Genomic DNA, 56,672 nt, shown 5'->3' with positions numbered 1-56,672 from the left:
GTATCTTCATATGTAACGGTCCCTGCATCAGGGTCTAAAATACCGACCATCGTTCGCAATAAAGTTGTTTTCCCCGCACCGTTTCTTCCGAGTAATCCGATGATACTCCCTCTTTGCAATGTGAAAGAAACATCGTCTAAAATCGTTTGATTATCAATTGTTTTCTTCAAGCTTGTCACTTTCAGCATCTGTATTTCCTCCAATCTCTTTATAGTATGAATCTATCCAATCATGAATTTTATCTTTCGTAACACCAAGATAAGAGGCTTCTAATAGTAATTGATGAAATTGCTTTTCAACCATAGCGATTTTCCTTTCGTCTAATGTTGGGGTAATCGATTGGGATACAAATGTTCCTTTCCCTCGTAATGTTTCAATAATCCCTTGTCGCTCTAACTCTTGATACGCTTTACTCACTGTATTTGGATTTATAACGAGTAAAGAAGCGAGTTCGCGTACAGAAGGAAGTTTGTCACTTGGAGCTAACATGTTCTTCAATACGAGTTCTTTTATATTTTGAACAATTTGTTCCCATATCGGAGTGTTGCTTCTTGGATCAAGTTGAATATGCAAGAGCAATGTCTCCTTCCTTATATGTATTATGTGTACTACTGTGTGTAATACACTTAATACAATATAGGGGACGAATGTATTTGTCAACTGAAAATGTTAGAAAAATTTGGTATTAAAAAAAGATAAATTGGAAAAAATAGGTCTGATATAGAATGGAGGGTTAGTCATGAAGCGAGTTTTTGGAATACTTGTTTGTTTCATGTTATTGCTTTCTGGAACTTCAGTGAGTTTTGCACAATCTGAGAAAACGAAGCAGGAGAAAACAGAAGAAACAACGCCGAAGTTAGCGGAACAAGCGTCGTCAGCAATCGTAATTGAGCAAGATACAGGTAAAGTTTTATTTGATAAAAATCCAAATGAAAAATTACCACCTGCTAGTATGACAAAGATTATGACAATGCTTTTAATTATGGAACAAGTTGAAAAAGGAAAACTAAAACTGACCGATAAAGTTAGAGCGAGCGAACATGCAGCTTCAATGGGTGGATCGCAAATCTTTTTAGAACCTGGGGAAGAGATGACTGTAAATGAGATGTTAAAGGGTATTGCAATTGCATCTGGAAATGACGCATCTGTTGCAGTAGCCGAGCATATCGCAGGTTCAGAAGAAGGATTTGTAAATATGATGAACAAAAAGGCGAAAGATCTAGGGCTGAAAAATACACATTTTCAAAACCCAACAGGTCTTCCGGCCAAAGACCATTATTCGACAGCAAATGATATGGCTATAATGGCAAGAGAATTGATGAAGTATCCACTTATTCGTAAATACACAGGTAAGTACGAAGATTATTTACGTGAAGATACGGATAAAAAGTTTTGGCTCGTTAATACGAATAAGCTAGTACGTTTTTATCCTGGCGTAGATGGAGTAAAAACAGGTTTTACGACAGAAGCGAAATATTGTTTAACAGCATCGGCTGAAAAAAATGGCATGCGTATCATTTCAGTTGTCATGGGAGCACCAACATCAAAAGAACGGAACAACGAAGTGACGAAGCTTCTTGACTACGCATTTGGTCAATATATGACAAAGAAATTGTATACGCGCGGCGAAAAAATTAAGACAGTTCAAGTAGGGAAAGGGAAAAAAGAAAAAGTAGATTTAGTTGCATCAGATAATGTTTCTCTTCTTATGAAGAAGGGCGAGAATATGGACAAGGTAAAACAAGAAGTAATTGCTGAAAAGAAAGTAAAAGCACCGATTAAAAAAGGTGACGCGCTTGGTACACTTGTTATTAAAAAAGATAAGGATGTTTTATTAAAACAAACAATTGTAGCAAAAGAAGATGTTGCTGCAGCGAGCTGGTGGGAGTTATTTAAAAGAAGTTTTGGGATGTTTTCAACATCAAAATAGCGGCAAATATTTTGCCGCTTTTCTATTCGTATGTAGGTGAATAATGCTGAAAGGTTTCACTTTATGACGAAATAGTTCTTCTTTTGTCAGCAGGGAGGATTCTTATTTTGTATCACGAAAATCTTTATGTATGCGAATGAGTAAAGTTTGAGCATAAGGAGGAAATCGTGTGAGTCTTTCCATGCAATTAGAAGTAAAACGTGACGTCCTATGTGTGAGACTAGCGGGTGAATTAGATCATCATACGGCTGAAGAGTTGCGAACGAAAGTAACAGATATGATTGAGACACATGGTGTTCATCATATTGTTTTGAGCCTAGAGAACTTATCGTTTATGGATAGTTCTGGTCTAGGTGTTATATTAGGCCGATATAAACACGTAAAGGGATTAGGTGGAGAAATGGTTGTTTGTGCAATTTCACCGCCTGTTAAGCGTTTATTTGAAATGTCGGGCTTATTCAAAATTGTTCGCTTAGAAGAAAGTGAAGCGCACGCGCTCGCGACGTTGGGGGTGGCATAGGTGAGAAATGAAATGAACCTTCAATTTTCAGCATTAAGTCAAAATGAATCGTTCGCTCGCGTTACAGTGGCGGCTTTCATTGCACAACTAGATCCAACGATGGAAGAATTAACGGAGATTAAAACAGTTGTGTCAGAAGCGGTTACAAATGCAATTATTCATGGGTATGAAGGAAATGCAGAAGGTATTGTTTATATTTCTGTAATTTTGGAAGAAGCAATGGTGAAACTCACGATTCGAGATGAAGGGATTGGAATTTTTAACTTAGATGAAGCGAGACAACCCCTTTTTACAACTAAACCTGAATTAGAGCGTTCCGGAATGGGATTTACTATCATGGAAAATTTTATGGATGAAGTAGAAGTTATTTCAAACGAATCTTTCGGGACAACAATCCATTTGACAAAATACTTATCAAATAGTAACGCTCTATGCAATTAAGGAGAATAGCCTATGGACATAGAGGTCAAAAATGAGAAGAAGAAACCTCAGTTAAAGGACCACGAGCTAAAAGCGTTAATTCAAAAAAGTCAAGATGGAGATCAACAAGCGAGAGATACAATCGTTCAAAGTAATATGCGCCTCGTTTGGTCGGTTGTACAGCGGTTTCTTAATCGAGGATACGAACCAGACGATCTATTTCAAATTGGATGTATTGGGCTCTTGAAATCGGTAGATAAATTTGATTTATCTTTCGACGTGAAATTTTCAACATATGCAGTTCCAATGATTATTGGTGAAATACAACGTTTCTTACGTGATGATGGATCAGTGAAAGTTAGTAGGTCTTTAAAAGAAACAGGAAACAAAATTCGAAAGATGAGAGATGAGCTTTCGAAAGAATTCGGAAGGGCTCCAACGATTAATGAAGTGGCAGAGGCACTAGAACTAACGCCAGAGGAAGTTGTTCTAGCACAAGAAGCGAGCCGGGCCCCTTCGTCTATACATGAAACTGTATATGAAAACGATGGAGATCCAATCACTATTTTAGATCAAATTGCAGATCAATCTGAAACGAAATGGTTCGATAAAATTGCTTTAAAAGAAGCGATTAGAGAACTAGATGAACGAGAGCGCTTAATTGTATACTTGCGTTACTATAAAGATCAAACACAGTCAGAAGTAGCAGAGCGCATAGGCATTTCGCAAGTACAAGTTTCAAGACTTGAAAAGAAAATATTAAAACAGATGAAAGATCGAATAGACGAATAATTGTCTATTCGATTTTTTTATGCCGTTAATAGGAGAGAGATGTTAATTTTCGCAAAAATTAACAGAATTTATTGATAATTTAGTCAATTTAAAATATAATCCAAGTATGAACTTGTCATAAAGGGGGAAGGAAACATGGAAACGAGGCAACAATGGGGAACGAGAGCTGGATTTATTTTTGCAGCGGTCGGATCTGCCGTTGGATTAGGAAACATATGGCGTTTTCCTTATACAGCGTATGAAAATGGAGGCGGGGCATTCTTTTTACCGTACTTATTTGCATTATTAACGACGGGTATTTCATTGTTAGCATTTGAGTTTGCTCTTGGTCATCGTCATCGTGGCTCAGCACCACTTACATTTTTCCGTATTAGCCCGCGTGCCGAATTTATTGGATGGTGGCAAATGTGCGTAACATTTATCGTTTCAACATATTATGCAGTGATTATTGCTTGGTCTATATCGTATACATACTTTGCAATTACTGGAGCATGGGGAAAAGACACGCAATCATTTTTATTTAAAGAGTACTTACATGTTGCAGATAAGCCAGGGCAATTTGGAGGACTTGTACCGGAAGTATTAATTCCATTAGCTCTCGTTTGGATTATTGTGCTTGGCGTTGCATTTAAAGGAGTTAAAAAAGGAATAGAAGTTGTTAACCGTATATTTATTCCTTTATTAGTTGTTATGTTCCTTATTATCGTCGTTCGTGCAGTGACGATGGAAGGTGCTATGCAAGGACTAGATGCATTCTTTAAACCAGATTGGAGTCGTATTTTTGATGGGAAAGTATGGCTTGCTGCTTATGGTCAAATATTCTTTAGTTTATCTTTAGCATTTGGAATTATGATTACGTATTCTAGTTATTTACCGAAAAACTCGGATACAACAAATAATGCCTTTATTACTGGATTTGCAAACTCAGGATTTGAATTATTAGCGGGTATTGGGGTCTTTGCAGCTCTTGGATTTATGGCGAATAATATGGGAGTACCGGTTGATAAAGTAGCAAGTGCTGGCGTTGGGCTTGCGTTCGTAGTATTTCCGCAAATTATTAATGAATTGCCGATGTCACCGTTGTTTGGTGTATTATTTTTCTTATCGTTAACGGTTGCTGGAATCACATCACTTATTTCACTCGCGGAAGTATGTTTTGCCGCTGTATCTGAAAAATTCAGTTTAAGTCGGGAAAAAACCATTGGAATTATGGGAACCCTTCTCGTGTTAGTTTCTCTTGTATTTGCAACACGTGGTGGGCTTATGTTCTTAGATGTTGTCGACTATTTCGCTAATAATTTCGGATTAATTACAATTGCACTTGCGGAAGTAGTGACGATAGGGCTCATTTTACGTCGTTTACCAGTTTATCAAAATCATGCAAACTTTGTATCTGATATTAAATTAGGAACGTTTTGGAGAGTAAGTTTACTCGTTATTACTCCGCTTATGTTAGGGTATATGCTAATTGATGGTACAATCCAAAACATTAAAAAGAATTATGGAGATTATCCGACTGAGTTTGTTGTAACGTATGGTTGGTCGATAGCAGCAGCCTTCCTTATCGTTGCGCTAATTATTAGTCTAAAGAAATGGAATGCACAAATACATTCGGATTCTGCCAAGCTTGAAAAAGAATGGAAAGATCGAGGTGTTTCATAATGAGTGGCTCAGCAATTATGATGATGGTTATTGGAATAGTAGTCATTTGGGGAGGGCTTGCATTAAGTATTGCAAACTTATTTAAGAAAAAGGCATAAGTAAAAAACATCTGTACCGAAATGGTGCGGATGTGTTTTTATGAAAAAATTGTATTAGAAAAAAATTCAATAACCATACTACAACTACGAGGAAGAGTGAAGGGGTGAATGAAAGTTGGAACAAACGATTTATATTAAAATGCGCAATCGTTTAAAAGTTTCTCCTACTTATGAAGTAAAGCTGGGCGATGTTGCTCAACTTGCCGGAGATTCTTCCGTAGTTGAGTTGTTACAAAATGAGATAGTTTACAAAATAACAGCGCATGATAAGACGCATGTTGTAATTGATGTTATGAAAGTAATTGAGATTATTCAACAGAAAGCATCTCATGTACAAATTAATTTACTCGGTTCGGGACAAACTCTTGTTGAAATTATATACGAAAAAAAGAAGGCGCATCCAGTTTTTTTCGGGCTTGTATGGCTGTTACTTTTCATTGGAGCGGCCCTTGCGATCATTTATTTCCATGAAGATGTAAGTATGCAACAAGTACATCAACGGTTATATTACATGATTACTGGAGAATTTAATGCGCAACCACTTTTATTTCAAATTCCTTATTCTTTAGGTCTTGGCTTAGGGATGGTTTTATTCTTTAATCATGTATTTCAAAAGCGAATTAATGAAGAGCCAAGTCCGCTAGAAGTTGAGATGTTTCAATACCAACAGTCACTTGATCAATATGTAATCGTTAATGAAAACAAGGATAATATGAAACAACTTACCGATGATTGAGTCTGGATTTGTTATTTTAATTGGTTTAGCTGGAGGGATTGCGGTAGGTAGCGGATATGTCGCATTTTTAGCTGTACTTGGTATAATCCCCCGTTTAGCCCAATTAACGAGAAGTGGAAAGCATATTCAATATTTTGAGTGGGCAGTCATTGCAGGTACTTTAACAGGGGCTTGGTGCAGTTTGAAAAACATTACATTTCAAACGTCGCAATATTGGCTCGTTATATTAGGGATATTTTGTGGCACGTTCATTGGAATGCTTGCTGCAGCATTAACAGAGGTGTTAAATGTTCTACCTATTTTAGCGAAACGAGTAGGGGTAGAGGGGAAGATTGTTGTTTTACTCGTTGCTCTTGTACTTGGGAAAGTAATAGGCTCGTTGTTTCACTGGATTTATTTCGTAAAGTAGGAGGCAGTATATAAATGACAAGTCAGAAATTGAAGGATGATTACATAAATAAAGTGAAGGAGTATCATCCAAAGCCAAACTATTTACTAAATTGTATCAAAGCATTTCTTGTAGGTGGACTCATTTGTACAGTTGGAGAAGTATTGATGAAATTTTATATACATTATTTTCACTTCAGTGAACAAGAGGCAGGAAACCCCACTGTTGCAACTCTTGTTTTATTATCCGCGATTTTAACAGGGTGTGGTGTATATGATAAAATCGGTCAATTTGCTGGAGCAGGATCAGCGGTACCGGTGACAGGATTTGCAAATTCTATGGCGAGTGCTGCCTTAGAGCATAAGAGCGAAGGGGTTGTTCTAGGGATTGCTACAAATATGTTTAAACTGGCAGGAAGTGTAATTGTATTTGGGGTTGTTGGTGCATATATCATTGGGTTAATAAGGTATACCTTTAAAGTTTTTATGTCTTAAAGGAGGGGCTAGTATGAGGTTAACCGGAAAACAAACGTGGGTATTTCAAAATGATATATATGTGAATGCAACGGGTACTGCTGTCGGTCCGAAAGAAGCTGAGGGCCCTCTTGGAAAAGATTTTGATATTTCATACGATGACTTGCATTGTGGAGAGGAAAATTGGGAGCTCGCCGAACGAAGATTAATGTCAGACTCAATTCAACAAGCAGTGCAAAAAGGGAATATAAAAACATCGCAAATTGATTTCTTTTTAGCGGGAGATTTATTAAATCAAACAGTGACAGCAAATTATGTTGCGCGTAAGTGGGGCATTCCTTTTTTAGGAATGTTTAGCGCTTGTGCGACGTCTATGGAGACTTTAGCAGTTGGCTCAGCTTTTATAGACGGTGGATTTGCAAATCGTGTCTTAGCTACAGTAAGTAGTCATAATGCAACGGCTGAAAGACAATTTCGCTATCCAACAGAGTATGGTGGGCAAAAGCCAGGGACAGCAAATTCAACTGTGACTGGTGCAGGATCTATATTAATTAGCAATGAAAAAAGTGCAATTAAAATTACGGCGGCTACAATCGGAAAAGTGCAAGATTTAGGAATCACAAATCCTTTGGATATGGGGGCAGCGATGGCTCCAGCAGCAGCTCATACAATTCAACAGCATTTTGAAGATTTAAGAAGAAGTGCCGATGATTATGATTTGATTGTTACGGGTGATTTATCAGCTGTTGGGACGCCGATTGCAAAACAACTTTTACTTGAGGAAGGTTACGATCTTGGGCATATATACAATGATTGCGGATTGATGATTTATGAATCAAGTCAAGAAGAAGTGTTTGCAGGTGGTAGTGGTTGCGCTTGTTCAGCAGTTGTCACATATGGCCATTTATTACACGAGATGCAAAAAGGGAATTTACAACGAATTTTTGTCGTTGCCACTGGCGCATTATTAAGCCCGATGATGATGCAACAGAAAGAAACGATTCCAACAATTGCACATGGTGTCGTATTTGAAAGAGTTAAAGGAGAGTGAATTGTGGATTTTATATATGCATTTCTTGTAGGTGGAGCTATTTGTGTAATTGGGCAGCTATTGTTAGATTTCGCAAAGTTAACACCAGCTCATTTAATGGCAACTTTTGTAGTCATCGGAGCAATTTTAGATGGATTTGGATTGTACGATAAACTAATAAAGTTTGCAGGTGCTGGAGCAACAGTCCCTATTACAAGTTTTGGACATTCACTATTGCACGGAGCAATGCATGCAGCAGAAAAACATGGATATTTAGGAATTGGTATTGGCATGTTTAGTTTAACATCTGCGGGCATTTCCGCAGCGATATTGTTTTCGTTTTTTATAGCACTTATATGTAAACCGAAAGGATAAATCAAATGAGACGAAGGGTTGTTTTGGTCACAGATGGAGATGAATATGCAAAGCGGACAATTGAGCTTTTAACAAAGGAATTTGGGGGAAGGTGTATTTCAGCATCACAAAGTAATCCAACCAAATTGACAGGGAAAAGAGTTGTTGAGCTTATTATGCAAACGCCATATGACCCTGTATTTGTCATGTTTGATGACAGTGGATTTATTGGAGAAGGATCTGGTGAGAAGGCTTTAAAATATGTGGCTACCCATAAACAAATTGATGTGCTCGGAATTTTAGCAGTAGCGTCTAATACGCATCGTTGGGAATGGGCACGTGTAGATGTAAGTGTAGATCGGAATGGGAATTTAACCGAATACGGTGTTGATAAATTTGGACTTCCAGATGGTGAAATTGGCAGGATTAGTGGAGATACAATATATTGCTTAGACGATTTAAATGTTCCTGTCATTGTTGGAGTTGGTGATATTGGTAAAATGTGCGGGAATGATGAATGGGAGAGAGGGTCACCTATTACTAGAAAAGCGATTCAATTAATTTTGGAAAGGAGTGGTTTTTATGACGAAGCCTAAAAAAGTGGATATCCCTATATCAACTTTCATAAGTGACAATGAAAATTATTTAAAGCAGACAGTTGGACTAGGCGTTACATACGATGTTGGCATTCGTAAATTTCAAATTTTGAATAAAGAAATTGGTGTGTTATTTGTAAACGGACTTTGTGATACAAATTATATTATCCCTATTTTAGAAGAAGCGGTGGATACAAATGAGATAAGGGATGTAGAAGAAGATACAGTGAAGCTTTTAGAGAATCGCTTAATCCATCAACAAGTAAGCAAAGTGAAAACGATGGATGAGGTAATGCTCCAAGTATTATCAGGACTCATTGTGATATTTGTGGAAGGTGAAACGGAAGCGTTCGCGATCGATGTTCGTAGTTATCCAGGGCGAACACCGACAGAACCAGATACCGAAAAGGTAGTACGCGGCGCGAGAGATGGATTTGTTGAAAATATCGTTGTAAATACAGCATTAATTCGTAGAAGAATTCGAGATCCACGTCTTCGAAATGAAATTATTCGAGTAGGAGATAGATCACAAACGGATATTTGTATTACATACGTTCAAGATGTTGCAAACCCAGACTTAGTAAAGATTATAAAACAAGAATTAAATAACATCGATGTAGATGGAATTACGATGGCGGATAAAACAGTAGAAGAATTTGTTGTAAAGCAAAGCTATAACCCATTCCCACTTATTCGATATACAGAAAGGCCAGATGTAGCAGCAAATCATCTACTAGAAGGGCATGTGTTAGTACTCGTTGACACATCACCAAGTGCTATGATTACACCGACAACATATTTTCATCATTTACAGCATGCAGAAGAGTTTAGACAAAATCCAGCTGTCGGTACATTTTTACGCTGGGTGCGCTTTTTAGGTGTTATATTCTCGTTATTTTTATTACCATTTTGGTTAGTGTTTGTATTTGATCCAACTCTTTTGCCACCAAATCTTGCTTTTATTGGACCGACTAAGATGACACATTTACCAATTTTATTACAGGTGTTAATGGCAGAGGTCGGACTTGAGTTTTTAAGGATGGCAGCTATTCATACTCCAACGCCGCTATCGTCTGCAGCAGGGTTGATTTCCGCTATATTAATTGGGCAAATTGCAATTGATGTAGGTTTGTTTGTGCCAGAAGTAATTTTGTATGTAGCGGTTTCAATGATTGGTGCATATGCAACACCGAGTTATGAATTGGGACTCGGAAATAAGGTTGGGAAATTGTTTGTTATTATTTTAACAGGTCTCTTCCATGAGATGGGATTTGTAATTGGTATGACGATATTAATTTTATTTTTAACGTCTATAAAAAGTTTACAAACACCTTATTTATGGCCGTTTTTACCATTTGATTGGGGCGCATTAACAAAAATTTTACTCCGTCCAACAATGTCTAGTTTAAAAGTACGACCAAGTATAGTAAGACCTCAAAATGTAAAAAGACAAAAATAAACGGGATTATGTACCCGTTTATTTTTTTTAGTAAAAATTTATTGTTTTTTAACAAAAATCAAACATTTTTTGTGTACACTTAGAGTAGATATTGTGTATGGAAGGGGAAGAGGACATGATTAAATTATTTGTAAGTGATTTAGATGACACGCTCGTTTACGATGTGAATCATATGCAAAAAGAAGATGAACGTGCGCTGTGTTGGTTAGCTGAGAAAGGGACAAATATTTGTTTTGCCTCTGGCCGCTTTACACACAGAATTGATGAAGTTGTAAAAAGGTTTTCATTCCCATATTACACAACTGGCTTAAATGGAGCGACAATGTTATTTCCGGATGGGAATTTATTTCATGAATCGAGTTTTGAAAATGCGGCTGCCCAGGAAATATATCGATATATACATAAAAAAGGACTAGCGGATATTGTTTGTGCAAATGAGCAGCGATATACAAAAAGGAAAAATGAACATCACCATAATTTTGAAGCGTATATGGGCGTGCATATCGCTGAAATTGAAGCGTTAGAAGAAGAGTTTGGTAAGACTGTACACCCTGCAAAATTGTTTGTTTTTGGTGAAGAAGAGAAAATTGTGACGCTAGATCAAGAGCTACGAGATACGTTTCAAGGCGAAGCGGAAGTTTTTATATCAGGTAAACGCTATGTTGATATTATGCCAAGGGGCGTGAGTAAGGGGAGTGCTCTAAAGCGACTAATGGACCATTTGCAAATTGAAGCAAATGAAGTTGCTTGTATTGGAGATTCTTTCAATGATATTTCTATGTTTGAAGTAACCCCGCATTCATTTACTCTTCATCATGCCCATCCATATGTAAAGGAGAAAGCAAATCATATAGTGCGTTCGGTTGAAGAGGCTGTTATGAAATTACCGTTACTTGTATAAAAAAGAAGCCCGTCACTGGCGGGCTTCTTTTTTACTTGAATAAAGATTTAACAAAATCAATGATACTTGAGAAGAAATCTTTCACTTTATCTAGAAAACTTTGTCCTTCTTCAGATCCTAAAAAGGCAGAAACGTGTTCTTTTGCTTTGTTTAATTGACTACCAACTTGATTCCAATCGATATTAAGATTCTTCATTTTATCAAATAACGATACTAAGTTATCTAACTGTTCATCTGTTAATGTAATGCCTAATTGATCAGCAATTTTTTTAATTAATGAACGTAAATCTTCTGTTGTTTTTGGCTGTTCTTTTGCAATTTCTTCTTTAATTTTTGCAACAAGTTGAACTGCTTTTTCTTCACCAATTTTATCACCAAGCTGGGCTGTTTGTACCATTTCTTCATTCGCTACTTTTTTTACTTCTTCAGGAATTTGTTTATTGGACGCAGTTTCGTATGCTTTCATTAATCCAGTTAAAGCTGCAGTTCCTGAAACTTTAAAAGGTGCAGTAATTTGAATTTCTGCATCTTTTACACCTGCTGTAATCAAAGCGTTAGTGTACATTGCATCTGTTACCCAGTTAATATTCTTTGATCGTACAATAAGACCAGATCCTGGTTTTGTGTATGTAATCATAGAAGAAGAAATTGCTCTCGTACCAATTTGTGCTTTTGGAACAATGCCTTCTAGAAATTTATGTTCTTCCGCATTAGATACAGTAATAATTGTAGCATCTTTCGGTGCTTTCATTTCTTTTAACAGATCTTGTTTTTGTTGTTCAGATAAGTTCTCTCCTAATGTAACAATTGATTCTCCCTCGATGATGTCTGCAAATGAAGCTGTTGGCATCATAAATACCGTTACAGCTAATAGCAGAGCTAGTAATTTCGTTTTCACGAAAAATCGCTCCCTTTCTCTTTCTAAAATTTTCGGGCAACAAAGTTATTATAGTATATATTTCTTATTTGTCACCTAGCTTTTTCCACATTTCAAAAAAGAAGTATCTAGATTGTCGGATTCTTTTTGTTTCTAGTCATGAATGTGGTAATATAGTGCTGAGATAGTTGAAAGGAGACATATACGTATGAAAACTTTAGGATACATATTAATGGAAAACGGTGAAAAAATCGACTTGGAATTTTTCCCAGAAGAAGCACCGAAAACAGTAGAAAACTTTAAAAAATTAGCAGAGCAAGGATTTTATGACGGTGTTACATTCCACCGTGTTATTCCTGGTTTCGTAAGCCAAGGTGGAGACCCAACAGGTACAGGTGCAGGTGGCCCAGGTTACTCTATTCCATGTGAAACTGATGGAAACCCTCATAGACACCTTGTAGGATCACTTTCTATGGCTCACGCTGGTCGTAACACAGGCGGTAGCCAATTCTTTATCGTTCATGAGCCACAGCCGCATTTAGATGGTGTTCATACTGTATTCGGTAAAGCAACAAGCGGTATTGAAACAGTATTAAAAATGCGTCAAGGCGATGTAATGAAAGAAGTTAAAGTTTGGGAAGAGTAAGGTAAGGAAAAAGAGAGCTTTTGCTCTCTTTTTTTACTTTTAAATGGGACGGGGTACTTCTTCTGCAGCTCATCATACAAGTAGTATTGTTGCTAAAATATATTGCTTGTGAGAACAAACCTTTAACAAATTACATAGAATACATTACATTATATGTTTCAACAAATATTTTTTGTTATATTAATTTTGCTAGAATAGTGCTACTTTAGGGTAACTATTAATGAAGTGATGTTGAATGATATGTTTTTTTCCATTCCGTATAAAATTTTCTTTTTTTACTCTATTTATTAAAGGAATAGTGCTGAAACATAGATTTGACTTTCTTCTTTTCGCTTTGTATGATTATCAAGTTGTTTTAGGCTCTTCTCACTCTGTTGAAAATATTGTAAAATGAATATGATATGAAAAGAGTGATTGAGGGGATTACTAGTTTGTAACTTTTGTAAGAAGGGATAAGGGTTATGTTAATTCGTTTTAAAAAAAGTTATGAAAAAATTGCAATGGGGCTTCTTTCGTTTATGCCAACTGAAAAAGATGTGAAAACATTACAATTGACAATGAAAGAATATGAAGCAAAAGATGATTGGCAATTGTATTTGTGGAAAGAGAATGAAGATTTTGTTGGAATAATGGGGATTGTAAAAAAAGAGAATCAAGTATTAGAAATTCAGCATTTGAGTGTGAATCCGTCTCACCGTCATGTGGGGATTGGAACGAAGATGGTTCAAGAGTTAAAGAATAAATTTCTTGAGTTTACAATTTGCGGAAATGAGCAAACGGCAAATTTTTGCGAAAAATGTAAAGGGCTAGAACAAAATATACATTCGTGAAAGCAGAGATAAGTAGTTTATTATCTCTGCTTTCTTTTTTGTAATTGTTCGTTTCGTTCAGTAATGACTTCTGTGCGATCACGCAAAGTGTGCTTGTTTATAATATATTCACCCGGGATAGCATTCAAGTCTTTCCAAGGGAGGTTTTGTTTTTGACATAACTCTATGCACTGCTTCTCTAACGATGAATCTGATAAGGGTAAAAATAAAGGTACAAAACGTTCTTTTTTATGGATAGATTGCAATCTTTCATTGAGCAAGGAAAGAAGTTGTACTTGATTAATTCCTAAACGTTGTAAAGACACACCGCTTTTTTCTAAAATTGTGATTGCGCTTTTCATCATTTTTGTGGAACCATTCCAGTTAGCACGTCTTTGGTGGTATAAAGAAACTGCAATTTGAATGAGACCAACTAAGTAATGATCACGATTTCCTCGTGGTTTTGTCTTCCAGTACTCTTCTAGTATTTCGTGGCATTCAAAATAGTCGTAATCTCCTTGGAAATGAATTAAAAATTGTATGTATTCGGTAGGATACATGTGTTCTCGCCCCTATCTAACGGTTATACATATAAGTGTATCATAGAAATATGAACAATAAACGACTAGGAGATTTCCCCCTAGCCGTTATTGTTCATATTAGCAGAAGCAAGCTGCTCCTACAATAATTAGTAAAATAAACAGTACAACAAGTAATGCGAACCCACCGCTAAAACCACAATCAACGTGACCCATAGTTTTTTGACCTCCTACATTGTTCTTACTACACTGTTATCATATGAAGTGGTGGGCATGATGACATAGGCATCGGTCTATTTTTAATTAAATTTCTTAAAAAGGTTGGATAGAACATGAGTATGCTCTATACTTATGTTGTTATAGAAAAAATGTGGTGGGATGCTTTGTGCAATATAATTTTAAAGTAGAGGCTTTTGAAGGGCCTTTAGATCTATTGTTACATTTAATACATCGTTATGAAATTGATATATATAATATTCCTGTAGCAGATATTACAGAGCAATATTTATCTTATGTGCATACGATGAAAGAACTTCAATTAGATGTTGCAAGTGAGTATTTAGTAATGGCCGCAACGTTATTACAAATTAAAAGTAAAATGTTGTTGCCGAAACATGAAGAAGATGTACTTGATAACGGTGATGATTTTATAGATGATCCTCGTCAAGAATTGATGGAGAGGTTAATTGAATATAAGAAATATAAGCAAGTTGCTACTGAGTTAAAAGAAAGAGAACAAGAAAGAGCACAGCTATATACACGTCCACCAATTGACTTTACATCGTTGCAACAAGAAGAAGAGACAAGCTTGCCTCTTGATGTTACGTTATATGATATGCTAGCGGCATTTCAAAAATTAATGCGCCGTAAAAAGGCAAAAAAACCTGTAACAACACGTATTACTCGTCAAGAAATACCAATTGAACAGCGAATGACTGATATTTTAAAGCAGTTAAAAATAAAGGGTGGTCGCCAAAGTTTTTATGATTTGTTTGTTGATGATGAACGTGAAATAATGGTTGTAACATTTTTAGCAGTTCTGGAACTTATGAAAAATCAACAAATCATAATTGAGCAAGAACATAATTTTGATGAAATTTTCGTATCAAGCTCTAATAAATCTACATAGGGCAAGTATGTGAAATTGGGATAGAAACACTTTATCTCATGCTATGTTTTAATGTATCGTTTGGAACAAGAGAAAAAATATTGAACCGAACGCATTGATTGTGATTCGGTTTTTTGATGTGTATTTTTATGGGAAAATAGAAGGAAGGAGCTCGTGAAATGGATAGGAAAGAACAAAAGTCAATTATTGAAGGCCTTTTATTTGTTTCTGGTGATGAAGGGATTTATCCAGAACAAATAGCGAAAGTTCTTGAAATTGAAATGAATGAAGTAATTAATATTTTAGAAGAAATGCAACAAGAATGTGAAGGTGCAAACCGTGGTTTGCAAATTGTACAGTATGCAAAAGTATATCGTTTTGCTACAAAGAAAGAACATGCTTCATATTATCAAAAATTAATAGATACACCAACAGCTGCTTCGCTCTCACAAGCTGCTCTCGAAACGTTAGCGATTGTTGCATATCGTCAACCAATCACAAGGACTGAAATGGAAGAGATTAGAGGAGTTAAAACCGATAAGGCGTTACAAACGTTGGTTTCACATTTACTTATAAAAGAAATGGGAAGAGCGGAAGGACCAGGGCGTCCTATTTTATACGGAACAACAAAAGAATTTTTGGACACATTTGGATTGAAAACATTAGATGATTTACCGCCGCTTTCTGAAGAGAATGAACAAATGAATGAAGCGGATTTATTCTTCGGTTCCTTACAAGAGATATCGAAATAAAAGCTTAGCATTTTGCTAAGCTTTTTTGTATATCAATTATTTACAGTGCCATACTAAATGAAAAAAGGAGACGAGTTATGAGAGGTATGCGGATTATTCTATTATTAGTTTCTGTTTTATTATGTTTTTCTTTAAATAGCGCATCAGCTAAAAGGTATATGATGTCCATTCATACTACGTCTCCTTTACATATGCATCGGCAACATCTTAGTAAAATGAAAGTGAGCTTTTTAAAAGTGGGGCAAGGTGATGCAACACTTATTATAATGCCAAACGGACAAACAATGTTAATTGATGGAGGACCTTATGAAGCAGGAGAGGTTATTATTCAGAAATTAATTGAGAAAGGGATTAATCATTTAGATGTAATTGTCAGTACGCATCCCGATATGGATCATATAGGGGGGCTAATTCCAATTGTAGAGCAAATGCCGGTATCGCTTATATTAGATAGCGGAAAAACATATAGTTCTCTTACTTATCATACATATCGGAATAATATTAAAAAAAGAGGGATACCTTTCGTTTCAGTAAAGGAAGGGCAATATATACCGCTGGATCCACATGTTTCTATACAAGTATTAAACAATGGGAAATCAAAAGATGAAAATAATGAATCCTCAATTGTTTTGAAGGTACGATATGGAAAAGCGGATTTTTTATTAATGGGTGACGCGGATGTACGGACAGAACATGAAATATTAAAACAATTTGATGTACATGCAGATGTTTTAAAAGTGGGGCATCACGGCTCTTATACTTCAACAAGTGAAACGTTTATAAAAAAAGTGGAACCGCAGTTTGCTATTCTGTCTTACGGGAGTAGTAATCCGTATGGACATCCTCACCAAAGTGTAGTAAAACGCTTAAAAAGGCACGGTATAATGGTACATAGAACTAATAAACGTACAGTAGAAATAGAAACAGATGGTGAACATGTTATGTTAGAATCTAGTGGGTTAATGCCATTGTTGAAGTGATTTCTATATTAGGGGTGGATACTGTCCCTTTTTGGAAAAATGAATATTATATATTATAGTTATAAGGGACGTAAGAAATTTCCTTTTTTGTTGAATAAAAAGGAAATTTTATTAGAATGTATAGACAACTACTCGTGCATATATTAAGATGGAACTAGGCGAATAAGGTAATAATAATAAGTAGGTATTTCATGGGAAAGGATCGATGAAAATGAAAACGCAAATTGTCATCAATGCCAAAATTTACACAGGTCAAGAAATAGTGGAAAACGGATTTATTCGTTACGCAGAAACCATTAAAGAAATTGGTTTGATGGCTCAATATGTACCACAAGAAAATGAAACTGTTTTTGATGCTACAGGGAAGATTGTAATTCCAGGTATGATCGATGTTCATATTCATGGTGGATACGATATTGATGCGATGGATGCAAATAGCGATGGGTTAGTAACTCTAGGTAAAGAAATGTTAAAAGAAGGGGTTACAACTTACTTCCCAACAACAATGACACAAGCTCCAGAGGCAATTGAAGCAGCGCTAACTGCTGCGAAAGAAGCAAAAGAAAAAGGAGCGCATTTCGAATATATTCACTTAGAAGGACCTTATGTTTCAAAGAAACGTGCAGGTGCACAACCACTTGAACATATCGTTCCTGCAAATATTGAGCAATTTAAACAATGGCAAGAAGCAAGTGGGAATTTAATTAAATTAGTAACATATGCACCAGAAGAAGAGGGAGCATTAGAGTTTGAACAATATCTTGCTGAAACTGGTGTAGTTGGCACAATGGGGCATACAGATGCAATTGATGCACAACTAAAAAATAGAAAGATTACACATGCGACACATTTATACAATCAAATGCGTGGATTACATCACCGTGAACCAGGAGTTGTTGGTCATGTGTTATTAAATCCAGATGTAATGGTTGAAGTAATTACAGATGGTATTCATATTCACCCTGATATGGTGAAATTAGCATATAAGTTAAAAGGACCGAAAAAAGTAAGTGTTATTACTGACGCAATGCGCGCAAAAGGTCTTGAAGATGGATTATATGAGCTTGGCGGACAGCCAGTACATGTAAAAGATGGTAGTGCTCGATTAGAAGATGGAACGTTAGCTGGTAGTATTCTAAAAATGGATCAAGCTTTCCGAAATGTAATTGAATTTACAGGTTGTTCAATCGAAGATGCAGTACTGATGACATCAGTTAACCAAGCAGAAGAGTTTGGGTTAAATAATAAAGGTGCATTAGCGGTAGGAAAAGATGCAGACTTTGTTGTGATGAATGAAGATTTACATGTATATGATACGGTTCGTTTAGGAATTCATATGAAGGAAGGGAAGTAATTAAATGAATATTCTTGTTGTAAAAACTCCAGAAGAACTAGCAGAAGCAGGCTATAAATTAATTGAAGAAGTTGTAAAAACAAAAGAAAATCCAACATTAGGAATGGCTACAGGAAGCTCTCCATTAGGTATTTATGCAGAAATGCGAAAAAATAAACTTGATACAAGCCGTGTAACCACTGTAAACTTAGATGAGTACGTAAATTTACCACATGAAGATAAAAACAGCTATCACTATTTCATGCAAGAACAGTTGTTTGATCATCTTCCATTTAAACAAACTTATGTACCAAACGGGATGGCAAGTGATTTAGAGGAAGAGTGCAAACGTTACGAGGGCATTCTAGCTGCTAACCCAGTTGACCTACAGATTCTTGGAATCGGTGAAAACGGTCACATCGGATTTAACGAGCCAGGAACATCGTTTAATTCTCCAACGAACATTGTTGAATTAACAGAATCTACACGCCAAGCAAACCTTCGCTTCTTCGAAAAAGAAGAAGATGTGCCAACTCATGCGATTACAATGGGAATTGGAAGCATTATGAAAGCGAAACAAGTTCTACTTGTTGCTATGGGTTCTAAAAAGGCAGAAGCTGTTAAAGAATTATTGCAAGGTGAATATAGTGAAGAGTGTCCGGCTACAGTTTTACAACGTCATCCGAATGTAACCGTAATTGCAGATCAAGAAGCTCTATCTTTATGCAGTGAGGCGATTGCTGATGAACATCGACAAGTATTCACCATTTCCGATCTATTATCAGATTCAAGAGTGGGTGAAACAGCTAATTGAGGACGGCGAATGGAAGCCGGGAGATAAAATCCCATCTGAGAATGAACTTTGTGATAAGTTCGAAGTGAGTCGTATGACAATCAGACAGGCGATTAATAATTTAGTGGAACAAGGCTATTTATATCGGAAGCGTGGAATTGGAACATTTGTCCAACTTCCGAAAGTGGAACAAAAATTGCAAGGAATGACGGGATTCACAGAAGACATGATTTCTCGTGGGATGAACCCAAGTAGTCAATTACTTAGTTTCCGCCTAGTTCCAGCTACTGCTAAAATAGCAGACCGGTTGAGAATACAGGAGGGGGAATCGGTTTATGAAGTGAGGCGTATTCGCTTAGCTGATGATGAACCGATTGCTTTTGAGACGACATATTTGTCGCCAGCTCTTGTAAAAGATATTAACGAAGAAATATTGCAACAATCTTTATATGAACATTTAGAGAAAAAACTGGGCTTTAAACTTGTTAGCGCTACTCAGTCAATTGAAGCTTCCGTTGCTACGGAAAATGAAGCTGAACATCTGCATATTCCTAAAAAGGCGCCTGTACTTGTAATGCGTCAATGGTCATATTCAGAAGGTGAGATACCGCTAGAGTATGTGAAATGTATTTATCGTGGAGATCGTTATAAATTTATTACGAATATCGCACGTAACAAATAGTATATTTCAGTTTGTGAAGTACAGTGGAATTGAAAATGGTTAACATGTAAAGAAATAAAAATACGACTCATCCTTATAAGGAATGAGTCGTATTTTTATTATGACCAATTACGTGGTTAACAGCATCTTTGACGTGATTTACTACATAGTGAGCGTGTTTTTTTACTGCATCATCTGCTTGTGACATAGCAAAACTGTGAGGAGTTAAAGAAAACATAGGAATATCATTGTAAGAATCCCCTATACAAGCAATTTCCTCAGGTTTTATTTGAAACTCATTTAATAAAACAGAAATGGCAGAGCCTTTACTAACATTCGGTGGCATTACATCTAAACATTGTTCTGCGGAGATGAAAGTACTAACTTTCCCGTGGAATTTTTCATCAATTTTTTTCTGAAGGAGTTGTAAGCTCTCCTTTGTTCCACCGACAGAAATTTTATTTGGGAAAATTGTATCATCAATCTTCTGTAGTAAGTTTGGTTCTTCAACAGAAGTCATAGTCACTTGTTGTTCAAGTTCTTGAATAAAAGGTGTTTTCTCTTCAATGTAATAATTATGCTCATCACTTACATAACGGAAATAAGGATTTTCATTTGTCATAGCTAGCAAATCGGGAAGTATGCTGGAATCAAAAGTTGCAGATAATAGTTGTTTATTTTCATGTGTATATACAAAAACACCATTTACACTAATGCGATGAAAATTTGTATTTACAGCTTTCATTAAGTCTGCAATTTCATTACCAAGTCTTCCGGAAGCAAAGCAAAGAATAACATTTTGCTCGGCAAGGCTGCGTAGTGCCGCGACATCTTGTTCATCAATAAGACCTCCGTGTTGCATCATTGTACCATCGATATCACTTACAAACATTTTAATCATGCTGTTATCTCCTTTCTATGTACAGTTGCTCTTACATTATACGCATCATATATAAACATGTCTAAAAAATGAATTTTTATTAAATGGCAGATGTTTTACATTGACGACAAAGAAGAATATTCTGTAACATAAAAGTAGGCTATTTAAGTACGAGGGTGGTGTTATATGAATAATTATCTAGAAATTAAAAAAGTTTTAAATAATAATGTCATCATTGCTAGCCATCCTGAACACGAGGAAGTAGTAGTGATTGGTAAAGGAATTGGATTTGGGAAAAAAGCGAAAGATGTATTGGAGCAAGAACAAATCGAAAAAATGTTTGTCTTAAAAAATGAACGTGATCGTGAACAATATAAATTATTAGTGCCGCATGTTAGTGAAAAATTAATTGAATTGATGAACGATATTATGCTGTACATTCAAGAAAAAGCGAAATCTCCACTAAATGAACATATTCATATTGCGTTAACAGATCATATTTCATTTGCGATTAAAAGGTTAAAACAAGGACTTACAATTGATAATCCTTTTTTAGTTGAAACAAAAATGCTCTATCCAGAGGAATATGAAATTGCGGAAGGTGTTGTAGAACTTTTAAATTCTCGTTTGCAAATTACATTGCCAGAAGGAGAAATTGGTTTTATTGCACTTCACATTTACAGTTCGCTTACAAATTCTGATTTATCTTCAGTTAATCAAAACTCCCGTCTCATTGCACAACTTGTATCTTTAATTGAGACAAACTTACAAATTACATTAGATCAAGAGAGCATTCATTATTTACGCCTTATTCGTCATCTTCAATATGCTATTGAGAGGGTGAAAAAAGGAGAAAAAGTAGAGGAATCGCAAAGTTTTGCTGATTTATTAAAGGCGGAGTATCCAGTTTGCTATAACGTAGCTTGGAAGCTAGTTAAGGTCATGCAAAAAGAGTTGCAACTACCTGTATATGAAGCGGAAAGTATTTATTTAACGATGCACTTGCAACGCTTAGTAAAGGCAGAGCATGTGTAAGAAGTCATATATTTTTGTCTAAAATGAAAACGTTAAAAAAAATGATTGAATCGCTTACAATAGTTATGTATAATAACTATTGCAAAGTTATACAAATTTCGACAAACACATTAAGGTGAAACGAAAACGTTTGCCTTAATTATAGTGAACTTATACGTAAACCTATTTTTGACACGTGTTACTGATTCGATCAGGCATGAGTGGAGAAAAGTAAGGAATGTAAGCTAGAGAAAGGGATATACTACCCTTTGTATAGCTATCGTTCTATCTTTTTTTCCTCATGTCTTTTTGGCGTTTGTCGGAAGGTATCAATATAGATAAGAGAGGAAGGGTTTCCATGTTTAAGAAGATCTTTGGTGTTCTTCAAAAAGTCGGAAAAGCGTTAATGCTTCCAGTAGCGATTTTACCGGCGGCAGGTATTTTACTTGGATTTGGTAATGCATTTCAAAATCCACAGTTAACAAATGTTATTCCTGCTTTAAAAGCAGATTGGTTCGTAATGGTTGCAAAAATTATGGAACAATCTGGTGATATTATTTTCGCTAACCTTGCATTATTATTCGCAGTTGGGGTAGCAATTGGTTTAGCTGGTGGAGACGGAGTAGCTGGTTTAGCAGCATTCGTCGGCTACTTAATTATGAACAAAACGATGAGTGTGTTCTTAGAAGTAGATAAGCTAGTGAAAGTAACAAGTTCTGGAGCAGACCCAGTAAAAATTGGATTTACAGATCCAGCGTATGCAAACGTATTAGGTATTCCAACGCTACAAACAGGGGTATTTGGTGGTATTATCGTCGGTATAGTAGCGGCATATTGCTATAATAAATACTTCAACATTGAATTACCATCATACTTAGGTTTCTTTGCAGGTAAGCGTTTCGTACCGATCGCAACTGCAACATTCTCTTTAATAGTAGGTATTATTATGTGCTTCGTTTGGCCATACATTCAAGGTGGCTTAAACACGTTCTCACATCAAATGATTGATGCAAATAGAACAATCGCAGCATTTATATTCGGTTTAATTGAACGTTCATTAATTCCATTTGGACTACATCACATTTTCTATTCACCGTTCTGGTTCGAATTCGGTCAGTATACAAATGCAGCTGGCGAATTAATCCGCGGTGACCAAAAAATCTTTATGGCACAGTTAAAAGACGGTGTAGAATTAACAGCAGGTACATTTACAACTGGTAAGTATCCGTTCATGATGTTCGGTCTTCCAGCAGCAGCTTTAGCAATGTACCATGAAGCACGTCCAGAAAATAAAAAATTAGCAGCAGGTATTTTAGGTTCTGCAGCATTAACATCTTTCTTAACAGGTATTACAGAGCCACTTGAATTTTCATTCTTATTCGTAGCGCCAGTATTATTCGGAATTCACGCTGTATTTGCTGGTCTATCATTTATGACAATGCAAATTTTAGGTGTTAAAATTGGTATGACATTCTCTGGTGGTTTAATTGACTTCCTATTATTCGGTGTACTACCAGGCCGTACAGCATGGTGGTGGGTAATTATTGTTGGTCTTGTACTAGCAGTTATTTACTACTTCGGATTCCGCTTTGCAATCCGTAAATGGAATCTAAAAACACCTGGTCGTGAAGAGGCAAATGCGAATGACGGTGCAGGAAAAGCAGAAGCAGGCGAACTTCCTCGTGAAGTATTAGTAGCACTTGGTGGTAAAGAAAACATTGCTTCTTTAGATGCTTGTATTACTCGTTTACGTGTTCAAGTTAACGAACAAAAGAATGTAAACAAAGACCGCTTAAAAGAACTTGGAGCAGCTGGTGTACTTGAAGTTGGAAATAACATTCAAGCTATTTTCGGACCGAAATCTGACACGTTAAAATCACAAATTCATGATATAATGTCAGGCCGTACACCTCATGTTGAAAAAGAAGAACCTGTAAAAGTGGAAGAAACTCCTCAAAAAGTTGATGAAAATGAAACAATTGTATCACCAATTGAAGGGAAAATCTTACCGATTACAGAAGTACCTGACCAAGTATTCTCAGGAAAAATGATGGGAGACGGATTTGCAATTGAGCCAACTGAAGGAACAGTAGTTTCTCCAGTTAATGGTGAAATTGTCAATGTATTCCCTACAAAACATGCGATTGGTATTCAATCTGAAGGCGGAAAAGAAATTTTAATCCACTTTGGTATTGATACTGTAAAATTAAATGGTGAAGGATTCGAGGCACTTGTCGCACAAGGTGATAAAGTGAAGCAAGGCCAACCATTATTAAAAGTAGATCTTGCATTTGTAAAAGAAAATGCACCATCTATCATTACACCAATTGTATTTACAAATTTACAACAAGGGCAACAAGTCGAATTGAAAAAAGATGGAAATGTTAAGAAGGGCGAAACCGCTATTATTGACATTCAGTAGGAATTTGACGCAAAATGTTTATAATTATAATAGGCGATGTGGTTGACCGAACATCGCCTATTATATACAATAGATGATGTAGTACTCACGTCTATACAACTAAAAAAAACTGTAATTTAAAGGAGATAAATTATCATGGAAAAAATCTTTAAAGTAACTAGCGACTCAGGAATTCATGCTCGTCCAGCAACTCTACTTGTAAACACTGCAAGCAAATTTGGTTCTGACATTAACTTAGAGTATAACGGAAAGAACGTTAACTTAAAATCAATCATGGGCGTTATGTCTTTAGGCATTCAACAAAACGCAGAAATTAAAATCACTGCAAATGGTGATGATGCAGCTCAAGCACTAGCAGCTATCGAAGAAACTATGAAAAACGAAGGATTAGGAGAATAATGACTCTTAACATTCAAGGGATCGCTGCATCAAGTGGGATTGCTATTGCAAAGGCTTTCAGACTTGAAAATCCTGAATTTAACATCGAAAAGAAATCAATTACAAATGAAGCTGCAGAAATTGCACGCTTAGACGCTGCGCTTGAGAAAGCAAAAACTGAATTAGAAGCTATTAAGGACCACGCATTTGCTGAGCTAGGTGCTGACAAAGCTGCGATCTTTGAAGCACATTTATTAGTGTTAAATGATCCAGAACTAGTAAACCCAGTAAAAGACAAAGTAAATAGCGAAAAAGTAAATGCTGAATTTGCAATGGATGAAGTTGCATCAATGTTTATTTCTATGTTTGAAAACATGGATAACGAATATATGAAAGAACGTGCTGCGGACATTCGTGACGTAACAAAACGCGTTCTTGCACATTTACTAGGAATTAACTTCTCAAATCCTGGTACAATTTCTGAAGAAGTAATCATCATTGCTGAAGATTTAACGCCATCTGATACAGCTCAGTTAAACCGTAAGTATGCAAAAGGTTTCACTACTGATATCGGTGGACGTACATCTCACTCTGCAATTATGGCTCGTTCTATGGAAATTCCAGCTGTTGTTGGTGCGAAAGTTGTTATGGAAAAAATCCAAAACGGCGATATCGTTATCATTGACGGTTTAGATGGAGAAGTAATTGTAAACCCATCAGAAGAAACTCTTCGTTCGTTTGAAGAAAAGAAAGCGAAATTTGAAGAGCAAAAAGCTGTATGGGCAAAATTAAAAGACCAAGCTACTGTAACAAGTGACGGACATCACGTTGAGCTTGTTGCAAATATCGGAACACCAAATGATGTACAAGGTATTATCGATAATGGTGGAGAAGGCGTTGGTTTATACCGTACAGAATTCTTATACATGGGCCGTGACAATCTTCCAACAGAAGAAGAGCAGTTCGAAGCGTATAAAGCAGTTCTTGAAGGTGTAAAAGAAGGTCAACCAGTTGTTGTTCGTACACTTGACATCGGTGGAGATAAAGAGCTTCCATACTTACATTTACCAAAAGAAATGAACCCATTCTTAGGATACCGTGCAATTCGCTTATGTCTTGATGAGCAAGATGTGTTCCGTACACAACTTCGTGCATTACTTCGTGCTAGCGTATACGGTAACTTAAAAATTATGTTCCCAATGATTGCAACTCTTGATGAGTTCCGTCAAGCGAAAGCGATTTTATTAGAAGAGAAAGCAAAACTTGTAGAAGCGGGTACTACTGTTTCTGATTCTATTGAAGTTGGTATGATGGTTGAAATCCCAGCTTCAGCGGTATTAGCAGATCAATTCGCGAAAGAAGTTGACTTCTTCTCTATCGGAACAAATGATTTAATCCAATACACAATGGCTGCAGACCGTATGAACGAACAAGTATCATACTTATACCAACCATATAACCCATCTATTTTACGTCTTGTAAAAATGGTTATCGATGCTGCTCATAAAGAAGGCAAATGGGCTGGTATGTGTGGTGAGATGGCAGGCGATTCACTTGCTATCCCATTATTATTAGGATTAGGTTTAGATGAGTTCAGTATGAGTGCAACATCTATTCTTCCTGCAAGAACACAACTAAGCAAGTTGTCAAAAGCAGAAATGGAGACATTAGCAGAAAAAGCATTAATGATGTCAACTGCTGAAGAAGTTGTTGAATTAGTTAAAAGCATATAATAGTAAAAAACCTGAGTCGATTTGAAATCGGTCTCAGGTTTTTTTATTACACATACCTTAGGTGATTTTATTGATTAAACTTCTCTTAAAGAGCAATTGCGATAACATCTTCTGGGCAAACACGTAGAATCCCTTCAAATCTATCGTCATTACGATTGTTTCCATTCTTATCATCTTTGTTGTTGTCTTTGTCGTTATCTCTTCTTAATGCAGAGAATAGAGCAATACCGTTACAGAACCCCTCAAAAACTAAATTGCGGAATGTTCCATTTCCTTTTAGTTTAAGAAGCGAAACTTCAGTGCCTATAGAAAGATTTGCAAGTACGTTACATACAGCAGGTCGTTGTGGTCTAATTTCTACTCTCTCTTTCTCACGATGGTTGTGCTCTCTTTCATGATGATGACAGTCTCTAAAGTTATCACAGCATCCAAATGATCCAAACATAATCCTCATCACCCCCTTCACACTTATAATCTATGTAAGTTCGGTAGTTAGTGACTGGACAGAGAGTGGAATTTTTTCTAGGGGATTTTCTCATTTTAAATGACTAGCTGGGTGTTTAGTATGGAATGATGTTTAAAATAGGGGTAATATAACAAAAAAATGTAAAAACCACCAAAATAAACGAAATGGGTAGCCTTTACACTTTTTTACTTTTATATAAAACGACGATATATACAGGAAGAGCTAGGAGTAGTGGTACGATGGATCGTGCAGTATGTTTTTCTGATTCTAATTGAAATGCTTCTTCTTTTGGGAATTGTAAAATGGAGATGTTTGCGGCATCACCAATAAAATATAGAAGCAGTACAGTTACTATGTAACATAAAAGTGCGATCAAGCTTCCGTATGAACTCAATGAAAATCCCTCTCTTGTTATCTATTTGTTATCATTGTATCACAATTGTAATAAAAACACACGGGTATATTTCAATACCTTAACAAAATTCGACACAAAACGTCACGTTTATTTATGATAAAGGAATAGAATATACTTTTCTATAAGTATAAATGTCGAATGATTTGTAGTAATATTACAAAAGTATGACAGGAAATAAAAAACGAAGGTAATGTAGTTACCTTCGTTTTTTATTATTTTGCCCACTCACTCACTTGCTCTACGCTCATACGTGGTGCAGGGTGACCTTTTAAAGTTGATTCACCAATTGTAATAAGCATAATTGGAACGTAACGAGATGAAACGTTAAATTCGTCTGTCAGTGCTTGTGGATTGAAGCCACCAATAGCACAAGTATCCCAACCAGTTGCTTTAGCTGCAAGCATAAGTTGCATTGCTGCTAAAGATGCATTTGAAAAGGCAGCATCTCTCGGGAATTGTTCACGAGCATATGCAGATTCAATATTTTTAGCTAAGCGTTCTTTTGCTTCTTCTTTCATAAATCCTTGTTCTACAATTGGACCATACACTGGCTCAACATTTTTATAAGCTTCTAAATCACCTAAAATAGCGACTACTGCAGAAGCGTCAAGAATTTGTTGTTGGTTATAAGCTATTGGGTGTAATCGTTTTTGTACATCTTCACCTTGAAAAACAAGGAATTTCCAGTGTTGTAAGTTCCAAGCAGAAGGTGCTTGTGCTGCGGCTTTTAAAATCTCATGTAATTCTGTAGATGAGATTTCTTTATTTGGGTTGAATGCACGTGTAGATGTGCGTTCATATAGAACGTTAAAAAAGTTATCGTTTGTCATTATATATCCTCCAAATTGTATATGAAATTATCGGGAAAACTCAATGTATATTACTTACATTTTGTAAGTTGTCGAATTTAAGAATATAATATCTTTATTTTAATTGTCAAGTTTTAAGAAATAAGCTAGGGCATTCATACAAACGATATAATTCCTATAATCATACACTAAAAAAGGAATTTATAGAGTGAAAAGGGAAGATAACATTCTCAATTAGCTTGTTAATATGTATCTCTCACAAATTAATGTTTATTGGAGAACAGTCTTTTAAAAATGTTTGTGAGGAATTCAGTAGAACAAGATATATGAAGTGAGTGAAGACTAGTGATGAACATACTACATTTTTTATTAGAGAATACGGTTTTCCAAAATGTGTTACAAGATCTGCAGTTAAATGTCCTTTATATAGAAAATGGATGTAAGCATCAACAAACGATAGAAAATATCCATCCAAAATGTATGTTTATAGCAAATAGTTTTGAAGAGGGCGAACTATTATTTCAAAGAACAAAACCGCACATTATAATTATGTATGTAACAGATTATTCTCAAATCAAATATATAAAGAATATGTATACCCCGCAAAGTACATTCATTGTCATTTGGGATCAACAAATAACAAAAGAATTTACAGATGTACTTGCATTAGGAATACGTAATATTGTAATAGCCCCTGTAACTCCACAAGCAGTATTAGAAGAAGTGAATAAGAGTTTGTATCAACTTTCTTTAGTAAGGCAAGTTAGTTTGCAACAGGAATTGCTTCAAACGATGTTTGATTTTCAAAATGATTTATTATTTATAGTAGAAGATGATGAGATTGTTGATTGTAATACAAATTTTTTAACGTTTTTCGGATATGAAAATTTGTTTGCCTATCGTGAGCAACATTTAGTATTTGCTGAACATTTTATTAGAGAAAATGGATACTACTCGACGACGCATGATATAACATGGCTAGACGATACTTTATCAAGTGGTAGAAGAATTAAGATGTCAAATTATGAAGGGACAGTATCTACTTTTCTATTACGTGCGACACCATTGCCAGAAGATTTATCAAGATTTATTGTAAAGTGCACGGAAATTACAGAATTAGATGAAATTTATCAAGAACAAGAAAGACTTGCTATGGTAGATTCATTGACAGAGATTTATAATCGTTTAAAGTTTCAACAAATACTAGAGGTAGAGTGGGAAAAGGTAATACGTAGTGATGAGAAAATAGCAATCATTTTATTTGATATAGATAATTTTAAAACAGTTAATGACACATATGGTCATGATTTTGGCGATTTGGCATTAATACAACTTGCAGAGCTTATGAAATCTAAAGTGGAGCAGCAACATGTATTTGCAAGATGGGGAGGAGAAGAATTCATTATATTGGTGACAAATACAGTGGAAAAGGAAGCATTTCAAGTTGCGGAGTCATTACGATTCTTCATTGAAACAAAACAATTCACTGGAATTTCGAAGTTAACAGCTAGCTTTGGAGTTGCGTTATATGAACAAGGAACTACAAGAGAAGAGTTAATGCAACGAGCGGACATTGCTTTATATGAAGCGAAAAAAAATGGAAAGAATCAAGTATGTGTGTATAGAAAAGAAAAAATGTAATTTTTCGCAACAAATTGTTGCGATTTTTTTTTATTGTTTGATAATAGAATAGGGGGACAATTTTTAGCGAAGGAATTATGGAGGATCGACATGATAAAAAAAGTAATGATAATGGCTTCACTGTCTGCTATAGTTGGCGGCGGAGTATACTATTTTCTTGTTAGCCCCAATATAAAGGAAAACACAGTATTAACAACTAAGGTGAATCCTACTATTGAATCGGAAGTGCAAGGGAATATAGAAGAAAAAGAAGAGCAACAAATTGATTACGCTAGCATATCTCAAAAATTAGATCAATATTTAGTCGGAAAGCAATTTAATGGAACAGTTTTGGTAACAGATAAAGAGCATGTTATATTGAATAAAGGATATGGCTATGCTGATGTTCAAAATAAAATTGAAAATACGCCTCAAACAAAATATCGTATCGGTTCTATTACGAAAACAGTTGTTGCCACATCTATTTTACAGCTGCAAGAACAAGGGAAATTGAATATTCAAGATAATGTAAATAAATATATTCCTTCATTTCCGGAGAATAAAAATATTACGCTATATCATTTATTAACACATACCTCTGGTTTACCTGAACATGCAAAAGGCAATGTTAATGCTGCTTCCCGTTTACAGTTAATTAATTGGATTGGACGTCAAAATTTAGAATTTCCTGCAGGAACAGGTTGGAGATATACAGATTATAATTATATGGTGCTTGCTTATATAATAGAACATATATCGAAAAAACCTTTAGGAGATTACATAAAAGAAAATATATTTGTAAAAGCAGATATGCATGAATCCGGTATGGGAAATATGGTACCTGGAGATAAAAATTTTACAAAGGGTTATGTGAAAAAAAATCAAGAGCTTGTACCAGCACAGAAGTTAGGCATGGATTGGCTATATGGTTGTGGTGAGATGTATACGACAGTTGGAGATATGAAGAAGTTAGACGAAGCAATTATAAATGGAAAACTTCTTTCTGAACAAAGTATACAAGCAATGTTTTCACCTTCAGCAGAACGGAAATATGCATTTAGTTTTTATATATATCCAGATTATTTTCATAATCATGGTGTATTATCTGGTTGGAACACTTTCAATAATTTTAATAAAGAAAAAGGAATTTTTGTTATGTTATTTTCAAATGTGAAAAATAGTATGGATGATGACTTTAATAAAGAGTTCCGAAAGATGGTAAATGATTTATTAGAACAAAGGGGATGAGAAAATGGAACATAAAACTTTATCAATAGGTTTCATTGGTATTGGCGTAATGGGAAAAAGTATGGTTTATCACTTAATGCAAGATGGTCATAAAGTATATGTATATAATAGAACGAAAGCAAAAACAGATTCTTTAGTGCAAGATGGTGCACATTGGTGTGATACGCCAAAAGAGTTAGTGAAGCAAGTTGATATTGTAATGACAATGGTTGGATATCCACATGATGTAGAAGAAGTGTATTTTGGTATAGAAGGAATTATAGAGCATGCAAAAGAAGGTACGATAGCAATTGACTTTACGACATCTACACCTACTTTAGCAAAACGCATTAATGAAGTTGCAAAAAGCAAAAAAATATATACGTTAGATGCACCTGTCTCAGGAGGAGATGTTGGTGCGAAAGAAGCAAAACTCGCAATTATGGTAGGTGGAGAGAAAGAAATATATGATAGATGCTTACCTTTACTTGAAAAGTTAGGAACAAACATTCAATTACAAGGACAAGCTGGGAGTGGACAACATACAAAAATGTGCAATCAAATTGCGATTGCTTCCAATATGATTGGAGTATGTGAGGCTGTTGCTTACGCGAAGAAGGCTGGACTGAATCCAGATAAAGTGTTAGAGAGCATTTCAACAGGGGCAGCAGGTAGCTGGTCATTAAGTAATTTAGCTCCTCGAATGTTAAAAGGAGACTTTGAGCCGGGATTTTATGTAAAGCATTTTATGAAAGATATGAAAATTGCTTTAGAGGAAGCAGAAAAATTACAATTACCAGTCCCAGGCTTAAGTATGGCGAAAGAATTGTATGAAGAGTTAATTAAGGATGGCGAAGAAAATAGTGGAACACAAGTATTATATAAAAAATATATAAGGGGGTAAACGAGGTGGACCTTCAAAAGTTTGATGAGATGATTGATACTGTACAGCGAGCTACTTGTATGAAAATTAATGAAAAACAAAAAGAAGCTTTTAAACAAAAGTATGATTTTGAACCAGAATTTGAATATGGAAGAGATGAGAAGGGGCATTATGTAATTCGAACCTCAAAAAAGATGTTAGAAGAAATGGAGTTTTATTTGGCATTGAAATATGATCGTGATGGAGTGGATCTTTATATGCAAGCTGAGATTGACGGTATATTTCATGTATCTGTTAGCTATGGTGAAGATGCCCTACATCTACAAGAATTGTTTCAATTTCTAGAAGAAAATAAATAAAAGTCCTCATTTGAGGACTTTTATTTATTTAGTCATCTTTAATTTTTATAATTATAAGTTAGAAGCGCGGCGGCATCGTTCAACCGGGAATGGGATAATTTGTGCGATGTGATTAGGACCCAATTGTTTTGTACGAGCATGGCGTATTATATAAAAAGCACACAGAATTGAAACCGGAATAGCGCCGAATAAACCAAACAATAAAGCGCTTACACAAGATGCAACAAATCCTAAAACACCAATTTCTAACTCTTCCATAATAGCTCCTAAAATAACAGGAAATGCTCCACATGTAACTCCAAGTATAAGTGCGATAAGTAAGCTCATGATTATCCCCCTCTGTTTGCGATATTATTTTCCTTCTTAATTAATTGTAGTATATCATATACAAAACAGAATTTTCAGAAAAATTTCAATAAATATTCAAAAAATGTTCAAAAAATATACTTGAAAAATCAAGGTGTTAAATTTGTGATGAAGTGGTACTTTTGAGTAAATAAAAAATCAGGCTTATTTCAAAAATGAAATAAGCCTGTTCCATAGGAGGATGTATATATGTAGAGTGAATAAAAGTTTGGAAAAGGGGGTCCAAGTCCTTTTATTCAACTAACTACCTTAATAGATTGGAACCCAGCCTTCAGTTGTCACAAAAATACGAATAGCTACAACTTGACGATCATCTTGCAAGGTAAAATAATGTCTTGCATTTTCAGGAACAGATATGAGATCGCCTGGCTCAAGTTCAACATCAAAGAATTTCCCATCTTTGCCTTCAATAGCGAAAATACCATGACCACTGACGATAAAGCGAACTTCGTCATCTGTATGATGATGTTCTTTTTGGAAATTAATTAATAATTCGTCAAGGTTAGGTGTGCTATTTGAAAGTGAAATTACATCATGTGCTTTATAACCTCGACTTGCTGAAACATCAGCGATTTCTTTTGAAAAAACAGCTAATATTTCAGCTTTGTTTTCATCTGTTAACGAATAATTTTCATTTAAATGAGTAGGAAGTTTAGAAATGTTCCATTTCTCATATAAAACGCCTTCCTCTTGTAGAAATTTAGATACTTCCACTTCATTTTCAATGCGAGTATTTACTTCATGAATACGAATTTGCGCCATTAGAAACGCCTCCTTGAATTGATAATAGTTTTATATGAAATTGGAATAAAAACTCATAAGCTTCTAATCTTTTCTTTGCATCAAAGCTATCTCGGCCCCATACGGTAATACCGTGGTTACGGATTAATACTGCTCCTGAATCACCTTGTATATGCTTTCGGAAGTTTTCTCCAAGCGTTGGGATATGGGCATGGTTTTCGATAATAGGAATGTTAATTGTTGCACCTTCTTCCCAAATATCGAGAGCTTTAATAATTTCTTGATTTTGAAGGGTGACTGCATCATTATATAAATTTGTGATGACATTGTTATCAGTTGTATGAACATGAAGTACGCACCCGGCATTTGTATTGTTATAAATATGTGTATGCAATATTGTTTCTGCTGACGGGCGTAATTCAGTCTCTAATACGGGAACCCCTAGATAATCTACTAATAGAAAATCATCTGGAGTAGTTTTTGTTTTATCTTTACCACTTGCTGTAATAAGAAAAGTAAGTGGCTCATGACTAACCTTTATAGAAATATTACCACTCGTTGCTGGAAACCAATTTCGTGTTGTTAATTCTTTTTTTATCTCGCTTAAGTCATACCATTGACGAAAAAGTTGTTTCATGATTTCACCTCCAACAAATGTTTTAATTCATTTTGAATATCATGGAATGTTTCAAACGGTGTATAAGCAATATAATTCTCTTCACACTTTGTAATAAGGAAGTCACGAGCAAATACTTTATCTGCTTGTTTCGCAGCTTGTAAATCAGTAATTGAATCTCCAATCACAATATGGAAGTCATTCGTATCACTCAATTTACGGATGAGTGATGATTTACATAATCCGCAATGATTTTGACAATGATGATCACAAGGATGAGGCCAATTCACCGTAATGTATTCATTTGAAAAATCTGTTTCATTACAGTAAATTTGCTCTTTTGGAATGAGTCCTTGTAAGAGTGGATAGACGAAGAAATCCATTCCACCTGATATAACGTAAAAAGAAATATTATTTTCCTTTACGAATTGTATAAATTCATGAAAGCCACTGCGAATTTCGGCAGTTTCTTTTAAAAATTGAATTATATTATCGCGCAGATGAGTAGGTATCAATTGAAATAATTGAGAAACACCCTCTTGAATAGATAGCTCTTGTGATAAAATTCTATTTTTTACTTCTTCTGCTTCTGGTGGAGCGAATTTTTCCATAATGGACATAATGTTATCATTATTTGTAATCGTACCATCGAAATCACAAAACACTTGAATACTCATAACTTCACCTCATGAGAGGGGTTTCCCCATATTTGTAGTGCGCTATGTAAATTAATTTCATCTACTTCATGGAGTAATTTACCTTGCAAAGTAGCTGTAATTGCAGTACGGAAAGCTTTACCACCGCCTTGCGCTCCATACGGATGCCCATGTATCCCGCCGCCGGCATTAATAACAACATCTTTACCGAAATCTTGCAGAATAAAAGGAACGAAACCAGGATGAATACCCGCAGATGGGACAGAAAAACTTTTCTTGAAAAATACATCTTCCTCAGTTAAATATTTTGAAATGCTGAGAGCTTCTTCTTTTTCTAATGCAACGCTTCCGTACGGAGACGGGAATAAAGAAAAGTCTGCACCAGCATAACGTAGTAGCTTTCCAAGTAATAATGGAGATGAGATTCCATATAACTGTGAGGCTGAATAAGCACCACTTACAGCAGGGTGTGCCATAATAGGAACTGAAATTTCATCATCTTCTGCAAGTGATTGAAGTACATCTAGTCCGTAAGCAAATACGTTAAATAATAGAATATCAGCTCCAGCTTGCACTGCACGTTTCGCATTTTCTTTTAAATCAAAAGTTCGTCCTGTTAAATTTACGGCATATAACGTTTTATGTCCGTATGTTTCATATACGGATTGTAAAACTTCTTTTCCAGATACAATGCGTTTCGTAAGTGGTGTTAATGCATTTTCAAATAATATTTCATCATCTTTTACTATATCTACACCACCACTTGCTTGATCACGTAATTGCGTTTTTAAATACCCAATATTTCGTCCAATCATTCCTTTAAAAATACTCATTAAAAGGGGACGATCATGCACTTGTAAAAGGTTTCGAATACCATCTATCCCGAATTTTGGACCAGGAAAATGTTTTTTTAACTCGTCTGAAAAAGTTAAGTCAATTAATTTTACTTCGCCATCAAGGGATAGCTTTCCAAATGTAGTCGTTAAAATTGCTGGTAAATCTGGACTGAAGTTTAATAACGGATATTCGATTTTAATAATTCCGCGTTTTACTTTTTTACGTAAATACGAATTCGTATGTTCATGTTCAGCTAATTCCTCAATATGAATGACGTTGCCTTTATGTTGCTTTAATTGTTCTTGCAATAATTGTGGCAAATGAGTCCAAGAGCCAATTGTTAAACCAAGTGCAATTTGCTCAGCCTTTTTTTCTAAGTTATGTGAATCATCATGGATTAAATACGTCGCTATAATTCCGCTCATTGTTATAACCTCCTAGTTAAATAAAAAAACCTCTCAGCTAAGGAGAGGTTTTTTTACAACCAGCTCCTTATCTGTCAGCGTAATGCTGCGAGAATTAGCACCGTGTCTACAATTGTAGATCGGTTGCCGGGTTTCGTCGGGCTCGTCCCTCCACCTGCTCTTGATAAGAAGTATTTAGAAATGTTTAAATTTTTAAGATAACTGAATTTTGTCAGATATTTTTCATGTTGTCAATTACTTTTTGAAAAAATTTAATTTATCAATTCGATTAATGGCTTCTCGTAATCTATCTTCTGTATGCAAGAGACCAACACGGACATACCCTTCGCCATGTTCACCAAATCCAACACCAGGAGCAACTGCAACATGTGCTTTTTCTAGTAAAATATCAGCAAATTGCTCAGAGGTATATCCTTTTGGAACAGGAAGCCATGCAAAGAATGACCCTGTTGGAATGTCTACATTCCAACCAATTGATTGACAAGCCGAAATAAGAGCGTTTCGTCGAGATTCGTAACTATTTACAAGGTCTATTACGCAAGACTGTGAACTTAATAGTGCTTCGCGGGCAGCATCTTGAACTGCACCAAAAATACTAACATACATATGATCTTGTAATAAGTTAATGGTTTCAATGACACTTTCATTCCCTACTGCAAAAGCAATACGCCATCCAGCCATATTGAAAGTTTTCGATAGAGTGTAAATTTCAATACCTGTATTTTTAGCACCGTCTGCTTGCAAGAAACTAACAGGTTTTTGACCATCAAATCCGATAGCGCCGTAAGCAAAATCATGAACGACTAATATATTATGTTTATTAGCAAAATGAATAGTTGCATCAAAAAAATCTTTTGATGCAGTAGCACCTGTAGGATTATTTGGATAGTTTAAAAACATTAATTTTGCACGCTCGGCAATAGAGTTATTAATTTTTGTATAATCTGGTAAAAAGTTATTTTCTGCAATAAGCGGCATTGTTTCAAATTGTGCTTTGGCTAAAGCAACTCCTGATAAATAATCTGGATAGCCTGGATCTGGAACGAGAATCGTATCACCAGGGTTTGTAAAACAAACTGGTAATTCTACTAATCCAGCCTTTCCACCAAACAATATAGCAACTTCAGTTTTCGGATTTACTACTACATCATATTCACGTTGATAGAATGTTGCCACGGCTTCTTTTAAACTTTCATGTCCGCGAAATGGCGGATATTTATGATGAATGGTCTTTTCTGCAGCATCTTGTAAAGCTTTTACGATATGCTGCGGTGTTGGTTGATCTGGATTACCTTGACCTAGATTAATAACATCATGACCAGCTGCAACGACTTTGTTAACTTTTGCAACAAGTGAAGCGAAAAATTGTGTTGGCAATGATGTTACTATCTCAGAAGGTTGAAATAATTTCATACTTTCCACCTCTTTTGAAAGTTGTTACAATTCTAGTGACAAATGATATAATCTTTCCAGTATTTTGTAAAGAGAAAAATAAGAATGGGGCTGAAAAAATGAAAGTCGCATGTATTCAAATGGATATTGTTTTTGGAGATGTAGAAAAAAATATTGAGAATGCTAAAAATAAAATAAGCGAAGCGATGAAGGAGAGACCGGATGTTATTGTCTTACCAGAATTATGGACAACAGGATATGATTTAACAAGACTTTCTGAAATTGCAGATAGGGATGGATTGGAAACGAAAGAAAAGTTGAAAGAATGGTCGAAACAATATGGTGTACATATTGTTGGTGGTTCCATAGCGAAGCAAACAGAGCAAGGTGTTACAAATACAATGTATGTGGTAGACAAGGAAGGAGAACTAGTCAATGAATATAGTAAAGTGCATTTATTTCAGCTTATGGATGAACATAAATATTTAATCGCAGGAAATAGTACAGGTGAATTTAAGTTAGATGATATAGAGTGCGCCGGCACAATTTGTTATGACATTCGTTTTCCAGAGTGGATGCGCGTTCATACTGCGAAAGGTTCAAAAGTTTTATTTGTTGTAGCAGAATGGCCATTATTTCGTTTAGCACATTGGCGTTTGCTATTGCAAGCAAGAGCAGTTGAAAATCAGTGTTATGTTGTTGCCTGTAATAGGGCAGGAAAGGATCCGAATAATGAGTTTGCCGGTCATTCTTTAATTGTCGATCCTTGGGGCGAAGTTGTTGTAGAAGCGAATGAAGAAGAATCAATTTTATTTGGAGAGCTTGTATTCGAGAAAATTAAAGAAGTACGTAAAGGAATTCCAGTTTTTGCGGATCGCCGTCCAGAATTATACAAATAAAATGTTGACAAGTGATTTTTATTCTTGGTATAGTCTTCAACATAAAGTTAAAAATTCAAAAAATTATACAACTCTTATCAAGAGCAGGTGGAGGGATTTGGCCCGATGAAGCCCAGCAACCGACCGTAATACCATTGTGAAATGGGGCGTTTATTACGCCAAAAGGCACGGTGCTAATTCCAGCAGAAAGTAAAACTTTCTGGCAGATAAGAGGGGAGAAGATAAACTTCAAACCTCTTTCTTAGTGGAAAGAGGTTTTTCTGTGTTAGAAAAACCTCTGAATTTAAAAAGGGGGAGAAGACGATGGGATATTATTCATTAACAGAAATAACAGCTGTACAATATGCGAAAGAGAATGGCTATTTTGAGGCGAAGGCAAATGTCATTTGTCATGAAATCGGAGATGGAAACTTAAATTACGTGTTCAAATTAGATGATGGAGAGAAATCCATTATAATAAAACAAGCACTGCCTTATGCGAAAGTAGTTGGTGAAAGTTGGCCGTTGTCTATAAAAAGAGCAACGATTGAAAGCAAGGCACTGCAAATTTTTGCGCAGTATGTACCGGATTATGTTCCGGTAGTGTACAGTCATGATGAAGAGTTAGCGATAACGGTAATAGAAGACTTATCAAGACTAACAATTACAAGAAAAGGATTAATAGACGGAGAAGAATATCCGCTTTTATCCCAGCATATCGGCCGTTTTCTAGCACATGTTTTATTTTACACTTCAGATTTTGGTTTACAATCAGAAGAGAAGAGGGTACTAGAAGGTACCTTTGTAAATCCGGATCTTTGTAAAATTACAGAGGATTTAGTGTTTACAGATCCGTTTGGACATTATGATACAAATGATTATGAGCCAGATTTACAGCTCGTGGTTGATGAACTTTGGAGTGATAAAACTTTAAAACTAAAAGTAGCACAATATAAATATAAGTTCTTAACAAGAAAAGAAACTCTTATTCATGGTGATTTACATACTGGTAGTATTTTTTCGTCACCTTCTGAAACGAAAGTGATTGATCCAGAATTTGCGACCTATGGCCCATTTGGATTTGACATAGGTCAATTTATTGCAAATCTATTATTAAATGCTTTATCTAGAGAAGAAGAAAAAAGAAGTGTATTATTTTTCCATATAGAAAAGACGTGGAGTTATTTTGTAGAGACTTTTACAAAGTTATGGATTGGAGAAGGTGTAGAAGCATATACGAAAGAAAAACAATGGTTACCAATTATTTTGCAAAATATCTTTACTGATGCTGTTGGATTTGCTGGATGTGAACTGATTCGTAGAACAATTGGTTTAGCTCATGTAGCAGATTTAGATGAAATAGAAAATAAAGAAACAAGAATTCAAGCTAAGAAACAAGCGCTATCCTTAGGTAAAGAACTAATAAAATATGAATCTAAAAGTGCTGATATTCAACTGTTTCGAACGTTATTTCAACAGACAGTTTCAGGAGGCATAAAAGCATGAGTACAATTGTTACTGTTCCGATATCTGTAAGTTGGAAAGGTGATGCAATTACGGTATTAAATCAAACGAAATTGCCGCATAGCACAGAATATAAAACATTGACGACTATTGAAGAGGTTTGGAAAAGCATCGTAATGTTAGAAGTACGAGGAGCGCCTGCAATTGGAATTGTAGCTGCATTTGGCTTGGCGCTTGCATCAAAAAAATATAACACTGTACATATTGAAGAATTTCAAAAGAAGTTTAATAGAGATTGTAATTATTTAGGAACGTCACGCCCGACAGCAGTCAATTTATTTTGGGCAATTGATCGTATGAGAGAATCTATTCGAGAGATTACTACAATAAAAGAAGCACAAAAAACATTAGAAGAAGAAGCGCTTCGCATTCAGCAGGAAGATGAAGAGGTGTGCCGAAATATTGGGGAATATGCGTTAACATGTTTTAAAGATGGCGATAATATTTTAACAATCTGTAACGCTGGAAGTATCGCAACTGCCAGATATGGAACTGCATTAGCTCCCTTTTATATTGGAAAAGAGAAAGGTGTGCGTTTACATGCATATGCGTGTGAAACGAGACCAGTTTTACAAGGTGGTCGCTTAACGACGTGGGAATTGAAGCAAGCAAATATTGATGTGACCCTTATTACAGATAATACTGCAGCTCATGCTATTCAAACGAAAGAAATAAATGCAATTATTGTAGGGGCGGATCGAATTGTCGCAAATGGAGATACGGCAAATAAAATAGGGACAATGAATTTAGCTATTTTAGCAAAGCACTTTGATATCCCATTTTATGTTGCTGCGCCACTGTCAACATTTGATGTTAGGAAAGAAAATGGAGCCGAGATAATTATTGAAGAAAGAGATGAAACAGAAGTTACGAAAATCTTTGGAAAACAAGTAGCACCAATTGGAACGAACGTTTATAACCCTGCATTTGACGTAACACCGAACGAATTAATTACAGGAATTATTACTGAGAAAGGTATTATAAGCGGGGATTATAAACGAGAAATTGCATCATTATTTGAAAAACAGGCTAATACATAATAGCTTGTTTTTTTATGCCTAAATGCATTGTTTTCTCTTACTTATATAATGAAAGGAGGAGAAGGGGATGGAAGAGTGGATCAAGATGATAGGTAATGTAGGGTTTCCAATTGTTGTAACATTATATTTACTCCACCGTATTGAAAGTAAATTAGAGGGGGTAATTGTTGCAATTGAGAAGCTCCCGCGGCAATTACTAAAGTACGAAGATCCTCGCGATAAAAAATAAAGTTTGCTCTTCGTGAGCAAACTTTATTTTTTATTGAGCAGTATAACCACCATCGATAACGACAGCTTGACCAGTTATACCTTTCGCTTTTTCGCTCGCTAAAAACATAGCATAATCAGCGATTTCTTGTACTTGTAGCAAACGCTTCTGTGGTACAAGTGGATAAATGACATCTTCTAAAACATTTTCAAGTGGTACATTTCTTGTAGTAGCTAAGTTTTGTAGTTGATTACGTACAAGAGGGGTATCGACATAACCAGGGCAAAGGGCATTAACAGTAATACCATGCGTAGCACCTTCTAAAGCGGCAACTTTTGTTAATCCAATTACGCCATGTTTTGCACTATTATAGGCAGCTTTTCCAGCAAACCCAACCAGGCCGTTAATAGAAGCGACATTAATAATACGACCATATTTTTGTTGTTTCATAATCGGAAAGGCATGCTTAGTTGCGATAAACGGAGCAATTTGCATAATTTGAATTAGCAGCTCGAACTTTTCAGTTGGAAAGTCTTCAATGGGTGAAACGTGTTGCATTCCTGCGTTGTTAATTAATATATCTAATGAACCGAAATGATCAACTGTTTGAGAAATTGCTGCTGTAATTTCCTCTTCAGATGTAACGTCACATTTTAAACCGATAGCTTGAAAACCTTCATTTTGTAATTGTTCAGCAGCTTCTTTCGCACGTTCTTCAAGACGATCAGTAATCACAACTTTTGCACCTTCTTTTGCAAAAGCACTTCCCATTTCATATCCAATACCACTCGCAGCACCTGTTAAAAAGACAACTCGATTTGTAACCATGATGAAAAACATCCCTTCGTAATAAAGTTCTCATATTGCTCTATTTAGAGAGGGGATAATAAAAATCCTGCAAAGATTTGGAAAAATATTGTTAGGAGGATTTGAGTTATGTCAACAAGTCAAATGTTGAAAGGGATTTTAGAAGGATGCTTACTTGCTATTATTTCTGAAGGTGAAATATACGGTTATGAAATGAGTGAAAAGCTAGCGAAGTATGGCTTTACAATGGCGAGTGAGGGAAGTATTTATCCGTTATTAATACGAATGCAAAAGGAAGGATTAATAACAAGTGTAATGAAGGAATCTCCATCTGGCCCAAAGCGAAAATATTATACATTAACAGAAAAAGGCGAGGAAGCACTTAATGAATTTATGGATCGCTGGGAAGCGATGCAAAGTAGTGTAGAGCGTCTACTAGTAGGGAAGGGGAGAAAAAAATAATGCTATCAAGAGAAGCACGAAAGTTTTTATTAGATATGAGATTATTTTTGACGGCAAAGAGTGTAAAAGAAAGTGATATTGAAAACTTTTTAGAAGATGCAGAGTTGCATTTAATAGAAGGTGAGAGTGAGGGCAAGAGTGTAGAAGATATTTTTGGAAGCTCACCGAAAGAATATGCAAATGAACTTGTAAAAGTGATGGAAAGAGATAGACAGGAGACGTGGAAGCAAATTGGTTTTACAGTAATGAATATCGTATCATTTTGGATTATTGCTTCTATCTTAATAGTGAATCATGGAATGTTACAGATTTCACTTATTCAGTGTATCGGTTATAGTTTTTCATTGATTTTAGTTGTTATAGGTCCTAATTTTCTACTTCGTAAAATGGCCTTCGTAACAAGTTTTACAAAAACATGGTTTTCTATGTGGTCTTTAGTTATGATTGCTCCAATGTTTTTATTAGGAGCTGTTACGATATTAGACGTGATCTATCCGACAAAAACGCTCACATTCACCGAAGTGCAAGGTTATATAGTAGCTGGTGGGATTTTTATCATCACAGTAGCTATAAATATATATTTTGAAGGATGGTTTAAAAACTTATATTTAATCATTCCACTTTCAATTATGTTAGTGTTTAAAACATTTACATCGGAAGATCTTATGCCAATGCTAATTCAATTTATATGTTTATACGGAAGTTTATTTATTTTAATTTTCGTTGAAATTATGATGAAGACGAATAGAAGAGAAATGGTTAAATAAGGGAGGGGTTATAATGAAGATTTCTAAAGAAGGTGAAAAGTTTTTAATCGATACGAAAGTATATTTAATAACAAAAGGGATTAAAGAAGAAGATGTGGACGCTTTTCTAGAAGATGCAGAGCTTCATTTAATAGAAGGTGAAAAAAAGGGAAAGACAGTAAGTGACATATTTGGTGACTCACCAAAAGAGTATGCGGAAGAATTAGCGAAAGAGATGGAGAAGGATAAAAGCGGGAGCATAAAGACTATTTTAGGAATGACAATTGGGATAGGTGGATATTGGTTACTTACAAATATTTTATTTGAAAGTCCGAATCAACAATTTAAGTTAACAAATGTACAGTTAATCGGTTATCCTATCGTTTTAATCATTACGATTATTGGAACAATTGTTGCATTTAGAATGTCTTCTTTCAAAAGCAAATTAGTAGAATTTGGAATTATTTATGTAATAGTAATGGTTCCTATTTTATTATTGGTGTTATTGATGTTTATGAATAAATGGTATGGGACGCCTATATTACAATTGTCGACAATGCAAACATATATATTAGCAGCAATTATCTTTTTATTACTTCTTATTGGTGAAGTATATGTTCTTGGCTGGATGGGTGTTTTGGTGCTAATTGTTCCTCTTGCAATTATGTTCATATTTAAAGACTTAGAAGAAAGTAATGTATTTTGGGGAATTGCAAAGGTCTTACTTATGTATGGAAGTATATATGGATTAATGAAATGGTCTTTAAAAATTGAAGAAAGAAAAAGTGTGAACTAGAAATTCAATAAAAAGCGGCTGCTCTGGATATACCAAAAATTATTTCCAAAGAAATATTATATAGGGATTTTTAGAGGGATTACATTTATATTTAGTTGTCTATTTTTATTTCTAGCAGCCGGGATTTGGTTTGTTGATTGGAATAAGTTGTTTTAAACAGTAACATGAGGGTTACTGTTTTTTTCTTTGTAATAAAGAGCTTTGTAAAGAGAGCGCTTTTTGTTCTTCCGTTAATAAGGAATGAATATGAATGTTTTCTGGACGAGGGACTATCGGATACATAAGATTTGTTGGAGAAGGGTGGTGCTCCGAGCCGGTTGGAGAATGAGGATCTGCATGAGTAAGTTTTCCATGAACACGTCTTGTAAATAAAATATGACCAATTTCGTGAGCGAGCGTATATATATTTTTCATAGGAGCAGCCGAATTTGTTAAAACGATATAGCCAGTAAGTTGCTGTTGTTTTGCTAAAGAATAAGCGCAGGCAATTACTGCTGTTTCTTTGAAATAATTACTGCCAATATAACAAATATAAAGGTCGCATTCAGGAGCTTCATTTACACATGCTTGGAAAAAGGATGCCAACTTTTCTTGACTTTGAATGGAATTTTTATAACTGATTTCACGGTCAGAAAAACGGAAAAGTTCATTTAATACAATGACTTCTTGAATTTGAAATGTAATAGGGTGCCAAATTGATTCTGCAACAGCTAAATCTTTTGCGATACGGTCATCAGAAATATCGGCGCCTGGAGTAATGCAAATACATATATTGACGTATGGATCCATAAGGAACACCTCAAATAAAAAATTCTTCCTATAATATATGTGGGAAAAAGATGCTATGTATGGATAAACGCCTTCTTTATTGAATATATAGATGACAAGTCGAAAAAATTTCATAGTTCTATAACATGGTGTGGCCGTCTTTTTGATATAGTAAAGGAAAGGGGGAGAATATATGTATACATTAAAAATCGTTTCAGACAGAGAAGCACTTTATCAATTTGCGAGTTATGTAAGAGTTGTACAAGGGGTTGAAGATGTATATGTAGAGGTGGGAGAACCTTTATATGAACATCCTTTAATGAAGTTTTATGTACATATTAAGCTGAAAGAAACATATGAGCAACATAAAGTGTTACAGGAAATAGCAAGATTAGTAGAATTAGGTCGTTTTACATATGTCCATTATCGTAATGATGAAATTGAGGAAGCTTTTGAAGCTGTAAAATATGAAAGTTTTAAGAAATAAAGGTGAAAAAAAGGAGGCGAAAGCTTCCTTTTTTTCTTTAAAATTACATGAACAAAAAGAGAAAAATTTTGTTATGATAAGGGAGGTTAGGGAAAGGGGAATTTACATATGGGGTATATTGAAGAGTTACGCAAAGTCGTTGGTACAAGGCCGCTTATTCTCGTAGGATCAGCAATCATTATATTAAATGATAATCAAGAAGTATTGCTTCAATATCGTTCAGATACATATGATTGGGGTGTACCTGGTGGGGCGATGGAACTGGGCGAAACGACAGAAGAAACTGCACGTAGAGAGTTATTTGAGGAAACGGGATTAACTGCAAAAATAATGCAATTTCTTGGTGTTTTATCAGGAAAAGAAGTATATTTCCGTTATCCGAATGGCGATGAAATTTTCAATGTCATTCATCTGTATCAGGCACATCATGTGAGCGGGGAATTGAAGCTCGATCATGAAGGGCTCAAACTCCAATATTTTCCGGTTGATAAGTTGCCAAAATTGAATGAAACGACAGAGAAAATTTTACAAAAGTTTTTATATGCGCTAACAGAATAGAAGGTTAATTCCTTCTATTTTTATTATATTAAATATTTTGATTTTTTAGTATGTTTATAGTATGATAGTTATAGATATACATCTTATGGAATTTCACCTAAAAACTTACTAGGGTACATAAGAGAGGGGCAAGTACAAAATGCATAATGTTGTTATTACAGCTGCAGTTCGTTCGCCAATTGGAACTTTTGGAGGAGCGCTAAAAAATGTAACGCCAGTAGAATTAGCTGTTCCTGTACTTCAGGAAGCTGTAAAACGAGGCGGGGTAGAACCACATGAAGTTGATGAAGTAATTTTAGGTCATTGTATTCAAAGAACTGATGAAGCAAATACGGCGAGAACAGCTGCATTAGCGGCAGGATTTCCTGACACAGTTACGGGATATACAATCCAACGTCAATGTTCTTCAGGTATGCAAGCAATTATGTCAGCTGCAATGCAAATCCAATTAGGTGTAAGTGATGTTGTTGTTGCAGGTGGAGTAGAAGCGATGAGTTCGAGCCCTTATGCATTGAAACAGCACCGCTGGGGACAACGTCTACAGCACGGAGAAATTCGTGACACGGTGTGGGAAGTGTTAGAAGATCCGATTCACCATATTATGATGGGTGAAACAGCGGAAAATTTAGTTGAACAATATGAAATTACAAGAGAGGAACAAGATGAAGTTGCTCTTCGCAGTCATACATTGGCACTGCAAGCAATTGAGTCTGGATACTTTGACGATCAAATTGTTCCTATTACGATAAAAGAACGTAGAAAAGAAATAGTATTTTCGAAGGATGAACATCCACGTGCAGATATTACAGCTGAAAAATTAGCAGGATTAAAACCAGCGTTCCGTAAAGACGGATCAGTAACTGCAGGAAATGCATCTGGCCTGAATGACGGAAGTGCAGTTCTAGTATTAATGAGCGAAGAAAAAGCGAAAGAAAAAGGCTTACAACCGTTAGCTAGAATTGTTGGATATTCAGTAGCTGGGGTAGATCCAAAAATTATGGGTATTGGGCCAGCACCAGCAATTCGTAAAGGTTTAGAAAAAGTAGATTGGTCATTAGAAGATGCAGATTTACTTGAAATTAATGAAGCTTTCGCAGCTCAATATTTAGCTGTAGAGAAAGAGTTAGGTTTAGACCGTGAAAAAGTGAACGTAAACGGTAGTGGCGTAGGACTTGGGCATCCAATTGGTTGTACAGGGGCTCGTATTACAGTAAGTTTAATTCACGAATTAAAAAGACGTGGGTTAGAAAAAGGAATTGCCTCTTTATGCGTCGGTGGCGGTATCGGGGTTGCCTTATTTATAGAAGCACTATAAAAAAGAAGCAGCTATTGCTGCTTCTTTTTTTACGACTCAAATAGATGATGGAATAATCGATCGCGATTTTCAAAGAAAAGTTTCGTCGTTTGGTAATGCTCAGTTTCTTCTAATGTGGATTCGTGAATTCCCTCTTGTGTTAAAGAGTATATAGTGGATTCAGGATAAGCCATTAAAATAGGAGAATGCGTCGCGATAACAAATTGTGAACCTTGTTCAGCTAGCTCATGCATTCGAATGAGCATGGAAAGTTGTCTCATCGGTGATAAAGCTGCCTCAGGCTCATCTAAAATGTATAAACCTTTTCCTGAAAAACGGTTCATAAATAAGGAAAAGAATGATTCGCCGTGAGATTGTTCGTGTAGTGAAACGCCGCCGTAAGATTTTATAGCATCTATTTCATCAATATAAGAAGCAACGTTATAAAATGATTCAGCGCGAAGAAAGAAACCGTCGTTTGGTGTATTGAAACTTTTTGAGATTCGAAGGTATTCATGTAAAGATGAATGTGAATCGTTTGTGCTAAAGCGGAAATTCTTCGTTCCACCTTCTGCATTAAAACCTAACGCAATTGCAATTCCTTCAAGTAATGTTGATTTACCTGTTCCGTTTTCTCCAATAATGAATGTTACATTTGGATGGAAAGCTAGTGATTGTAATGTTCGGATAGCGGGTAAGCAGTAAGGATATGCGGAAAAACTAGGGATAGTTTCTTTTTTTAATGTGACATTTTGTAAAAAGGGTACGTCAATCAATATATAAACCTCAATTCATAACGGATTTTGAATTTAAAAAGGTAGCAAATACAAGTGTTAATAACACCTGAATCTCTTCTTGTCTTCTGAATATTTATGTGGATTATATCATTTAAACTATCATATTCCAATGTGAAAATAAATATTGCATGAAGTTCCATTCTCTCGTTATGATAGATGGTATTCTATTGAAAATGTGAGAAGGAGTTAAAGTATGCCGTTTACATTTGCACATCCAGCAGCAGTTCTCCCTTTTGCGAAAAAGCATTCTAAACATATTTCAGTAACGGCTCTTATATTAGGTAGTATGGCGCCTGACTTTGAATATTTCTTACACTTTAGACCGTATGGTGTAATTGGGCATACGTGGCTTGGGTTCTTATATTTAAATTTACCACTTGTCTTCTTATTAGCATACATATATCATTACATTTTAAAAAAGCCTTTTATAACACATTTACCTAAACCATTTGCTGGCTACTATACATATGCAGTAGACAAGGGGTGGGGTCTTCATACATGGAAGGAGCTTTTTGTATTTTGTTATTCAGCATTATTCGGTATGTTAACGCATGTTGTTTGGGATGCATTCACTCATAAGACAGGCTATTTTGTTATGAAAATATCATTATTGCAAAGAGAATGGTATAGTATCTCTGTTTATAAATATATGCAACATGGAAGTACATGTATTGGTTTTCTATTATTAGTATACGTTTTATGGAAGCATAGAAATGAAATGGGTAAAGACTTTATTTTAGCTTCGGAAAAAAGAAAGTATTGGATTTCAGTAATTGTTGTGGCAACTATTATATTTATCGTGCATGTGTTCCTAGATCCCTATTTTCATATTTTCCAAATTGGAGGTATAATAGTATCTGGACTGACAAGTTCATTTTGTGGACTTTTCATTGTTTCTATAGTTTACAAAGCAAGGGACTAATTTTATATTCATGAATGATAGCGTTAGGAGAAATGAAATGATGAAAGCATGGAAAAGTATTTTTGTTTTATGTAGTTTTCTTCTTATGTTAAGTGGTTGCTTCCATCAAGAAGAAAAGAAAGCTGAACCGAAGAAGAAAGAATCTATTCCTGAAACAAAAGAATATGGTGGGCGTGAGCTGAAAAAAGTAGGACAAAAAGTGAAAGAAACAGGATGGGGTACTTTCAAGTTAGAGCAGATGCATTCTGTGAATCAAACATTTGAAGTAGCGCCAATGAAAATTCACGTACAAGATGTGAAAGTAATCTCTTTATCACAGATGAGTGAAAAGGCAAAAAATACATTGAAAGTATACACGGCACTAACTCCTGAAGAAGTAAAACGTAGATTAGGGGATAAAGTAAGCCAAGAAGATGCAGAATTATATGCATCGCTAAGTGGAACAGAGATTAGTAATACAATTCGTTACGTTGAGATTACATATAAAGTGGAGAATAGCGGAAATAAAAATATGCAATTTTTCTCTATGAATGATGTTATAATTAATGGTAAGCAACATTTTAAAGTAGCGACTCAAAACTTTTTATATGACGAAGATACGTTAGTTGGTACAAAAAATGTATCAAGAGAAGACTATAAGCCTGGTGAAACAAGAGATGGGATTATTGGTTTAATACTTGACGATGGAAAAGACAAGGTAAAGGATATTCAGTTTATAACTGATGATTTACTTGCAGGAGATTCAGAAACACAAGATGTTGTAAAAGAGCCACAAACGTTTAATATCTCACTTTCGGAGTAATGTGTTTTTAAAATAATGTAAGACAAAGCAGTCAGCACTCAAAAGATTATGCTGACTGTTTTTTTATTTCTTTTATGTATGAATCTACATTTTGAAAAGGCACCTTAATTTTAAACGCATCTTTTTGTTCATTAAATTGCTTTTCATTGTAGGGACCGAAACGTTTATTGTGCTTTACGTCAATAATCCAATAATGTTCACTTTTTTTATTTGCAATTGCTGCGTCAGGGTTGTTTGGATCTGATTTTTCCTCAGTTTGTTTTGCAATAATGTATTTATCATCCCAAGCAATGTCTGTAATTTTTGCAGGGATGTATTGTGTGGCATATACAGCATCTTGCGAGGGGAAAAGTTCAAATGCATTTCCAGAAGTACGTATGAGCTCGTATTCATCGTTAACCGTATAAGTTAAGTGACTTGTGTTTCCTGTACAACCGGTTAATAGGAAGGCGACGAATAGGATTATCCATTTTTTCAATATGGGAACCTCCTTTATAATGCTATTGTAACAAATTGTACAAGAAAAGTAAGAGAAACGCTAGTTTACAATGTTTTTTAGAAGTGGTACGATGAGACGGGTAAAGAAGGATATGAAGGAGTCGACATAAAATGAAGTTAAAGATGCATCGTCCAGCGCTTGTAATGAATCGCATAGGTGCTTCCCTAATTGACATGTTTTTAATCTCGGTTATGTATGGTGCAGTAGTAGCTATTATGACCGGAAACTATAGTGCTATGTTTAAGCGCTTTAATATAAGTTTAGGTGATTTTAGATATGATTTCGCAGTAGTTTTCATATTAATGGCGATATATTTTATTGTGTTACCCTTTATTTGGAACGGTGTTACACTTGGCAAAAAGGTAACGAGAATAAAATTAATTTCATTGAAGAGTGAAAAGCTAACGTTGCAAACATTAATTATAAGATTTTTTGTATTGTTATTGCCGAACGTATTGCTATTAGGAATTCCATTAATATGTAACGTATATATGATGTTGTTCCGCAAAGACAATTGCGGTTTTCAGGACTTAATTACAAAGACGAAAGTAATAAGTCTTGTATAATGAAAAAAGACCTTTTTATACATAAAATAAGAAGGTCTTTTTTTGTTATACTACAATTTATGTAATAATATCATTTTGGGTTTTGATAGATTGGGAATTGAGAAAAATTTACAATGATTAAAATAATATCTTTATATAATAAGGGGGAAATTGAAATGACTGGAGGTAGTGTAATCTTTTGGGAGATTTTAATTTTCATCGGTTTAGTTTTCGATCAGCGTAATAGTAGGAAAAAAGAAAGAGTAAAAAAAGTAATCGCTTACAAATAAATGAGCAATTTTTCTTGCTTGCAGAATAATCTCATAAAGGAGTATACTGAATGACGGTAAGACTTATAGAAGGGGTAATGAAAATGAAGCTTGCAGGAAAAGTTGCTATCGTAACTGGTGGTGGCATCGGTATTGGACGTAATACAGCTCTTTTGTTGGCTAAACAAGGCGCAAAAGTAATTGTGACGGACATTGATCAAGAAAGTGGACAAGCAACAGTGGAGGAAATTACGAATCTAGGCGGAGAAGCCCTTTTTGTATTCTATGATATGGAAAAGCAAGGAGATTGGCAACGCGTTATTAGCATCACTTTGAATGCATTCAGTCGCATTGACATGCTTTTTCAAAATGCTGGTTTATATAAAATAGATTCTATTTTTTCTCGCCAACAAGAGAACGATTCCAATGTACTTTGTATTAATGACGTTTGGATAGAGATAAAACAATTAACGTCATCTTTTATGAAACAGCAAGAAGAAGTGGTGCTTAGTGATTTACCGATTTTCGGTATTATTAGCACGAAAGGACAATCATTTCATACAGTAGAAGCCCTAGTATAATAATGAAAACCGCCCTCAATATATGTGGACGGTTTTTTTGTATGTTATATAGAAGGAAATTTTTTTAGCGAATACGTTGTTCTGTTTGGCTGTCAAAGAAATGCGCTTTATTTAAATCAAATGCCAATTTAATTTGGTCTCCAGGTGAGAATATATGTCGTGCATCAACACGTGCTGCAAAATCTTGATTTCCAAGTTTCATATATAAAATAGATTCAGCACCTAACAATTCAGCAACTTCAATTTTTGTTGTGAAAGTAGTAGATTGTGAAGCTTCTAAAAATAGTAGTTCATCATGAATGTCCTCCGGGCGAATACCTAAAACAATTTCCTTATTTACATAGCCTTGTTCACGCAGCATCTTCATTTTTCCTTCAGATACTTTGATTTTTATAGTATTGTCTATAACGAAATCGGTTTCAGTCAATTTACCACGGAAGAAGTTCATCGCTGGTGACCCGATAAATCCACCCACGAAAATGTTTTCTGGTGTTTCATATACTTCTTTTGGAGTTCCAATTTGTTGAATCTTTCCATCCTTCATAACGACAAGACGCGAAGCCATAGTCATTGCTTCTGTTTGGTCATGTGTTACATAAATTGTTGTTGTTCCAAGGCGATGATGTAGCTTAGAAATTTCTGAGCGCATTGCAACACGGAGTTTAGCATCTAAGTTTGATAATGGCTCGTCCATTAAGAAAACTTTTGCATCTCGAACGATTGCTCTACCTAACGCAACACGTTGGCGCTGTCCACCTGATAATGCTTTCGGTTTTCTATCTAAATATTGTTCAAGTCCTAAAATTTTTGCTGCATCTTTTACACGACGATCGATTTCATCTTTTGGTATTTTTCGAAGTTTTAATCCAAATGCCATATTATCATATACACTCATATGTGGATAAAGAGCGTAGTTTTGGAATACCATTGCGATATCTCGATCTTTTGGAGGAACATCATTCATTAGTTTACCATCAATTGAAAACTCGCCTTTTGAAATATCTTCGAGTCCAGCTACCATTCGTAACGTTGTAGATTTTCCGCATCCAGAAGGACCGACAAATACGATAAATTCTTTATTTTGAATGTGTAAATTAAAATCAGTTACAGCTGTTACGTTATTATCATATATCTTATAAATGTTTTCTAATTTAAGTTCTGCCATGGTATTTCCCCCTAGAAATAATTATGCAAACGTTTTCTTTGAGTTCATTATAAACGAATAGATTCAAAAAATAAATAAAAAAATAAAACGTTTTCATATATTGGAGAATTATTAGTGATTTTCGCGTTTTTTCTTAGAAAAAGAACAATAAAAATTGTAAGCGCTATTTTAAATTGAGATAGAATCTGTTATCATTCATTAATGAAAACGTTTGCACCTTAAAAAAGAGAAAAATGAATTATGAATGAAATGGGGTAGCATAATGGAAAAACAATGGTGGAAAGAAAGCGTAGTATATCAAATTTATCCTCGTAGCTTTATGGATAGTAATGGTGATGGTATAGGAGATCTTCAAGGGATTATTTCAAAGCTAGATTACTTAAAAGAGTTAGGGATTGATGTGATTTGGTTATCACCAGTCTATGAATCTCCAAATGATGATAATGGTTACGATATAAGTGATTATTGTAAAATTATGAACGAGTTCGGAACAATGGAAGATTGGGATGAACTATTACATGAAATGCATGAACGTAATATGAAATTGATGATGGATTTAGTTGTTAATCATACATCTGATGAACATAATTGGTTTATTGAATCACGTAAATCAAAAGATAATAAATATAGAGATTACTATATATGGCGTCCTGGAAAAGAAGGGAAAGAACCGAACAACTGGGGAGCTGCTTTTAGTGGATCTGCATGGAAGTATGATGAAATGACGGATGAATATTATTTACATCTGTTTTCTAAAAAACAACCGGATTTAAACTGGGATAATGAAAAGGTAAGACAAGATGTTTATGAGATGATGAAGTTTTGGTTAGAAAAAGGAATTGATGGATTCCGCATGGATGTTATCAATTTTATTTCTAAAGAAGAAGGGTTACCAACAGTTGAAACAGATGAAGATGGTTATGTTTCAGGTCATAAACATTTTATGAACGGTCCAAACATTCATAAATATTTGCATGAAATGAATGAGGAAGTATTATCGAATTATGATATTATGACGGTTGGTGAAATGCCTGGTGTAACGACAGAAGAAGCCAAATTGTATACTGGAGAAGAACGAAAAGAGTTGCAAATGGTATTCCAATTTGAACATATGGATTTAGATTCAGGAGAAGGTGGAAAGTGGGATGTAAAACCATGTTCACTTCTTACTTTAAAAGAGAATTTAACAAAGTGGCAAAAAGCATTAGAGCATACCGGATGGAATAGCCTTTATTGGAATAACCATGATCAGCCCCGCGTTGTATCTCGTTTTGGTAATGATGGAATGTATCGCATTGAATCTGCGAAAATGTTAGCGACAGTTCTTCATATGATGAAAGGAACGCCATATATTTATCAAGGTGAAGAAATCGGAATGACGAATGTTCGATTCCAATCAATTGATGAATATCGAGATATTGAAACGTTAAATATGTATAAAGAAAAAGTGATAGACCATGGTGAAGATATAGAAAAAGTAATGGATTCTATTTATATAAAGGGTCGTGATAATGCTAGAACTCCAATGCAGTGGGATGATCAGAATCACGCTGGATTTACAACAGGTGAGCCTTGGATTACTGTAAATCCTAACTATAAAGAGATTAATGTGAAACAAGCAATCCAAGATGAAGGTTCAATTTTTTATTACTATAAGAAATTAATTGAGCTACGCAAAAATAATGAAATAGTTGTATATGGATCATATGATTTAATATTAGAGAATAATCCTTCTATTTTTGCTTATGTAAGAACATATGGAGACGAAAAACTACTTGTTATTGCAAACTTTACTGCGGATGAAAGTGTATTTGAAATGCCTGAGGATATTAGTTATAGTGAATCAGAATTATTCATACACAATTACGATGTAGAAATCGGATCGATAGATAACATTACATTACGTCCGTATGAAGCGATGGTATTCAAATTGAAATAAGAAAAATCCTTATGCCACCTTGGCATAAGGATTTTTTGGGTTACCATTTTAATATGGAGAATCCATATGGAGGAAGTGTAACTTGTAATACACTTGCTTCTGCTGAAAATTCTTCATTTGTATAAATGTTAATTATTTTCTTACCAGTAACATGAAGAGGGAGTGAAACTGTAACTTCACTATTAGTGGGGTTTAAAACGAAAAAGATAGTTTCATCCTCATATGTTTTCGTATAAGAAATATAATTATGTTCATCATTTGCTTCGATGAATTGAAAAGTACCATGTCCTCCAAAAGCTGCATGTTGTTTTCGTAATGAAATCAATGTTTGTATATGTGTAAATAATGCATGATCTTGTTCTTTAGTATCCCAAATCATACATTTACGGCAATCGGGGTCCATACCACCATCCATGCCGATTTCATCTCCGTAATAAATACATGGAGAGCCGATGAAAGAAAGATGGAATACATAGAGCAATTTCAACTTATTTTTATCTCCATTGCATGTTGTTAAAATTCTTGGAGTATCATGGCTATCTAATAAATGAAAGGCTGCTTCATTTACATTCATAGAGTAGGAATGTAGAGATTCTGTAATTTGCTTCATGAATTCACTTGCTTTAATGGAATCGTTAGCAAAGTAAGAAAGTAGAGCGTTTGTAACAGGGTAGCTCATGACAGCATCAAATTGATCGCCTTGTAGCCACGGAAGGGCATCGTGCCAAATTTCTCCCAAAATATATACTTCAGGATTTAATGTCTTTATTTCAGTTCGGAATTCTCTCCAAAAGTTGTGATCGACTTCATTTGCGACATCAAGACGCCAGCCATCTATATTGAATTCTCGTACCCAATAACGTCCTACTTCAAGTAAGTATTCTTTTACATCTGGATGAGCTGTATTTAATTTAGGCATATACGGTGTAAAGGCGAAAGTATCATAATTTGGAAGTGGCTTGGTTATAATCGGGAATTCATGAATGTGGAACCACTCTTTATATGCGGACTTCTCACCGTTCTCTAGAACGTCTTGAAATTTCTCGAAAAAGTATCCACTATGATTAAACACAGCATCGAGCATTACTTTTATACCGTGCTTATGACATTCTTCAACGAGCTCTTTGAAAGTTTCTTTCGTCCCAAATTGTGGATCAATTTCCATATAGTCAATTGTGTCATATTTATGGTTTGAATGAGCTTTGAAAATAGGTGTGAAATATATTCCGGAAATGCCAAGCTTAACAAGGTAATCAAGGTTTTGAATAACACCAGCAAAATCTCCACCGAAAAAATTAGTTGGAGTTGGATTCGTACTTCCCCAAGGAAGAGTGTTTTCTGGATTCAGCGTACTATCGCCATTAGCGAATCGTTCAGGGAAAATCTGATACCAAACGGTGTCTTTAATCCAGGATGGTGCTTTGAATACATCATCTGCATGAATAAATGGAAAACAGAAAAAGTTACCAACATCATCATTTGGAATGTTAGAAAAGAATCCTCGCTCTGTATAAATAAGAGTGTCTGTTTCAGATTTTAATTCAAATCCATAACGTAAGCGCTTAAATTTTGGTTCGATTGAAATGGACCAATAATCAAATAATGCAGTAGAACCCGTTTTTTTCATTGGTGTACTTAATGAAATCCATTTCCCGTCTTTCCATTCGTAAGGATCACCGTAAATAAGATCGGCGTTTTGAATATCATCTTTCTTAGTACGTATGCGGATGTGAATTGTTTGTTCATTGTAAGCGTATGCATAATTATCTTTCGGCCTATGATAAATGGCTTCTTTAAACATATAGAAAATCCCCCTTCAATATCTCTATACATAGTATTCCCTTAAGTGTAATAATAAAGCCTATATTGCAAACGATTGCCTTTCTCGTAGCTTTAATATTGCTTATAAGAGTAGTATTCATTTCATATAAAGTCAATGCATAAAGAGTATAATGACATAATTTTTAAATTAATATTTGCAAAATGAATAAAAGAATGTATAATGATAGACAAATAGCGCAAACGTTTTCATAAATTTGAAATATTGTTTGCGCTTCAATTAAACCATTAAATGCAAACGTTTTCAGTTACTAAGGTACATAGACAATTTAGGGAGGTTTTTGGGATGAAGAAAGCATTATCATTATTAACGGTTTCCGCATTATCTATTGGTATGTTATCTGCATGTGGACCGAAAGATTCAGGGAAAAAAGAGGAAAGTAAAGCGAAAAAAGACTATGACCTTCTTGTTTGGGAAGATGAGAAAAAAGGTGTGGGTCTAGAGCCAGCGGTGAAAAGTTTTGAAAAGAAATATAATGTGAAAGTAAAAGTTGAAGAGGTTCAGATGACGAAACAAATAGAAAAACTTCGTCTCGACGGTCCAGCTGGCACAGGGCCAGATGTTGTAACATTGCCACATGATCATATTGGTAATGCGGTAACAGAAGGGCTACTTTCAGAAGTGAAAGTAGATGATACAGTAAAAAGTA

General features: G+C 35.2%; 68 protein-coding genes, 1 pseudogene and 2 riboswitches (2 of these 71 running past the window's edge). Of the genes and pseudogenes, 48 read left to right on the top strand and 21 right to left on the bottom strand.

Annotated elements, in window-relative coordinates; translation table 11 throughout:
• On the bottom strand, positions 1-188 hold the beginning of the coding sequence (locus C4S65_RS20720; protein WP_061666333.1) for an ABC transporter ATP-binding protein. It extends 694 nt beyond the left edge of the window; the window shows 188 of its 882 coding nt (coding positions 1-188); its start codon is at positions 186-188; the stop codon falls past the left edge of the window.
• Positions 154-573, bottom strand: coding sequence for a GntR family transcriptional regulator (locus C4S65_RS20715; RefSeq protein ID WP_000548040.1), 420 nt, complete (start codon positions 571-573; stop codon positions 154-156). Before C4S65_RS20715 ends, C4S65_RS20720 begins: the two co-directional genes overlap by 35 nt.
• Before the next feature lie 166 nt (positions 574-739).
• Here C4S65_RS20715 and dacF point away from each other — a divergent pair, with 166 nt between their 5' ends.
• The 14 genes from dacF to C4S65_RS20640 all read left to right on the top strand — a co-directional run bounded on the left by dacF (position 740) and on the right by C4S65_RS20640 (position 11,359).
• Complete coding sequence (gene dacF / locus C4S65_RS20705; RefSeq protein WP_086407649.1) at positions 740-1,930, top strand: serine-type D-Ala-D-Ala carboxypeptidase DacF; 1,191 nt, start codon at positions 740-742, stop codon at positions 1,928-1,930.
• 169 nt (positions 1,931-2,099) lie between these two features.
• A complete protein-coding gene (spoIIAA, locus tag C4S65_RS20700; RefSeq protein WP_000059133.1) occupies positions 2,100-2,450 on the top strand; it encodes an anti-sigma F factor antagonist in 351 nt (116 codons plus the stop codon).
• Positions 2,451-2,891, top strand: coding sequence for an anti-sigma F factor (gene spoIIAB / locus C4S65_RS20695; RefSeq protein ID WP_001243398.1), 441 nt, complete (start codon positions 2,451-2,453; stop codon positions 2,889-2,891).
• Positions 2,892-2,903: 12 nt separating this feature from the next.
• The gene (gene sigF, locus C4S65_RS20690; protein WP_000350729.1) at positions 2,904-3,662 is read left to right on the top strand and encodes an RNA polymerase sporulation sigma factor SigF; all 759 of its coding nucleotides are present in this window, start codon (positions 2,904-2,906) and stop codon (positions 3,660-3,662) included.
• A gap of 135 nt (positions 3,663-3,797) precedes the next feature.
• Entirely contained in the window at positions 3,798-5,324 is a 1,527-nt protein-coding gene (locus C4S65_RS20685; protein WP_000450089.1) for a sodium-dependent transporter, read from the top strand.
• A complete protein-coding gene (locus C4S65_RS20680) occupies positions 5,324-5,422 on the top strand; it encodes a methionine/alanine import family NSS transporter small subunit (protein ID WP_000016826.1) in 99 nt (32 codons plus the stop codon). Before C4S65_RS20685 ends, C4S65_RS20680 begins: the two co-directional genes overlap by 1 nt.
• 115 nt (positions 5,423-5,537) lie before the next feature.
• Positions 5,538-6,158, top strand: a complete 621-nt coding sequence (locus tag C4S65_RS20675; RefSeq protein ID WP_061666334.1) for a stage V sporulation protein AA — start codon at positions 5,538-5,540, stop codon at positions 6,156-6,158.
• Positions 6,151-6,567, top strand: a complete 417-nt coding sequence (spoVAB, locus tag C4S65_RS20670; RefSeq protein WP_000572939.1) for a stage V sporulation protein SpoVAB — start codon at positions 6,151-6,153, stop codon at positions 6,565-6,567. The genes C4S65_RS20675 and spoVAB overlap by 8 nt, the downstream gene beginning before the upstream one ends.
• Before the next feature lie 14 nt (positions 6,568-6,581).
• Positions 6,582-7,040 carry a stage V sporulation protein AC gene (gene spoVAC, locus C4S65_RS20665; RefSeq protein ID WP_061666335.1) on the top strand — a complete coding sequence of 153 codons (459 nt, stop codon included), beginning with the start codon at positions 6,582-6,584 and terminating at the stop codon, positions 7,038-7,040.
• 13 nt (positions 7,041-7,053) lie between these two features.
• Positions 7,054-8,070 carry a stage V sporulation protein AD gene (gene spoVAD / locus C4S65_RS20660; RefSeq protein ID WP_001241139.1) on the top strand — a complete coding sequence of 339 codons (1,017 nt, stop codon included), beginning with the start codon at positions 7,054-7,056 and terminating at the stop codon, positions 8,068-8,070.
• Positions 8,071-8,073: 3 nt separating this feature from the next.
• Positions 8,074-8,424: a stage V sporulation protein AE gene (spoVAE, locus tag C4S65_RS20655; RefSeq protein ID WP_000345907.1), complete on the top strand. Its 351-nt coding sequence runs from the start codon at positions 8,074-8,076 to the stop codon at positions 8,422-8,424.
• Positions 8,425-8,429: 5 nt separating this feature from the next.
• On the top strand, positions 8,430-8,999 hold the full coding sequence (locus C4S65_RS20650; RefSeq protein ID WP_086407646.1) for a stage V sporulation protein AE: 570 nt from the start codon (positions 8,430-8,432) through the stop codon (positions 8,997-8,999).
• Entirely contained in the window at positions 8,986-10,458 is a 1,473-nt protein-coding gene (spoVAF, locus tag C4S65_RS20645) for a spore germination protein SpoVAF (protein ID WP_000165594.1), read from the top strand. The genes C4S65_RS20650 and spoVAF overlap by 14 nt, the downstream gene beginning before the upstream one ends.
• A 97-nt stretch (positions 10,459-10,555) precedes the next feature.
• Positions 10,556-11,359 carry an HAD family hydrolase gene (locus C4S65_RS20640; RefSeq protein WP_003307772.1) on the top strand — a complete coding sequence of 268 codons (804 nt, stop codon included), beginning with the start codon at positions 10,556-10,558 and terminating at the stop codon, positions 11,357-11,359.
• A 31-nt stretch (positions 11,360-11,390) separates the two neighbouring features.
• On the opposite strand, the gene C4S65_RS20635 is transcribed toward C4S65_RS20640, so the two are convergent.
• Complete coding sequence (locus C4S65_RS20635; protein WP_000850515.1) at positions 11,391-12,257, bottom strand: DUF1002 domain-containing protein; 867 nt, start codon at positions 12,255-12,257, stop codon at positions 11,391-11,393.
• Between the two features lie 187 nt (positions 12,258-12,444).
• Between C4S65_RS20635 and C4S65_RS20630 the strand changes: the two genes are divergently transcribed.
• On the top strand, positions 12,445-12,882 hold the full coding sequence (locus C4S65_RS20630) for a peptidylprolyl isomerase (RefSeq protein ID WP_000853782.1): 438 nt from the start codon (positions 12,445-12,447) through the stop codon (positions 12,880-12,882).
• A 461-nt stretch (positions 12,883-13,343) separates the two neighbouring features.
• Positions 13,344-13,712 carry a GNAT family N-acetyltransferase RibT gene (gene ribT, locus C4S65_RS20625; protein ID WP_000908400.1) on the top strand — a complete coding sequence of 123 codons (369 nt, stop codon included), beginning with the start codon at positions 13,344-13,346 and terminating at the stop codon, positions 13,710-13,712.
• A 20-nt stretch (positions 13,713-13,732) separates the two neighbouring features.
• On the opposite strand, the gene C4S65_RS20620 is transcribed toward ribT, so the two are convergent.
• Both C4S65_RS20620 and C4S65_RS20615 read right to left on the bottom strand, forming a co-directional pair.
• A complete protein-coding gene (locus C4S65_RS20620; protein WP_061666336.1) occupies positions 13,733-14,251 on the bottom strand; it encodes a DUF309 domain-containing protein in 519 nt (172 codons plus the stop codon).
• Between the two features lie 99 nt (positions 14,252-14,350).
• Positions 14,351-14,446 (bottom strand): YjcZ family sporulation protein, encoded by a 96-nt coding sequence (locus C4S65_RS20615; RefSeq protein WP_000510194.1) that lies wholly within the window; start codon positions 14,444-14,446, stop codon positions 14,351-14,353.
• A gap of 169 nt (positions 14,447-14,615) precedes the next feature.
• On the opposite strand from C4S65_RS20615, the gene scpA reads away from it, so the two are divergent.
• The 6 genes from scpA to C4S65_RS20580 all read left to right on the top strand — a co-directional run bounded on the left by scpA (position 14,616) and on the right by C4S65_RS20580 (position 19,878).
• A complete protein-coding gene (gene scpA / locus C4S65_RS20610; RefSeq protein ID WP_001199754.1) occupies positions 14,616-15,359 on the top strand; it encodes a segregation/condensation protein A in 744 nt (247 codons plus the stop codon).
• Between the two features lie 158 nt (positions 15,360-15,517).
• Positions 15,518-16,090 carry a segregation/condensation protein ScpB gene (gene scpB / locus C4S65_RS20600; RefSeq protein WP_000375171.1) on the top strand — a complete coding sequence of 191 codons (573 nt, stop codon included), beginning with the start codon at positions 15,518-15,520 and terminating at the stop codon, positions 16,088-16,090.
• Between the two features lie 77 nt (positions 16,091-16,167).
• Positions 16,168-17,070, top strand: coding sequence for a ComEC/Rec2 family competence protein (locus tag C4S65_RS20595; RefSeq protein ID WP_001214827.1), 903 nt, complete (start codon positions 16,168-16,170; stop codon positions 17,068-17,070).
• Positions 17,071-17,281: 211 nt separating this feature from the next.
• On the top strand, positions 17,282-18,424 hold the full coding sequence (nagA, locus tag C4S65_RS20590; RefSeq protein ID WP_001987227.1) for an N-acetylglucosamine-6-phosphate deacetylase: 1,143 nt from the start codon (positions 17,282-17,284) through the stop codon (positions 18,422-18,424).
• Positions 18,425-18,428: 4 nt separating this feature from the next.
• Positions 18,429-19,217: a glucosamine-6-phosphate deaminase gene (nagB, locus tag C4S65_RS20585; protein WP_001024207.1), complete on the top strand. Its 789-nt coding sequence runs from the start codon at positions 18,429-18,431 to the stop codon at positions 19,215-19,217.
• Positions 19,147-19,878, top strand: coding sequence for a GntR family transcriptional regulator (locus C4S65_RS20580; RefSeq protein WP_014894892.1), 732 nt, complete (start codon positions 19,147-19,149; stop codon positions 19,876-19,878). The genes nagB and C4S65_RS20580 overlap by 71 nt, the downstream gene beginning before the upstream one ends.
• Before the next feature lie 73 nt (positions 19,879-19,951).
• Here the strand turns inward: C4S65_RS20580 and C4S65_RS20575 are convergent, their stop codons facing one another.
• Positions 19,952-20,758, bottom strand: a complete 807-nt coding sequence (locus tag C4S65_RS20575; RefSeq protein WP_103945415.1) for an HAD family hydrolase — start codon at positions 20,756-20,758, stop codon at positions 19,952-19,954.
• A 165-nt stretch (positions 20,759-20,923) separates the two neighbouring features.
• Between C4S65_RS20575 and glcT the strand changes: the two genes are divergently transcribed.
• The 4 genes from glcT to ptsP all read left to right on the top strand — a co-directional run bounded on the left by glcT (position 20,924) and on the right by ptsP (position 26,284).
• Positions 20,924-21,772, top strand: coding sequence for a ptsGHI operon transcription antiterminator GlcT (gene glcT / locus C4S65_RS20570; protein ID WP_001067323.1), 849 nt, complete (start codon positions 20,924-20,926; stop codon positions 21,770-21,772).
• A 337-nt stretch (positions 21,773-22,109) separates the two neighbouring features.
• Positions 22,110-24,173: a PTS glucose transporter subunit IIABC gene (ptsG, locus tag C4S65_RS20565; protein WP_000473190.1), complete on the top strand. Its 2,064-nt coding sequence runs from the start codon at positions 22,110-22,112 to the stop codon at positions 24,171-24,173.
• Between the two features lie 135 nt (positions 24,174-24,308).
• Positions 24,309-24,572: a phosphocarrier protein HPr gene (gene ptsH / locus C4S65_RS20560; protein ID WP_000411080.1), complete on the top strand. Its 264-nt coding sequence runs from the start codon at positions 24,309-24,311 to the stop codon at positions 24,570-24,572.
• Positions 24,572-26,284, top strand: a complete 1,713-nt coding sequence (gene ptsP / locus C4S65_RS20555; RefSeq protein WP_061666337.1) for a phosphoenolpyruvate--protein phosphotransferase — start codon at positions 24,572-24,574, stop codon at positions 26,282-26,284. Before ptsH ends, ptsP begins: the two co-directional genes overlap by 1 nt.
• Before the next feature lie 85 nt (positions 26,285-26,369).
• On the opposite strand, the gene C4S65_RS20550 is transcribed toward ptsP, so the two are convergent.
• The 3 genes from C4S65_RS20550 to C4S65_RS20540 all read right to left on the bottom strand — a co-directional run bounded on the left by C4S65_RS20550 (position 26,370) and on the right by C4S65_RS20540 (position 27,995).
• Complete coding sequence (locus tag C4S65_RS20550) at positions 26,370-26,729, bottom strand: DUF3915 family protein (RefSeq protein ID WP_000468022.1); 360 nt, start codon at positions 26,727-26,729, stop codon at positions 26,370-26,372.
• A gap of 196 nt (positions 26,730-26,925) precedes the next feature.
• On the bottom strand, positions 26,926-27,144 hold the full coding sequence (locus C4S65_RS20545) for a hypothetical protein (protein ID WP_000100494.1): 219 nt from the start codon (positions 27,142-27,144) through the stop codon (positions 26,926-26,928).
• Between the two features lie 233 nt (positions 27,145-27,377).
• Positions 27,378-27,995: a nitroreductase family protein gene (locus C4S65_RS20540; protein ID WP_000180387.1), complete on the bottom strand. Its 618-nt coding sequence runs from the start codon at positions 27,993-27,995 to the stop codon at positions 27,378-27,380.
• A gap of 327 nt (positions 27,996-28,322) precedes the next feature.
• Between C4S65_RS20540 and C4S65_RS20535 the strand changes: the two genes are divergently transcribed.
• The 4 genes from C4S65_RS20535 to C4S65_RS20520 all read left to right on the top strand — a co-directional run bounded on the left by C4S65_RS20535 (position 28,323) and on the right by C4S65_RS20520 (position 32,063).
• A complete protein-coding gene (locus C4S65_RS20535) occupies positions 28,323-29,615 on the top strand; it encodes a GGDEF domain-containing protein (protein ID WP_001023184.1) in 1,293 nt (430 codons plus the stop codon).
• A gap of 90 nt (positions 29,616-29,705) precedes the next feature.
• Positions 29,706-30,842, top strand: a complete 1,137-nt coding sequence (locus C4S65_RS20530) for a serine hydrolase (protein WP_140338022.1) — start codon at positions 29,706-29,708, stop codon at positions 30,840-30,842.
• 4 nt (positions 30,843-30,846) lie between these two features.
• Positions 30,847-31,725 carry an NAD(P)-dependent oxidoreductase gene (locus tag C4S65_RS20525; protein ID WP_000400425.1) on the top strand — a complete coding sequence of 293 codons (879 nt, stop codon included), beginning with the start codon at positions 30,847-30,849 and terminating at the stop codon, positions 31,723-31,725.
• A gap of 5 nt (positions 31,726-31,730) precedes the next feature.
• Entirely contained in the window at positions 31,731-32,063 is a 333-nt protein-coding gene (locus tag C4S65_RS20520) for a DUF3909 family protein (RefSeq protein WP_000365616.1), read from the top strand.
• A gap of 51 nt (positions 32,064-32,114) precedes the next feature.
• Here C4S65_RS20520 and C4S65_RS20515 read toward each other — a convergent pair whose 3' ends face one another.
• From C4S65_RS20515 to C4S65_RS20490, 6 genes are all read right to left on the bottom strand, one after another.
• Positions 32,115-32,390 (bottom strand): hypothetical protein, encoded by a 276-nt coding sequence (locus tag C4S65_RS20515; RefSeq protein ID WP_000054662.1) that lies wholly within the window; start codon positions 32,388-32,390, stop codon positions 32,115-32,117.
• Positions 32,391-32,678: 288 nt separating this feature from the next.
• Positions 32,679-33,191, bottom strand: coding sequence for a cupin domain-containing protein (locus C4S65_RS20510; protein ID WP_000057322.1), 513 nt, complete (start codon positions 33,189-33,191; stop codon positions 32,679-32,681).
• Positions 33,169-33,807 (bottom strand): methylthioribulose 1-phosphate dehydratase, encoded by a 639-nt coding sequence (locus tag C4S65_RS20505; RefSeq protein WP_000811345.1) that lies wholly within the window; start codon positions 33,805-33,807, stop codon positions 33,169-33,171. Before C4S65_RS20505 ends, C4S65_RS20510 begins: the two co-directional genes overlap by 23 nt.
• Positions 33,804-34,463: a 2-hydroxy-3-keto-5-methylthiopentenyl-1-phosphate phosphatase gene (mtnX, locus tag C4S65_RS20500; RefSeq protein ID WP_000027471.1), complete on the bottom strand. Its 660-nt coding sequence runs from the start codon at positions 34,461-34,463 to the stop codon at positions 33,804-33,806. The genes C4S65_RS20505 and mtnX overlap by 4 nt, the downstream gene beginning before the upstream one ends.
• The gene (mtnW, locus tag C4S65_RS20495; RefSeq protein ID WP_061666339.1) at positions 34,460-35,704 is read right to left on the bottom strand and encodes a 2,3-diketo-5-methylthiopentyl-1-phosphate enolase; all 1,245 of its coding nucleotides are present in this window, start codon (positions 35,702-35,704) and stop codon (positions 34,460-34,462) included. Before mtnW ends, mtnX begins: the two co-directional genes overlap by 4 nt.
• Positions 35,705-35,768: 64 nt before the next feature.
• A riboswitch (SAM riboswitch) is annotated at positions 35,769-35,874 on the bottom strand.
• A 64-nt stretch (positions 35,875-35,938) separates the two neighbouring features.
• Positions 35,939-37,117 (bottom strand): pyridoxal phosphate-dependent aminotransferase, encoded by a 1,179-nt coding sequence (locus tag C4S65_RS20490; RefSeq protein WP_000765531.1) that lies wholly within the window; start codon positions 37,115-37,117, stop codon positions 35,939-35,941.
• Positions 37,118-37,131: 14 nt separating this feature from the next.
• Here C4S65_RS20490 and C4S65_RS20485 point away from each other — a divergent pair, with 14 nt between their 5' ends.
• The 4 genes from C4S65_RS20485 (at position 37,132) to C4S65_RS20470 (ending at position 40,767) form a co-directional block, all read left to right on the top strand.
• Complete coding sequence (locus tag C4S65_RS20485; protein WP_142391559.1) at positions 37,132-37,995, top strand: carbon-nitrogen family hydrolase; 864 nt, start codon at positions 37,132-37,134, stop codon at positions 37,993-37,995.
• A 71-nt stretch (positions 37,996-38,066) separates the two neighbouring features.
• Positions 38,067-38,208, top strand: a riboswitch (SAM riboswitch).
• 90 nt (positions 38,209-38,298) lie between these two features.
• On the top strand, positions 38,299-39,480 hold the full coding sequence (mtnK, locus tag C4S65_RS20480; RefSeq protein ID WP_000542690.1) for an S-methyl-5-thioribose kinase: 1,182 nt from the start codon (positions 38,299-38,301) through the stop codon (positions 39,478-39,480).
• Positions 39,477-40,538: an S-methyl-5-thioribose-1-phosphate isomerase gene (gene mtnA / locus C4S65_RS20475; protein WP_098838277.1), complete on the top strand. Its 1,062-nt coding sequence runs from the start codon at positions 39,477-39,479 to the stop codon at positions 40,536-40,538. Before mtnK ends, mtnA begins: the two co-directional genes overlap by 4 nt.
• A 67-nt stretch (positions 40,539-40,605) precedes the next feature.
• Positions 40,606-40,767, top strand: coding sequence for a YvrJ family protein (locus C4S65_RS20470; RefSeq protein ID WP_000393336.1), 162 nt, complete (start codon positions 40,606-40,608; stop codon positions 40,765-40,767).
• A gap of 30 nt (positions 40,768-40,797) precedes the next feature.
• On the opposite strand, the gene C4S65_RS20465 is transcribed toward C4S65_RS20470, so the two are convergent.
• Positions 40,798-41,574 (bottom strand): 3-hydroxybutyrate dehydrogenase, encoded by a 777-nt coding sequence (locus C4S65_RS20465; RefSeq protein ID WP_000258449.1) that lies wholly within the window; start codon positions 41,572-41,574, stop codon positions 40,798-40,800.
• A 108-nt stretch (positions 41,575-41,682) separates the two neighbouring features.
• On the opposite strand from C4S65_RS20465, the gene C4S65_RS20460 reads away from it, so the two are divergent.
• The 4 genes and pseudogenes from C4S65_RS20460 to C4S65_RS20445 all read left to right on the top strand — a co-directional run.
• Positions 41,683-42,015, top strand: coding sequence for a PadR family transcriptional regulator (locus tag C4S65_RS20460; protein ID WP_000107989.1), 333 nt, complete (start codon positions 41,683-41,685; stop codon positions 42,013-42,015).
• Complete coding sequence (locus tag C4S65_RS20455; protein WP_000952331.1) at positions 42,015-42,782, top strand: DUF1129 domain-containing protein; 768 nt, start codon at positions 42,015-42,017, stop codon at positions 42,780-42,782. The genes C4S65_RS20460 and C4S65_RS20455 overlap by 1 nt, the downstream gene beginning before the upstream one ends.
• A 13-nt stretch (positions 42,783-42,795) precedes the next feature.
• A complete protein-coding gene (locus tag C4S65_RS20450; RefSeq protein ID WP_086407643.1) occupies positions 42,796-43,557 on the top strand; it encodes a DUF1129 domain-containing protein in 762 nt (253 codons plus the stop codon).
• A 12-nt stretch (positions 43,558-43,569) separates the two neighbouring features.
• Positions 43,570-43,713 (top strand): annotated as a pseudogene (locus tag C4S65_RS20445) (DNA-binding protein); the annotation flags it as partial.
• Between the two features lie 15 nt (positions 43,714-43,728).
• Here C4S65_RS20445 and C4S65_RS20440 read toward each other — a convergent pair.
• Positions 43,729-44,346: a hypothetical protein gene (locus tag C4S65_RS20440; RefSeq protein WP_000371614.1), complete on the bottom strand. Its 618-nt coding sequence runs from the start codon at positions 44,344-44,346 to the stop codon at positions 43,729-43,731.
• Positions 44,347-44,518: 172 nt separating this feature from the next.
• Here C4S65_RS20440 and C4S65_RS20435 point away from each other — a divergent pair, with 172 nt between their 5' ends.
• From C4S65_RS20435 to C4S65_RS20425, 3 genes are all read left to right on the top strand, one after another.
• Positions 44,519-44,812: a DUF3928 family protein gene (locus C4S65_RS20435; RefSeq protein WP_000288331.1), complete on the top strand. Its 294-nt coding sequence runs from the start codon at positions 44,519-44,521 to the stop codon at positions 44,810-44,812.
• Positions 44,813-44,920: 108 nt separating this feature from the next.
• Positions 44,921-45,370, top strand: a complete 450-nt coding sequence (locus C4S65_RS20430; protein ID WP_000540529.1) for an NUDIX hydrolase — start codon at positions 44,921-44,923, stop codon at positions 45,368-45,370.
• Between the two features lie 139 nt (positions 45,371-45,509).
• A complete protein-coding gene (locus C4S65_RS20425; RefSeq protein WP_000552080.1) occupies positions 45,510-46,685 on the top strand; it encodes an acetyl-CoA C-acetyltransferase in 1,176 nt (391 codons plus the stop codon).
• A 29-nt stretch (positions 46,686-46,714) separates the two neighbouring features.
• Here the strand turns inward: C4S65_RS20425 and C4S65_RS20420 are convergent, their stop codons facing one another.
• A complete protein-coding gene (locus C4S65_RS20420; RefSeq protein WP_000568014.1) occupies positions 46,715-47,440 on the bottom strand; it encodes an AAA family ATPase in 726 nt (241 codons plus the stop codon).
• 214 nt (positions 47,441-47,654) lie between these two features.
• On the opposite strand from C4S65_RS20420, the gene C4S65_RS20415 reads away from it, so the two are divergent.
• Positions 47,655-48,383, top strand: coding sequence for a DUF4184 family protein (locus tag C4S65_RS20415; RefSeq protein ID WP_001116860.1), 729 nt, complete (start codon positions 47,655-47,657; stop codon positions 48,381-48,383).
• 37 nt (positions 48,384-48,420) lie between these two features.
• Complete coding sequence (locus C4S65_RS20410; RefSeq protein ID WP_000973897.1) at positions 48,421-49,185, top strand: hypothetical protein; 765 nt, start codon at positions 48,421-48,423, stop codon at positions 49,183-49,185.
• A gap of 46 nt (positions 49,186-49,231) precedes the next feature.
• Here the strand turns inward: C4S65_RS20410 and C4S65_RS20405 are convergent, their stop codons facing one another.
• Positions 49,232-49,663 carry a DUF3997 domain-containing protein gene (locus C4S65_RS20405; protein ID WP_000758793.1) on the bottom strand — a complete coding sequence of 144 codons (432 nt, stop codon included), beginning with the start codon at positions 49,661-49,663 and terminating at the stop codon, positions 49,232-49,234.
• 131 nt (positions 49,664-49,794) lie between these two features.
• Between C4S65_RS20405 and C4S65_RS20400 the strand changes: the two genes are divergently transcribed.
• The 3 genes from C4S65_RS20400 (at position 49,795) to C4S65_RS20390 (ending at position 51,079) form a co-directional block, all read left to right on the top strand.
• Positions 49,795-50,250 carry an RDD family protein gene (locus tag C4S65_RS20400; RefSeq protein WP_000769078.1) on the top strand — a complete coding sequence of 152 codons (456 nt, stop codon included), beginning with the start codon at positions 49,795-49,797 and terminating at the stop codon, positions 50,248-50,250.
• 155 nt (positions 50,251-50,405) lie between these two features.
• Complete coding sequence (locus C4S65_RS20395) at positions 50,406-50,519, top strand: hypothetical protein (protein ID WP_000145648.1); 114 nt, start codon at positions 50,406-50,408, stop codon at positions 50,517-50,519.
• 50 nt (positions 50,520-50,569) lie between these two features.
• Positions 50,570-51,079 (top strand): SDR family NAD(P)-dependent oxidoreductase, encoded by a 510-nt coding sequence (locus tag C4S65_RS20390; protein ID WP_000218414.1) that lies wholly within the window; start codon positions 50,570-50,572, stop codon positions 51,077-51,079.
• 64 nt (positions 51,080-51,143) lie between these two features.
• Here C4S65_RS20390 and ugpC read toward each other — a convergent pair whose 3' ends face one another.
• Entirely contained in the window at positions 51,144-52,244 is a 1,101-nt protein-coding gene (gene ugpC, locus C4S65_RS20385; RefSeq protein ID WP_061666343.1) for a sn-glycerol-3-phosphate ABC transporter ATP-binding protein UgpC, read from the bottom strand.
• A 262-nt stretch (positions 52,245-52,506) separates the two neighbouring features.
• On the opposite strand from ugpC, the gene malL reads away from it, so the two are divergent.
• On the top strand, positions 52,507-54,183 hold the full coding sequence (malL, locus tag C4S65_RS20380) for an oligo-1,6-glucosidase (protein ID WP_086407642.1): 1,677 nt from the start codon (positions 52,507-52,509) through the stop codon (positions 54,181-54,183).
• A 40-nt stretch (positions 54,184-54,223) separates the two neighbouring features.
• Here the strand turns inward: malL and C4S65_RS20375 are convergent, their stop codons facing one another.
• Positions 54,224-55,984 carry an alpha-glycosidase gene (locus tag C4S65_RS20375; protein WP_086407641.1) on the bottom strand — a complete coding sequence of 587 codons (1,761 nt, stop codon included), beginning with the start codon at positions 55,982-55,984 and terminating at the stop codon, positions 54,224-54,226.
• A gap of 324 nt (positions 55,985-56,308) precedes the next feature.
• Here C4S65_RS20375 and C4S65_RS20370 point away from each other — a divergent pair, with 324 nt between their 5' ends.
• Positions 56,309-56,672, top strand: the start of a protein-coding gene (locus tag C4S65_RS20370) for an extracellular solute-binding protein (protein WP_000709931.1). Its footprint extends 896 nt past the window's final position; 364 of the gene's 1,260 nt are visible here — the first part of the coding sequence; it begins with the start codon at positions 56,309-56,311; its stop codon lies off the right edge, out of view.

The sequence above is a fragment of the Bacillus sp. ok061 genome, from assembly GCF_900108285.1.
Taxonomy (GTDB): domain Bacteria; phylum Bacillota; class Bacilli; order Bacillales; family Bacillaceae_G; genus Bacillus_A; species Bacillus_A thuringiensis_S.
This window is presented reverse-complemented; position numbering and strand designations above follow the sequence as displayed.

Coding starts and splice junctions, on each gene's coding strand:
- dacF (WP_086407649.1), top strand. CDS start 740: ATGAAGCGAGTTTTTGGAATACTTGTTTGTTTCATGTTATTGCTTTCT.
- sigF (WP_000350729.1), top strand. CDS start 2,904: ATGGACATAGAGGTCAAAAATGAGAAGAAGAAACCTCAGTTAAAGGAC.
- C4S65_RS20685 (WP_000450089.1), top strand. CDS start 3,798: ATGGAAACGAGGCAACAATGGGGAACGAGAGCTGGATTTATTTTTGCA.
- C4S65_RS20680 (WP_000016826.1), top strand. CDS start 5,324: ATGAGTGGCTCAGCAATTATGATGATGGTTATTGGAATAGTAGTCATT.
- spoVAB (WP_000572939.1), top strand. CDS start 6,151: ATGATTGAGTCTGGATTTGTTATTTTAATTGGTTTAGCTGGAGGGATT.
- spoVAC (WP_061666335.1), top strand. CDS start 6,582: ATGACAAGTCAGAAATTGAAGGATGATTACATAAATAAAGTGAAGGAG.
- spoVAD (WP_001241139.1), top strand. CDS start 7,054: ATGAGGTTAACCGGAAAACAAACGTGGGTATTTCAAAATGATATATAT.
- C4S65_RS20650 (WP_086407646.1), top strand. CDS start 8,430: ATGAGACGAAGGGTTGTTTTGGTCACAGATGGAGATGAATATGCAAAG.
- spoVAF (WP_000165594.1), top strand. CDS start 8,986: ATGACGAAGCCTAAAAAAGTGGATATCCCTATATCAACTTTCATAAGT.
- C4S65_RS20640 (WP_003307772.1), top strand. CDS start 10,556: ATGGAAGGGGAAGAGGACATGATTAAATTATTTGTAAGTGATTTAGAT.
- C4S65_RS20630 (WP_000853782.1), top strand. CDS start 12,445: ATGAAAACTTTAGGATACATATTAATGGAAAACGGTGAAAAAATCGAC.
- ribT (WP_000908400.1), top strand. CDS start 13,344: ATGTTAATTCGTTTTAAAAAAAGTTATGAAAAAATTGCAATGGGGCTT.
- C4S65_RS20620 (WP_061666336.1), bottom strand. CDS start 14,251: ATGTATCCTACCGAATACATACAATTTTTAATTCATTTCCAAGGAGAT.
- C4S65_RS20615 (WP_000510194.1), bottom strand. CDS start 14,446: ATGGGTCACGTTGATTGTGGTTTTAGCGGTGGGTTCGCATTACTTGTT.
- scpB (WP_000375171.1), top strand. CDS start 15,518: ATGGATAGGAAAGAACAAAAGTCAATTATTGAAGGCCTTTTATTTGTT.
- C4S65_RS20595 (WP_001214827.1), top strand. CDS start 16,168: ATGAGAGGTATGCGGATTATTCTATTATTAGTTTCTGTTTTATTATGT.
- nagA (WP_001987227.1), top strand. CDS start 17,282: ATGAAAACGCAAATTGTCATCAATGCCAAAATTTACACAGGTCAAGAA.
- nagB (WP_001024207.1), top strand. CDS start 18,429: ATGAATATTCTTGTTGTAAAAACTCCAGAAGAACTAGCAGAAGCAGGC.
- C4S65_RS20580 (WP_014894892.1), top strand. CDS start 19,147: ATGAACATCGACAAGTATTCACCATTTCCGATCTATTATCAGATTCAA.
- C4S65_RS20575 (WP_103945415.1), bottom strand. CDS start 20,758: ATGATTAAAATGTTTGTAAGTGATATCGATGGTACAATGATGCAACAC.
- glcT (WP_001067323.1), top strand. CDS start 20,924: ATGAATAATTATCTAGAAATTAAAAAAGTTTTAAATAATAATGTCATC.
- ptsG (WP_000473190.1), top strand. CDS start 22,110: ATGTTTAAGAAGATCTTTGGTGTTCTTCAAAAAGTCGGAAAAGCGTTA.
- ptsH (WP_000411080.1), top strand. CDS start 24,309: ATGGAAAAAATCTTTAAAGTAACTAGCGACTCAGGAATTCATGCTCGT.
- ptsP (WP_061666337.1), top strand. CDS start 24,572: ATGACTCTTAACATTCAAGGGATCGCTGCATCAAGTGGGATTGCTATT.
- C4S65_RS20550 (WP_000468022.1), bottom strand. CDS start 26,729: ATGTTTGGATCATTTGGATGCTGTGATAACTTTAGAGACTGTCATCAT.
- C4S65_RS20540 (WP_000180387.1), bottom strand. CDS start 27,995: ATGACAAACGATAACTTTTTTAACGTTCTATATGAACGCACATCTACA.
- C4S65_RS20535 (WP_001023184.1), top strand. CDS start 28,323: ATGAACATACTACATTTTTTATTAGAGAATACGGTTTTCCAAAATGTG.
- C4S65_RS20530 (WP_140338022.1), top strand. CDS start 29,706: ATGATAAAAAAAGTAATGATAATGGCTTCACTGTCTGCTATAGTTGGC.
- C4S65_RS20525 (WP_000400425.1), top strand. CDS start 30,847: ATGGAACATAAAACTTTATCAATAGGTTTCATTGGTATTGGCGTAATG.
- C4S65_RS20515 (WP_000054662.1), bottom strand. CDS start 32,390: ATGAGCTTACTTATCGCACTTATACTTGGAGTTACATGTGGAGCATTT.
- C4S65_RS20510 (WP_000057322.1), bottom strand. CDS start 33,191: ATGGCGCAAATTCGTATTCATGAAGTAAATACTCGCATTGAAAATGAA.
- C4S65_RS20505 (WP_000811345.1), bottom strand. CDS start 33,807: ATGAAACAACTTTTTCGTCAATGGTATGACTTAAGCGAGATAAAAAAA.
- mtnX (WP_000027471.1), bottom strand. CDS start 34,463: ATGAGTATTCAAGTGTTTTGTGATTTCGATGGTACGATTACAAATAAT.
- mtnW (WP_061666339.1), bottom strand. CDS start 35,704: ATGAGCGGAATTATAGCGACGTATTTAATCCATGATGATTCACATAAC.
- C4S65_RS20490 (WP_000765531.1), bottom strand. CDS start 37,117: ATGAAATTATTTCAACCTTCTGAGATAGTAACATCATTGCCAACACAA.
- mtnK (WP_000542690.1), top strand. CDS start 38,299: ATGGGATATTATTCATTAACAGAAATAACAGCTGTACAATATGCGAAA.
- mtnA (WP_098838277.1), top strand. CDS start 39,477: ATGAGTACAATTGTTACTGTTCCGATATCTGTAAGTTGGAAAGGTGAT.
- C4S65_RS20470 (WP_000393336.1), top strand. CDS start 40,606: ATGGAAGAGTGGATCAAGATGATAGGTAATGTAGGGTTTCCAATTGTT.
- C4S65_RS20465 (WP_000258449.1), bottom strand. CDS start 41,574: ATGGTTACAAATCGAGTTGTCTTTTTAACAGGTGCTGCGAGTGGTATT.
- C4S65_RS20460 (WP_000107989.1), top strand. CDS start 41,683: ATGTCAACAAGTCAAATGTTGAAAGGGATTTTAGAAGGATGCTTACTT.
- C4S65_RS20455 (WP_000952331.1), top strand. CDS start 42,015: ATGCTATCAAGAGAAGCACGAAAGTTTTTATTAGATATGAGATTATTT.
- C4S65_RS20450 (WP_086407643.1), top strand. CDS start 42,796: ATGAAGATTTCTAAAGAAGGTGAAAAGTTTTTAATCGATACGAAAGTA.
- C4S65_RS20440 (WP_000371614.1), bottom strand. CDS start 44,346: ATGGATCCATACGTCAATATATGTATTTGCATTACTCCAGGCGCCGAT.
- C4S65_RS20435 (WP_000288331.1), top strand. CDS start 44,519: ATGTATACATTAAAAATCGTTTCAGACAGAGAAGCACTTTATCAATTT.
- C4S65_RS20430 (WP_000540529.1), top strand. CDS start 44,921: ATGGGGTATATTGAAGAGTTACGCAAAGTCGTTGGTACAAGGCCGCTT.
- C4S65_RS20425 (WP_000552080.1), top strand. CDS start 45,510: ATGCATAATGTTGTTATTACAGCTGCAGTTCGTTCGCCAATTGGAACT.
- C4S65_RS20415 (WP_001116860.1), top strand. CDS start 47,655: ATGCCGTTTACATTTGCACATCCAGCAGCAGTTCTCCCTTTTGCGAAA.
- C4S65_RS20410 (WP_000973897.1), top strand. CDS start 48,421: ATGATGAAAGCATGGAAAAGTATTTTTGTTTTATGTAGTTTTCTTCTT.
- C4S65_RS20400 (WP_000769078.1), top strand. CDS start 49,795: ATGAAGTTAAAGATGCATCGTCCAGCGCTTGTAATGAATCGCATAGGT.
- C4S65_RS20395 (WP_000145648.1), top strand. CDS start 50,406: ATGACTGGAGGTAGTGTAATCTTTTGGGAGATTTTAATTTTCATCGGT.
- C4S65_RS20390 (WP_000218414.1), top strand. CDS start 50,570: ATGACGGTAAGACTTATAGAAGGGGTAATGAAAATGAAGCTTGCAGGA.
- ugpC (WP_061666343.1), bottom strand. CDS start 52,244: ATGGCAGAACTTAAATTAGAAAACATTTATAAGATATATGATAATAAC.
- malL (WP_086407642.1), top strand. CDS start 52,507: ATGGAAAAACAATGGTGGAAAGAAAGCGTAGTATATCAAATTTATCCT.
- C4S65_RS20375 (WP_086407641.1), bottom strand. CDS start 55,984: ATGTTTAAAGAAGCCATTTATCATAGGCCGAAAGATAATTATGCATAC.